Origin of the sequence: Pseudaquabacterium rugosum, assembly GCF_038066575.1 — a bacterium.
Taxonomy (GTDB): domain Bacteria; phylum Pseudomonadota; class Gammaproteobacteria; order Burkholderiales; family Burkholderiaceae_C; genus Pseudaquabacterium; species Pseudaquabacterium rugosum.
Genome location: NZ_JBBUTF010000015.1, coordinates 1 through 57,671, shown reverse-complemented (window position 1 = coordinate 57,671; position 57,671 = coordinate 1). Strand labels below are relative to the sequence as shown.

The following is a 57,671-nucleotide window of genomic DNA, read 5'->3' as shown; positions in this document are numbered from 1 at the left end:
TCGAGGACGACGGCATCGGTGCGGCCTCCGCCACGCAGGCCTGGAGCCTGGCGCAGGACCTGCCCGGCCGCGTGATCCACATCCGCTCGCTGTCCAAATCGCACGGGCCCGACCTGCGGCTGGCGATCCTGGCCGGCGCGGGCGACGTGGTACGCCGCATCCAGGACGTGCGCAGCTTCACGTCGGGCTGGACCAGCCGTGTGCTGCAGGATGCCGCCGCCTGGATGCTGGACGACCCCGCGACCGGCCACCGCATCGCCGAGGCCTGCGCACGGCACAACGCGCGCCGGCAGGCGCTGATGCGCCGGCTGAGCGAGCGCGGCATCGAGGTGCGGGGCGACGACGGCCTGTCGGTCTGGATCCCCGTGCCGTCCGAACAGTACGCGGTGGTGACGATGGCCGTGCGCGGCTGGGCCGTGTTCCCGGGCGCACGCTTCGGCATCGGCCCCACCTCGCACATCCGCGTGGCCACGTCCACGCTGCGTGACAGCGACATGGACGCGCTGGCCGAGGCCATCGACATCAGCCGCCAGCCGCTCTGACCCTCCGCCGCCGCCCTGACCGCCCTCGCCCCATGTCCCGCACCCCGAACTACCTCGCCGGCTATCCGCCCTCCCTGCTGGCCCAGGTCCAGCCCCTGATCGACGACGGCTCGCTCGGCGAGCGGCTGGCCCGCCGCTATCCCGAGGCCCACACCGTGCGCAGCGACGGCGCGCTCTACGAGCACGTGCAGGCGCTCAAGGCGCGCCACATGCGCTCGTCGCCGCCGCTGGCCAAGGTGGCCTACGACAGCGCGCTGCAGCGCATCCACCAGGCGCTGGGCACCCACACCACGGCCGCCCGGGTGCAGGGCGGCCAGCTCAAGGCCAAGCGCGAGATCCGCGTGGCCGCGGTGTTCAAGGAGGCGCCGGCCGCCTTCCTGCAGATGATCGTCGTGCACGAGCTGGCCCATCTGAAGGAGCGCGCGCACGACAAGGCCTTCTACGCGCTGTGCTGCCACATGGCGCCGGACTACCATCAGCTGGAGTTCGACTTCCGGCTCTGGATGACGCTGCGCGAGCGTCCGGCGTCCGCGGCGCTGTCGGGTCAGGCCAGCGGCCCGCTCAGCCCCTGAGCCCGCGCACGCGCATAGCACAGAAGCGCAGCACCTGATCCAGTGAACAGCGGCAGGACAGGGCCGCTGTTCGGTGCCTCATTTTCAGGCATTCCAAGGGAAAGCCCCGCCTGACAAGGACTTGGGCGACTCCGTCACGGATTGTTCACATGCTTGCCCACGTCAGCCGGGGACAAGACCCGCCTGTGGACAACCCTGTGGGCCCGGTGTGCGGCCCCGGTGCAGCACGCACCCGGCCGTGGAAGTGGCGGGGAAAGCTGCCTCTTTTCCGGGCATTCCAAAGAAAGTCACGGACTGACAAGGGCTTGGCGGATCCAGTCACGGACCGGTCACAGTGTTGTCCACCTCGACCGGGGACAAGCCCGGCTGTGGACAAGGCTGGGGACAGCGCTGGCACAAGCCGCCCGGCGCACGGGGCGGCTGCGGTGGACAAGGGCGGCGCCGGCCGAGTTGTCCACGTCCGCGGGAGGTCAGGCGGGCCATCCACAGGGGCGTCCCCGGCCGGTCCTGGCGATCCGGGTGCCACCGGGCTCGGCAACCGAACTTCACGCCCGACCGCGGCAGCCGGCAAACCGCCGCCGTCACAGTCCGACGCCATGCCGATCGCCGACCCGTCCCCCGTCCTGCGCCTGAGCGGCCGCAACCCGCCGCACGCCTTCGTCGCACCGTCGCCCGCAGCGCCCGCCGGCCCGCCGCCGGCGCGGGTCCACGGTACGGCCACGGGCCCGACCGACGGCCGGCTGCGCCGCGTGTTCATGGTCGGCTGCCCGCGTTCGGGCACCACCGTGGTCCAGGCGGCGCTGAGCGCCCACGCCGGGCTGCTGACGCTGCCGGAGACGCACTTCTTCGCCCACCTGCTGGGCGGCTTCGACGCCTGGCTGGACGACGACATGGACGCCTGCCGCGCCGGCTGGCGCAAGCGCCTGGGCCTGTACTGGCGCCCGGCGCTGCACCGACGCATCGCCGAGGAGATGCAGGGCATCGGCCATCCGCTGGGCGCCGGCTACCGCTGGCGCGCGGGCTGGACCGGCCGTGCCAGCGTGCGCCGCTTCGTGGCCGGGCTCGACGAGGGCGCGCGCCGCACCGGCCGCCACGGCTGGCTGGAGAAGTCGCCCGACCACATCGCCCAGGTCGAGGCCATCCAGGCGCTGTGCCCGGATGCGCGCTTCATCCACGTGCTGCGCCATGGCGAGGACGTCGTCGCCTCGGCGATCGAAGGCGAGGCCCGCCATGCACGCGAGCGGGCCTTCAGCGGCGGCATCGGCCACTGGGTGCGCCGCTGGAACCGCGCCGCCGCCGCCCACCTGGACGCCGCCGGCCGGCCGGGCCACCTGGTGGTGCTGCTGGAGGACCTGATCGCGCAGCCCGAGCGCGAGATCGCCCGCCTGTGCGCCTTCCTCGACCTGCCGGCCCCGGTCGACGCCGGCCGCTGGGAGAGCCCCGGCCACGTCGCGGATCTGCAGCGTCATCCCTGGCAGACCGGTGCGCTGGCCCAGGGCTTCCAGACGCCGCAGCGCAAGTTCGAGGCCCTGTTCGGTCCGCAGATGCAGAGCTGGATCCGCAGCCATCTGGCCGACTACCCGCTGCTGCGCGAGACCCTGGCCCAGCGCCAACAGGCGCTGATCGCAGCGCTGGACGGCGACACCGGCGCGGTGGCGGCCGCACGCGGCGCGGCCTGTGCGGGCTGCCCGCACGCGGGCACGGCGCGGACGGGCTGAGACCCGCGGCGTCAGCCCGCCGCAGGCGGCGTGTCCAGATCCGCGGCCGCATGGCGCTCGGCCAGCTGCTGTGCGGGATCACCGGTCACCTTGTTGACGCGGCGGCCACGCTGCACGGCCGGCCGTTCGGCGATGGCATCGGCCCAACGCCGGACATGCGGATAGTCCTGCACCGACAGGAACTCGCCTGCACCGTACAGCAGACCCTGCACCAGCTGGCCGTACCAGGGCCAGATCGCGATGTCGGCCACGCTGTAGGCCTCGCCGGCCACGTGGCGGCGGTCGGCCAGCAGCGTGTCGAGCACGTGCAGCTGGCGCTTGGTCTCCATCGCGTAGCGGTCGATCGGGTACTCGAACCTGGCCGGCGCGTAGGCATAGAAGTGGCCGAAGCCGCCGCCGACGAAAGGGGCGCTGCCCATCTGCCAGAACAGCCAGCTCAGCACCTCGGCGCGCTGCGCCGGCTCGGTCGGCAGCAGCGGGCTGGCGAACTTCTCGGCGAGATACATCAGGATCGCGCCCGACTCGAAGACGCGCACCGGCTCGGGCCCGCTGCGGTCGACCAGCGCCGGAATCTTGGAGTTGGGATTGATCTCGACGAAACCGCTGCCGAACTGGTCGCCCTGGTTGATGCGGATCAGCCAGGCGTCGTACTCGGCGCCGGCATGGCCCTCGGCCAGCAGTTCCTCCAGCATCACCGTCACCTTGACGCCGTTGGGCGTGGCCAGCGAGTACAGCTGCAGCGGATGCGCGCCGACGGGCAGCGGCTGCTCACGGGTGGCACCGCTGACCGGACGGTTGATGCTGGCGAAAGCGCCGCCGTTGCCGGGGTTCCAGGTCCAGACCTGGGGCGGGGTGTAGTCGGCCGGAAGGTTCATGTCGCGAAGATCTCCGCCGGCCGCGGCCCGTCGGCGCGGCCCATCCGCGCGCTGCGGCCCGGACGCCGGCGCTGCCATGCTAGCGGCAGCCATCAAGGCCCCGCGCCGCGACAGGGCATGGCCTAGACTGCCACGCGACCGTCCACCCCGAAGCCGCCGCCCCCGATGTCCTCCGAACGTTACGGCCTGCACACCCCGCCACAGGCACGCCGGCCGGTGCCCTGGTATGCGCCGGCCGGCCTGCGCGGCATCGCGCAGCAGCAGCTGTGGTCGCTCAAGCTGCTGCAGCATCTGGACCGGCGCGAGACCTTCCAGACGCCGATGGCGGCCACCGATCTGCGCGGCCTGGCCGATGCGGACGGCGACTTCTGGTTCGACTTCCTGGCCGACACCGGTGACGGCGGCTGTGCGACCTATGCCGTGGCGCGCGGCGTGCTGACACCGCAGTTGCACGCCCAGGGCGCCCTGCGGCCGCTGCCCGAAGGCCGGCTGCTGCTGCTCGGCGGCGATCTGGCCTATCCGGGTGCCAGCCCCGAGTTCTACCAGGCGCGCCTGGTCGAGCCCTTCGAGCTGGCCCGCGACCGCGGCAGCCGCTATGTCGACACGGCCCGCGGCACGCCGCACGACGCCCCGTTCCAGCCGCACGAGAAGCTGGTGGCCGCGATCCCGCAGAACCACGACTGGTTCGACAGCGCCTCGACCTTCTGCCGCTATTTCGTCCACCACGAGAAGGCGGGGCTGATCGGCGCGCGGGCCCCGCAGTCGCGCACCTATTTCGCGTTCAGCCTGCCGCATGGCTGGCACCTGCTGGGCTTCGACGTCGCGCTCAGCGGCGATCTGGACCGCCTGCAGTTCGAGGCCTTCTGCGCGCTGATCCAGAGCGGCGGCATCCCGCGCGGCGCGCCGCTGATCCTGGTCTACCCCGAACCCTGGTGGACGCGTCCCTTGCACGCACAGCAGCGCAGCGCCTATCCGACACGCATCCAGCGCCTGGAGCACCTGATCGCGCAGGCCGGCCTGTGCGTGCGCCTGCGCCTGGCCGGTGACCTGCACCACTATGTGCGCGAGCGCCTGCACGACGCCCCGCCCTGCGGCCAGAGCAGCGATCTGGTGACCTGCGGCAGCGGCGGCGCCTTCGGCCATGCCACCCACACCCGCGACGTGAGCGAGCCCAAGGTCCTGCAATGGGCCAGCGAGCCGGCGGCCGCCCAGGCCGAGCTGCGCGGCCGGCTGCTGATCGGCCGCGTGGCCGATGCGGCCGCGGCCGATGGCCTGGGTCTGCGCTTCGGTGCCGACCGTGCCGCCGGCAGCAGCAGCCACAGCCACAGCCACAGCCACAGCCACAGCGGCAGCGGCAGCGGCAGCGGCAGCGGCAGCGACGGCCCGGCCGCCGTCTGGCCGGATCCCGCCACCAGCCGCGCCCAGGCCCGCGGCCTGTTCACCGCCTTGCTGCGCCCGCGCGGCGAGTCCTGGCACCGCTCCAACCTGGCCTTCTCGATGCTGATCGGTGCGCTGCTGCTGGTGGGTGCGCTCGGCCTGCTGGGCAGCACGCACGGCGGGCCGGCGGCCTGGCTGCTGGCGCTGCTGCGTTCGCCCTGGGCCCTCGGGGCCCACCTGGGGCTGGCGGTGACCGGCCTCTTCCTGGCCACCGACAACGATCCTGCGCGCGGCTCCCGGCGTGAACAGGTGGCCGGCGCCCTGCTGGGCGGTGCGCTGTGGCTGCTGTGTGCGGGCGGCGCCCGGGTGGCCGACGCGCTGCTGCGCGCCACCCGTCCGGTGGCCGGTTGGGCCGATGCCGCGCACGCCCTGCGCGACGGCCAGGCCCTGGAGGCCCTGCTGCAGGGCCCGCGGGCCGCCGGGCTGCTGCTGCTGGGCTGGCTGCTGGCCACCGTGGCCGCCGGCCTGATGCTGGGCGCCGGGCTCTACCTGCTGAGCCGCGTCGCCGGGCTGGCCGTCACCAACGTCAGCAGCCCGCTGTCGCTGCAAGGCCACAAGGGCTTTCTGCGCCTGCGGGTGCATGCCGACGGCGTCGAGGCCTGGATGCTGGGCTGCGACGACGTGCCCACCGCCTGGGAGCCGGTGCCCGGCGCCCGGCCCGAGACCCGCCCCTACTGGCAGCCCGCGGCCGGCCAGCCCCCGCTGCGCTGGCACGTGGTCGATCATTTCGAGATGCGGCGCTGACCGGGAGGCGGCGCTGAACAGGCGCGCCGCTGCCGCGCTCTTCCGGCGATGGCACGCGACAGGCCGGCGCTACAACGGCAGCCTGTCCGTGCGGCGCCACGGCCGCGGAACCGAGGCCGCCGGCCATCGCGCGCGGCACGCCCCACGCTTTCCGCCCGGGCCCTCGCCGGCCCCGCCGCCATGCCCAAGGTCCATCCCGGAGTCGGCCCCCGACACCCACAGGTCGTCGTGCTGTTCGGCGCCACCGGCGATCTCTCCCGCCGCAAGCTGCTGCCCGGGCTCTACCACCTGGCCAGCGCCGGCTTCCTGCCCGACTGCCGCATCGTCGGTGTCTCGCTCGACGAGCTGGACCTGGCCGCCTTCCGTGCGCTGGCCCGTCAGGCCCTGGCCGACTTCGCCAGCCGGCCCGTCCTCGATGACGACTGGGAACGCTTCGCCGCCCGGCTCGACTACGTGCCCTTGTCCGGCGGCGCGCCCGCCCTGCGGCACGCGGTCGACACGGCCGAAGCCGCCCTCGGCGAGGAAAGCCGCCGCCTGCACTACCTGAGCGTGCCGCCCAGCGCCGCGCTGCCGGCCGTGCGCCTGCTCGGCGAGGCCGGCCTGGTCGAGCGTTCGCGCATCGTGATGGAGAAGCCCTTCGGCACCGATCTGACCAGCGCCGTGCGCCTGAACCACGAACTGCACCAGGTCTTCGCCGAGGAGCAGATCTTCCGCATCGACCATTTCCTGGGCAAGGAGCCGGCGCAGAACATCCTCGCCTTCCGCTTCGCCAACGGCCTGTTCGAGCCGATCTGGAACCGCAACTTCATCGACCACGTCCAGATCGACGTGCCCGAGACGCTGGGCCTGGGCCAGCGCGCGGCCTTCTACGAGCAGACCGGCGCCTACCGCGACATGGTGGTGACGCACCTGTTCCAGATCCTGGCCTTCATGGCGATGGAGCCGCCCACCTCGCTGGAGCCGGTGCCCATCAGCGAGGAGAAGAACAAGGTCTTCCGCAGCATGCTGCCGGTCAATCCGGAGCACGTGGTGCGCGGCCAGTACCTCGGCTACCGCGAGGAGCCGGGCGTCGACCCCGAGAGCGAGACCGAGACCTTCATCGCGCTGAAGTGCTACATCGACAACTGGCGCTGGGCCGGCGTGCCCTTCTTCCTGCGCACCGGCAAGCGCCTGGCCGAGGGCCAGCGCATCATCTCGATCGCCTTCCGCGAGCCGCCCAAGAGCATGTTTCCGCCCGGCTCGGGCGTTGGCGCGCAGGGGCCCGATCACCTGACCTTCGACCTGGCCGACGCGTCGAAGATGTCGCTGAGCTTCTACGGCAAGCGCCCCGGCCCGGGCATGCGGCTGGACAAGCTCAGCCTGCAGTTCGCGATGCGCGACACCGGCCTGCTGGGCGAGGTGCTGGAGGCCTACGAACGCCTCATCCTGGACGCCATGCGCGGCGACGGCACGCTGTTCACCACCGCCGAGGGCATCGAGCGGCTGTGGCAGGTCTCCACGCCGCTGCTGGAGGCACCGCCGCCGGTGCGGCTCTACCAGGCCGGCTCCTGGGGCCCGAAGTCCATCCACCAGCTGATCGCGCCACACGCCTGGCGGCTGCCCTTCGAGCGCGCCTGGCGGGCGCCGAACGAGCTGGGCGCCTGACGTGGCCTGAGGTGACCTGGAACGGCCGGGGCCGACCGGCGCCGGGCCGCCGCGGCCGCCACCGCGGCCCCGCCGTCCCCGCGCGGAGCACGGCGGCCGGGTCGCTCCGCACTGGCCGGCCGCGCAGTCGGCATGCTAGGGTGTGCGGATGGCTGTCGCTTCCACCCTGCCCCGCGTGCTGCTGGTCGATGACGACCCCGGCGCCATCCATGTGCTGCACCGCCTGCTCGAAGGGCGGGCGCAGGTGCGCTATGCGCTCGATGGCGCGGCCGCGCTCGCGCTGGCCGCCGACTGGCAGCCCGAGCTGGTGCTGCTCGATGCCCAGATGCCCGATCTGCCGGGCAGCGAGGTCTGCCGGCGGCTGAAGGCCGATCCGGCCACCGCCGCGGTGCCGGTGCTGATGGTCACCGCGCTCGATGCCGCCGGCGCCGCGCTGCTGGCCCTGGAAGCCGGCGCCGACGGCGTGCTCGGCAAGCCGGTGGACGCCGCCGCGCTGTGGCGCCGGCTCGATGCGCTGGTGGCGCCCGCCGGGGCGGCGGACGCCGCAGACACCGATCCACACCGGCCCCGCCTGCTGATCGTCGACGACGACCCCGCCGCGGTCCAGCTGCTGCATGCCGCGCTGCAGGATCTGCCTGCCCACTTCCAGTTCGCCGGTGACGGCGCGCAGGCCCTGGCGCTGGCCCGTCGGCAGCTGCCCGATCTGATCCTGCTGGACCTCTACATGCCGGGCCTGGACGGCCTGGCCACGCTGCGCGCCCTCAAGGCGCTGGCACGGGAAAAGGGCGATCCCGGTGCACCGGACGATCTGCAGGTGATCGTCGTCACCCGCTTCGACGACCCCGACATGGAGGCCCGCGCGCTGCAGGCCGGCGGCGTGGACTTCATCGGCAAGCCCTACAGCCGCGCCGTGCTGCAGGCCCGGGTGCGCAACGTGCTGCAGCTGCAGCGCCAGGCCCGCGCGATGCGGGCGGCCGAGCGCGCCCACGGCCAGCGTCTGGGCGACGCGCGCCTGGCCCAGGTGGTGGCCGCCGCGCCGGACGGCATCGTGGTGGCCGACGCCGCGGGCCGCGTCGTGCTGGCCAATGCCGCGGCCTGCGCGCTGTTCGGCCATGACGCGGCCTGGCTGATCGGCCGACCACTGACCGCGCTGCTGCCGATGCTGGCGCTGCCGCCCGACGACGGCCAGCCGAGCCAGCACCGCCAGCGCCTGTCGCTGCACGAGGCGCCCGGGGCGGATGCGCAGACCCGCATCGTCGAGGTCGCGGTGGCCCGCCTGGCGCGCGGCGCCGAGGCGCTGACCACCATCGTGCTGCGCGATCTGGCGCAGACGCTGCGCGCCGAGGCGGCCGACCGGGCCCGGGGCCGGGCCGAGGCCGCGCTGCAGGCCAAGCGGCTGATGCTGTCCTACGTCGCCCACGAGATCGGCAACCCGCTGACCCACCTGCTGCACCTGGGCACGCTGCTGAACTCGCAGGCGCCGCACCTGCCCGATGCCCGGCGCGACGAGCTGCTGGCCCACATGGCCGACACCGGCCAGCAGCTGCGCGCGCTGATGGGCGACGTGCTGGACCTGCACCGGCTGGAGAGCGGCCGCTTCGAGGTGCTGCTGCAGCGCGTGGACGCGCACGCCGCGCTGCGCCATGCGATCGAGGTCTGTGGCCCGGCCGCGCAGGGCCGGGCCATCACGCTGCACCTGCAGGCGCCGGCCGACGGCGGCCCGGACACCGCGCCGCTGTGGGTCCGGGCCGACGCCACACGCCTGCGGCAGTGCCTGGTCAATCTGCTGGACAACGCGGTCAAGTTCAACCGCGACGGCGGCCAGGTGCGGCTGCAGGCCGGACGGGACGGCAGCGGCGAGGCCTGGCTGGCGATCGAGGACCAGGGCCCGGGGCTGACGGCGCCACAGCGCGCCCGTCTGTTCGAGCCCTTCGAGCGCCTGGGCCAGGAGGCGGTGCGCGGCACCGGCCTGGGCCTGGCCCTGACCCGCCAGCTGGTGCAGGCCATGGGTGGCCGGCTGGACGTCGACAGCACACCGGGCCAGGGCAGCCGCTTCTCGCTCACGCTGCAGGCGCTGGCCGACGACCCGTCCCACGCACGCTGAGCGTGCCGTCCCTCGCTCCGCTCCGACGCATGTCCACCGCCGATTCCCGCATCGCCCGCCGCCGACTGAATGCCGCCGCCCGTCGCCAGATCGACGGCCGCTGCCCACCCGGACACCGCTGCCCAGCCCCGGCCTGCACCCCGCGCGACACGCGCGACACGCGCGACGCGCACGGACCGGGCCGCCGCCACGACGCGGGCGCGCTGCCCGCACGCACCGCACTGGCCCGCCAGCTGCGCCAGCGCGACGCCCAGCTGCGCAGCACCGAACGCCGGCTGCAGGCCATCCTCGACGCGATGCCGGGCTCCATCGCCTACTGGGACCGCGGGCTGCACTGCCTGTTCGCCAACCGTGCCCACCAGCACTGGACCGGCATGGACGCGGCCACGCTGGCCGCCCACACGCTGCCCGACCTGCTGGGCTGGCGCGCCTGGCAGCGCGTGCGGCCCCATGTCGAGGCGGTGCTGCAGGGCCGGGCCCAGCAGTTCAGTGGTCTGGCGCCGGTGCCCGGCCAGCGCGGACGCACCACCCGCGCCCGCGTCTACCTGCAGCCCGAGCACGGCCCGGGCGGCGTCGTCGGCTTCTATTCGCTGACGCTCGACGACGAGGCGCTGCAGGCCAGCCGCGAGGCCCTGCAGGCCGAACGTGAGCGGCTGGAGCACATCGTGCGCGCCAGCGACGCCGGCGTCTGGGAATGGGACCTGGCGCGCGACACGCTGCAGGCCAGCCCGCGCGCCAAGGCCATCGGCGGCTACGGCCCGGACGACGCGCTGAGCCCGACGCGACGGCGCGAGCTGGTCCATCCCGACGACCTGCCGCGCATGCAGCAGGCCCTGCGCGAGCACCTGCAGGGCCACACGCCCCTGTTCATCTGCGAGAGCCGGCTGCGCCACGCCGACGGCCGCTGGGTGTGGGTGCGCGACAGCGGACGGGTCTGCCGCCGCGGGCCCGACGGCCAGGCCCAGCTGATCTACGGCACGATCTTCGACATCGACGCCCAGGTGCGCGCCCGCGAGCGGGCCGAGGACAGCGAGCGCCGGCTGTCCTTCTTCCTCGAACACATCGACGAAGGGCTGATCGTCACCCAGCTCGACCGCGTGGTCGACGCCAGCCCGGTGATGGCGCGCCTGATGCGCGTGGACGCGGACGGCCGTGCGCTGCTGGGCCGCAGCGTGCTCGACTTCGTCGCCGCCAGCGATCTGCCACGCGCGCTCGAACAGCTGCGCACCCGCGGCACCGAGCCCTGCGACCTGCTGCTGCAGCGGCCCGACGGCAGCACGTTTCCGGCCCAGGTCCTGGGCCGCACGATCGCACGGGACGGCCAACCGACGCGGCTGGTGACGGTGCGCGACATCAGCGAACGCAAACGCGCCGAGCAGGCCCTGGAGGCCGCACGGCTGGAGGCCGAGCGGGCCAACCAGGCCAAGAGCCAGTTCCTGGCCAACATGAGCCACGAGATCCGCACGCCGCTGCACGCGGTCATCGGCCTCACCGGCCTGCTGCAGGACAGCCGGCTGGAGCCGGCCGCACGCGGCCTGGTCGATCGCCTCCAGCTGGCCGCCCGCAGCCTGTTCGGCCTCGTCAACGACGTGCTGGACCTGTCGAAGATCGAGGCCGGCGAGATGAGCCTGGACGAGGCCCCGTTCAACCTGGAGCGCCTGTTCGACGACCTGCGGCGTCTGCTGCAGGTGCAGGCCGACGAGCGCGGACTGCACCTGCGCCTGACGATCGCGCCGGAGCTGCCCACCTGGCTGTTCGGCGACGAGCAGCGCCTGCGCCAGATCCTGCTGAACCTGGTGGGCAACGCGCTGAAGTTCACCGAGCGCGGGGGCGTGCGGGTGCTGGCCCTGCGGCAGCCGGCGGCCGACGGCCGGCCGCGGCTGCGGCTGGAGGTGCACGACAGCGGCATCGGCATCGCCGCGGGCGAGCTGGCCACGCTGTTCACGCCCTTCAGCCAGGCCGATCCGTCGAGCACCCGCCGCTTCGGCGGCACCGGCCTGGGCCTGTCCATCGTGCGCGAGCTGGCGCAGCTGATGGACGGGGAGGTCGGGGTGGTCAGCACGCCGGGTGTCGGCAGCCGCTTCCACGTCGCGCTGCCGCTGCAGCTGGCGCCGGCCGGCAGCGCCGAAGGCAGCCAGCCGCTGCAGCTGTTGGTCGTCGAGGACGACACCACCCAGCGCGAGGCCCTGCTGGCGATGGCCCGCCGCCTGGGCTGGCATGCCGAAGGCCTGGCCGACGGCCAGGCCCTGCTGCGCCGTGCGCAGCAGCGGCTGCAGAGCGGCCAGCCGCCGGATGCGCTGCTCGTCGACTGGCAGCTGCCCGACCTGGACGGGCTGAGCGCCCTGGCCCGGCTGCAGCCGCTGTGGCCGGGCCAGAGCCTGCCCGCCGCCGTGGTCGTCAGCGCCCAGCAGCGTGAGCAGGTGCTGGCCGCACCGCACGCCGGGCTGGCACAGGCGGTGCTGACCAAGCCGGTGGACATCTCCACCCTGTTCAACGCCATCTGCCAGGCCGTGGCCGACCGCGAACGCAGTTATGAACGGCTGCTGCGCAGCACCCGCGTCGAACACAGCGGCGCTGCGTGGCTGGAGGGCGTGCGGGTGCTGGTGGTCGATGATGCCGAGGTCAACCTCGACGTCGCGCGCCACCTGCTGCAGCGTCAGGGCGCCGAGGTGCACACGGCTCACAACGGCCTGGCCGCGCTGGCCCTGCTGCAGACACACGCCGTCGACATCGTGCTGATGGACGTGCAGATGCCGGTGATGGACGGCAACACCGCCACCCGGCACCTGCGGTCCGACCCACGCTGGGCGCGGCTGCCGGTGGTCGCGCTGAGCGCCGGGGCGCTGCAGGGCGAACGCCAGCGTGCGCTGGACGCCGGCATGACCGACTACCTGACCAAGCCGCTGGACGGTGAGCGCCTGGTGCGCACGCTGCGCCGCCACGTGCAGCCGCGGGTGGCGGGCGCGCGCCTGCGCCGCACGCCACCGGCGACCTCCGGCACCGGCACGGGCAGCGGTCGGCCGCACGGGCCGCACTGGCCCGCGCTGCCGGGCGTGGACATGGAACAGGCGCAGCTGCGGCTGGGCGACGACCGGGCGCTGTTCCTGCGGCTGCTGCGCCATCTGGTGCACGAGCACCACCCGCTGCCGCTGCCCGCAGCGGTCCGCCGCGCGGACGACGGCCCGCCCGGGCCGCCCGCCACGGACTGGGACAGCTGGGGCGCCCGGCTGCACAAGCTGCGCGGCTCGGCCGGCATGCTGGCCTGCCACGCGCTGCACGACGCGGCGCAGCAGGCCGAGCAGGCCTGCACCCAGGTCCGCACGGCGCCGCGGGAGGCGGACACCGGCGCGGCCACCGCCCTGGCCTGGGCCACGCTGCACCGGCTGGCCGGCACGCTCGGTGAACTGCAACAGGCGCTGCAGGCCTGCTCGGGCGAGACCGCGGACGACGGGCTGCCGCCGCGCCCGCAGATGGCCCCACCGGCCGGGCGGATCGATCCGGGCGAGGCAGCCGCGCTCGCCGACCGTCTGCCGCTGCTGTGCGAGCGCCTGCGCGACCACGACCTGTCCGCCCTGGAACTGGCGCGCAGCCTGCAGCCGACCTTGCGCGCCTGCCTGGCGCCGGCGGCGCTGGCGGCCCTGGGCACGGCGCTGGACCGCCTGGACTTCGCGGCGGCCGTGGCCCTGCTGGATCCGCTCCGGAACGGGGCTGTGCGCACCATGACGGTGCTGGAAATTGCACAAATTGAAAGCAAACTGAGCCAGAACCCCGGCTGACAAGCACTTGCGCGTGACAGGCACAAGTCATCCACAGACCTGTGCACGCAAACCGGGGAAAACCCGAAGCCGGGGCTCGCCCTGTGCATAACCCGGATCGGGAGGCGGCGGGCATGGTTGCCGCGGCGGGGCTGGCGTCCGTGACCGCCCGCCGGGTACTGCCCCGGAGATCCGACCGCCGGGTGCGTCCTCCGTCACGACCGGCCGCGGACCGATCCGTCACCCCCTGAGTGGGAGGCTGGCGCAGGTCAAGGTGAATATGAACAATCTGAACATTCAGATAGAGTTGCGTGGCAGCACCGGTCGGGTCCGGTGCTCAGGCCGGAAGGCGACGCAGCATCACCGCGTGTCGCATGACCGATTCCGTCCGCTCTCCAGATCGCCGGAGCATCACCGCCGCCCTGCTGCTGGCCATCGACGGCGTGCCGGCCGCACTGCTGCAATCGCTGGTGGCCAGCGGCAGTCTGCGCCAGGTCGCGCGGCTGGCCCGCATGGGCGTCCTGGCCGATTGGCAGGCCGCCACACCGGCCGATGAGCGCGGCAGCCACTGGCTGAGCGCCATCACCGGCCACGCGATGCCGACACCGGCCGGCCATGCCGCACCCCACACCCTGCTGGCGCGGGATCTGCCGGTCTCCCCCTTGTGGGACTGGGCCGATGCGGTGGGCCGGCCCTGCCGGGTGCTGGGCTGGCCCGGCGCCATCGGCAGCCCCGAACAGGCCGTGCCCGGACTGCCCACCGGCGCCGTGCGCGTGGCCGAGCCCCGCCACTGGCCCACGGTCAACGCCCAGGGTCTGCCACTGGCCAGTGACCGGCCCGAACCCAGCGCCCTGTGCTGGCCCGGCAGCCAGCGCGCCCTGCTGCAACGCGAACGGGTGCTGCCCGACGACCTGCCACCGGCCACGCTGCGGCGGCTGCAACCCTGGCGCCCCCTGCCGGGCCGCGACGGCGAAGCCGCCGAGTTCGCGCTGGAGCGCGCCGCACGCCGCCTGGCGGCCCACTGGTTGAGCGTGCTGGCCATTGGCGGCGCCTGGTGCGCGCGGCCGGACAACGCCCTGAACCTGCTGCGCTTCGACGGCCTGGCCGCCTATGCGGCCACGCTGCGCCGCTGGGTGCCGGCCACCGAGGTGCAGCCGCTGCTGCAGCCCTGGCTGCTCTGGCTCGACGAGCTGCTGGGCACCTTGATCGAGGAGCTGCAGGGCGCCCAGCTGGACCGCTGCCACGAAGGCCGGGGGCATGGCGACACGGTGGTGGCCGTGCTGGCCGAGACCTCGCCGCGGCCGGCCGCGCTCAGTCACGGCCTGCTGCTGCTGTGCGCGCCGGGCGTGCCGGCCGGGCTGCGGTTGAACCAACCGGTGGCGTTGGCCGACATCGCCCCCACGCTGGCCTGCCGTCTGGCGCTGCCACGGCCGCCCGCGCTGCAGGGCCGCGACCTGATGACCCAGGTCGCCGCGACACAGGGGCGGACGATGGGCGACGACCAGGACCTGGACGACGGCGACGACGGCGACGACACCGCTGACGACGACCGGGGCTTGATGGGCCAGGAGGGCCGGAACGCGAGCCACCCGCCACCGTCCGCACGACCGGGCCCGCGCCCGGCCGGATGGCCTGCGGCCTCGCGCCCCGAGGTGCGCCTGGCCCGCCAAGGCAGCGACACCACGCAGCCCCCGCGCAGCTCCTGGCTGCAACGCCTGCAGCGTCTGCTGGTGCCCGGCGCGCTGGACCGCGGTCTGTCCTGACCGGTCAGCCGTCACGGCCACAGGGCAGGACGGCGGCTGCGGGGTCGACGCGCCCGCACAATCGCCGCATGCGATCCGAAACGCACGCTGCCCCGCCGCCGCCCGAGCCGGCCCCGTCACCGGCCCTGCCACCGGCCGCACCGGCCCGGCGGCCCCGTCTGCGGCGACTCGCCGCGCGGGGCGTCATCCTGATGCTGCTGGCCGGCCCGGCGGCCGCCACGGCACCGACCTCGTGGGCGACGGCCACACCGGCCCAGCGCGAGGTGTCGCTGTGCGCGGCCGCCCTCGATGACCAGGCCCGGGCCCTGGCCCGCCAGGCCGGCGACGGTGACACCGCGGCCGAAGGCCGGTTGCGCCTCGTGCTGCGGGCCGGTGCGGCCTGGCTGGGCCGCGCCTGGCGCGACGGCGAGCGCGACGAGGACCAGGCCCATGCGCTGATGGACGAGGCCCGCGAGCATCTGCACACCTGGAGCGCCACGCGCCAGAGCAGCCATGGCACCGCCTGTCTGCGCGACGGCCAGGCGCTGTGGAATGCGGCCTCCAGCCTCGAACGCCTGTTGCTCGGCCGGGTGGTCGAGCGCCGCCAGCAACGCCTGCTGGACACGGCCCGCGCCGCACGCGGGCCCGCCGCCAGCGCCGCCTCGCGCTGAAGCGGATCAGGCGGCCAGCGCTTCCTGGCGCCCGTGCAGCGCCATGGCCAGGGCCTGCAGATCGACCAGCTGCAGCATCTGCTCGGCCTCCCCCGCTGCCGCGTCGCCGATCTGCACCAGACGGCGCGAACGCAGCACCGCATCGACCGGATCGCCCCGCGCCACGGCAGCGCCCCCGCCCAGATCCGGCTCCCAGCGTGCGGTCTCGATCCCCAACATGCGCGGCACGGCGAAGCCCAGCAGCTCGTCGCCACAGGCCACCACCAGCACGCTGACGCCGTCAGCGCACACCCGGGGCGACGGATGGCCGTACAGCTGCGACAGGCACATCACCGGGATCGAGCGCCCACGCAGCACGGTCAGGCCCAGCAGCGCGCCCGTGCCGGCGTACTGCGCCATCTCGGGCACGAAGGGCAGGATCTCCTGCACCTGGTCGATCGGCGTGGCCACCGAGGCGCCCAGCTCGTAGATCAGCATCGCGCGACGCCCACCGCCGCTGCCCAGCGAGCGCATGCCGTCGAAGCCCGCGGCCACGCGCCGCCCGTCCTGTTCGGTGTTGGCGGCCGCCAGCGCGCACAGGTCGGCATCGGCATGCAGCGCGGCCACGTCCAGCTGCAGGAAGGCGCGGCCGACCTGAGCGGCATCGACGCCCGTGGCCTCGGGCAGGTGCTCCAGCGGCAAGGCCGCGCGCACCAGGCGCGAACCTGCCCGGCCGACCCTCGGCACGTCGATCAGCCGCGAGCGCGGCACACTGACGACATCGACCACCTCGCTGATCAGCAAGGCGACCAGGCCCTGCGCCAGACGCAGCACGAAGGCCTGACGGGGCGCATCGGCGGCCAGCTCGCCCATGCCCAGCAAGGCCAGCAGATCGAGCGCGGGCACCCGTACCGCGCCGTACTCCAGCACCCCCAGGCAACGACCGATCTGCAGCACCGACGGCTGCAGGCGCGGATCCGCGACCGTCGCGTGCACGGCCACCGCATCGATGGCCAGCCCGACCCGGCCGCAGCGCAGCAGCAGCAGCGGACACCAGTCGGCCGAGCCATGCGCGACCGTCGTTCCGGGCTCGGACAGCGGGCTCGCGGGGTCCGCCGGCCCGTCACCGGGGGGGGCGGCCGGCCCGTCCCCGGAATCGGCGGACAGGGGCACGGTCGTTCCGTCGATGTCGCGCCAGCGGGCCTGACGCTGCGGTTCAGGGTCCTGCAACCAGGGCAGATCGGGCCGCAGCGCCAGCGCCGCGGCATCCAGCAGTCCCACCAGGCTGCCATCGTCGGCCCGCCGCAGGCTGGCCGAGACCAGCGCAGGCAGGGGCGACACCGGCTGTTCGAGGACGTGCCGCGCATCGTCGGCGACACGGAACACACCGCTGACGCCGTCGGCCAGCAGCCCGATCAGCCGCCCTTCGTGCACCAGCACGACCACCACCGGCGCCTCGTCGAGGGCCGAACCCGGCGGCCGGGCCGCCGTCGGTCCGTCGCCGCCGGCCGGCACACCCGGACCGAGCAGGCGCAGCAGATCGATCACCGGCAAGGCCACGCCACGCATGTCGAGCGCGCCGATGACCGCGGCATGGCCGGCCGCCCAAGGACGCAGATCGCGACAGGGCAGCACCTCACGCAGCACGTGCATCGGCAACGACAGCGACAGGCCCGCACGGTGGAAGCCGCCGTAGCCGACCCAGCCCTGCACCGGCCCCGCGGCCGTGGCCTCAGGCATCGCGCGCACCGTTGGCGTCGGTGGCGGTCAGGGCCTGGATCAGCTCGCGCACCCGGTTGGCCAGACTGCGCTGGGCCTCGGCCGCATCGGCGATCTGGGTGACGCTGCCGACCGTGCGGCCGACCGAGCCCATCACGCCCTCGAAGCTGTGGGCCGCCTCCTTGCTGACGTTGGCGCCCTGGCCGACCTGCATCACCGACTCGTCGATCAGCTTGGCGATCTCGCGTGCGGCACTGCTCGACCGCTCGGCCAGCTTGCGCACCTCACCGGCCACCACCGAGAAGCCCACGCCGTGCGGGCCGGCACGGGCCGCCTCGATCGCCGCGTTGAAGGCCAGCAGATTGGTCTGGTTGGCGATCTCGCCGATGACCCTCACGATCTCGCCCATGCGCAGCGAACTGGCCTGGATGGTGTCGATCGCGTGGATCGACTTCTGGATCGCCTCGAAGCCACCGCGTGCCACCGTCTGCGCCTCGTGGGCCATCTCGGCGGCGACACCCGAGTTGGCCGCGATGGCGACGATGCTCTCGGCCAGCGCGTTGACGCTGCAGCTCATCTCGGCCGACTTCTGCGTGATGCGCTGCTCCAGCTGCACCTCGGTCGTCACGTCATAGGCGTACTTGATGACCTTGACGATGCGCCCGTTGAGGTCGCGGATCGGGTTGTAGGTGGCCTGGATCCACACATCGCGCTTGAACTTGCCCACGCGATGGAAGCGCCCCGCGATGAACTCGCCCTCGCCCAGGCGCAGCCAGAAGTCGCGGTACTCCGCGGTATGGGTGTACTCGGGCGTGCAGAACATGCTGTGGTGCTGGCTCATCACCTCACGCAGCGTGTAGCCCATGGCCGCCAGGAACGGACGGTTGGCATGCAGCACGTTGCCGTCGAGGTCGAACTCGATGACGGCCTGGCTGAGATCGATCGCGCTGACCTTGGCCGCGGATTCCGCGCTCAGCAGCTTGTTCTGCGTGATGTCGGAGGCGAACTTCACCACCTTCAGCGGTCGCCCGTCGTGCGAGAAGATCGGGTTGTAGGTGGCCTGGATCCAGACCTCGCGCCCGTTCTTGCCCATGCGCTTGTACTCGCCGGAACGGAACTCGCCACGGGCCAGGGCCTCCCAGAACGCCTGATAGGAGGGCGCGGCCACATCATCCGACGGCACGAACATCCGGTGATGGCGGCCCTTGATCTCGTCGGCGTCGTAGCCCATCAGGCCCAGGAAGTTGCCGTTGGCCACCAGCACCCGGCCGGTCAGATCGAACTCGATGATGGCCTGTGCCCGGTCGATGGCCTTGAGCTTGCCTTCGGTGTCCAGCCGCTCATGCTTGACGTCAGTGATGTCCTGGGCGAGCACCAGGGCCTTGGCCATCTGGCCGTCCAGCCCCAGCACCGGCACGATCGAGGCCTGCCACCACACCTCGCGGTCGCCATAGCCGCGGCGGCGCAGTTCGCGGTGGATGGTCTGGCCCTCGCGCAGCAGACGCCAGGCGTCGGAGCGCGCGGTCGTGCTCACGTCGTCTTCGAACATGAAGCTGGACTCGTTGCGGCCGACCAGCTCGCCCGGGCTCCAGCCCAGCGACTGCGACAGCCGCTCGTTGACGCTCAGGATCGTGCCTTCACGGTCGAGTTCAGCGGTACACAGGCTCTCGGACAGCGCATGGATGCGGGCCGCGTTCTCGATCGCCTCCAGCTTGCGCTCGGTGATGTCGGTGCAGAACTTGACGACCTTCACCGGATGCCCGGACAGATCGAGGATGGGGTTGTAGGTCGCGTGGATCCACACCCGACGGCCGTACTTGCCATAGCGCTGGTAGTCGCCGGCGTGGAACTCGCCTTGGGACAGCTTGTTCCAGAACGCGCGATAGGCGGCGCCACCGGCCTCCTCGGGATCCACGAACATGCGGTGGTGCTGGCCGCGCAGTTCATCCAGGCCGTAGCCGGTCAGCGCCAGGAAGTTGGCATTGGCCGTCAGGATGTTGCCGGCCATGTCGAACTCGATCACGCCCTGCGAGCGGTTGATCGCCGACAGCCGCCCCTGGTTGTCCAGCGCATCGTTGCGGGCCTGGGTCAGATCGGAGGCGAACTTGATCACCTTGGTCGGCTTGCCGTCCAGGCCGAGCAGCGGCGTGTAGTGGGCCTGCATCCAGACCGGTCGACCGAGCTTGTGCACCCGCTCGACCATGCCGGACTGGTGTTGCCCGTGCCGCAGACCGTCCCACAGGTCCAGATAGTCCTGCGACTGGACGAACTCGGGGCGGCAGAACATCGCGTGCGGCTGGCCCTTGACCTCGTTGAGGGTGTAGCCGGTGGCCTTGAGGAAGTGCTCGTTGGCATGCAGCAGGCGCCCGTCGAGGTCGAATTCGACCACCGCCTGCGTGCGCCCGACGGCCTCGACGATGCCGTCGGCCTCGATCGTGCGGCGCTTGGCCTCGGTGACGTCGATCGCGTACTTCACCACCCGCAGCGGCCGGCCGTCGATGCCCAGCACCGGCATGTAGGCCGCGTGCAGCCAGACCATGCCGCCGGCCTTGTTCAGGCGGGGGAACTCGCCGGTGCGGTAACGGCCGTTGCGCAGGTCGACCCAGAACTGCTGGTACTCGGCGCTGGCGGCGTAGGCCGGCTCGCACAGCATGCTGTGGTGATGCGCGACCACCTCGTCGCGCGCATAGCCGAGTGCCGCGAGGTAGTTGTCATTGACCTTGGCGATGGTCCCGTCGAGCTCGAACTCGATCACGGCCTGCGTGCGGTCGATGGCCGCGATGCGCGAGTCGGCCTCGACGGCCTGCCGCTTGATCTCGGTGACGTCGCTGGCGACCTTCAGGATGGAGACCAGCCGGCCGGTGGCGTCATGCACGGGCGCATAGGTGGCCTGGACGTAGACGGCCCGCCCGTCATGGTGCTTGCGCGCGTACTGCCCGGTCAGGCAGCGGCCCTGCAGCAGCGCGTCCCAGAAGTGCTCGTAGTCTTCGCTGCGGGCGTACTCCGGATCGCACAGATCGCCGTGGTGGCGGCCGGTCAGCTCGGCCAGCTCGTAGCCGAACAGCTGCAGATAGGCGGGATTGGCCCGCAGGAAGCGGCGGTCGACGTGGATCTCCGCGATCGCCAGGCCCCGGTCCAGTGCCTCGTAGAGGCTGGCGGAATGGTCGATGGGGGGCCGGGCAGCCTCGCTCACGGCCCGAGCTTCGTCCTGATGATGAGCGGACACGCCTTCTCCCTGGTCGATAGAGATCCGGACCTGGGAAAGACGAACCACGGATGCACAGCCCAGGACGCACGCGCCACCCGGCGTGTGCGCCGGGCCCGTCCGCGTGGGTTCGTCCTGCTTATCGGCGGCCGTGCGGCGGGCTTGAGCCCAGGGTCGACCCGGATGGGATCGGCGCGCCGGGCCGTGGCGGGCGGTCTGCTCAGCCGTCGACGGCGACGGCAGCAGCGGCGACGGCAGGCTCGGCCGCCGTGGCCTGCACCTGCAGGCGCGCCGGATCGACGTAGGCCAGACGCCAGCGCTCGAAGTCACCGTCCTGGGGCGCGGCATCGATGCGGGCCTGCGCGGCCCGCGAGGCCTCGGCCTGCATGGCGTGCTCGCGGGCCTGCGCCGCCGTCCAGGGCAGGGCCAGCAGGCGGGCGCGGATCTGCTCGGCACGCTGGGTGATGAACGTGTTGTAGCAACAGCCGGACGGCTGCTGCAGGGCCTGCAGCACCCGGGCCGAAGGCAGACCGGCCGGGTCGTCGAGCGCGGCACGGGCAGCCGCCAGCGCACGGCCATGGTCATCACCGCCGCGCGTCTCGTCGAGCCGCGCGGCGATCGGCACCATCTCGTCGAGCAGCTGGGCCGCCCAGTCGACCAGCGGCAGCGTGTCGTCACCGCGCTCGAGCAGCAGGCCCGGCTCGCGGCCGCGCGCGGCGGTGCGGTGCTGGTTGCGGCCCAGCGCGCGGATCTCCTCGGGCGTGTCCGGCGGGCTGTCGGCCAGCAGGCAGTGCAGCAGGAAGATGTCGAGGAAGTGCATCGTCGACTCGGCGATGCCGACGTCGACGAAGGGATCGAGGTCCATGCAGCGCACCTCGATGTACTCGACCCCGCGCTCGCGCAGCGCGTGCAGCGGGCGCTCGCCCTGGCGGATCACCCGCTTGGGCCGGATCAGGCCGTAGAACTCGTTCTCGATCTGCAGCAGGCTGGTGGCCAGCTGGTTGTAGTCGCCACCGGGGTTGCGCACACCCACCGTCTCGTAGGCCGGCCACGGGCGCACGAGGGCATCGTGCAGGGAGTCGGCATAGCGCTCCAGGCAGTTGTAGCTGACGGCCAGCGAGGCCTGCGCCTCGCTCTGGTAACCCAGCCGGCCCATGCGCAAGGACGTGGCCCAGGGCCCGTGCAGGGTCGGGCTGCCGTCGCGCAGCGGCACCAGCTCATGCGGACGGTCCGCGACGAAATCGCTGCAGACCGCGGGCGAGGCACCGAACAGCCACAGCAACAGGAAGGCATGGCGCCGGAAGTTGCGGATCAGCGCGAAGTGCTGCGCGTTGTCCAGCCCCGGCAGCGACCAGTTGTAGTGGATGCCGGAGATGGTCTGCATGCGCCGGCCGTAACGGTGGCCCAGACCCATGCGGTAGATGCTCTTGGCGCGGCCGATGTGGCTGTTGCCGTAGCGCGCCAGCGGGATCGTCTCGTCGGTCGGCAGCCCGCAGGGCATGCTGCCGACCCACAGGCGCTCGGCCTCATCACCGCGGCCGAGCGCGTGGTAGACGGCCTGATGCAGCTCCGTCAGCTCGGCCAGGGCATCGGCGGCATCGCCGTGCACACCGGTGATCAGTTCGAGCTGGCTCTCGCTGTAGTCGGTCGTGATGTGCGGGTGGGTCAGGGCCGAGCCGAGCGCGGCCGGATGCGGGGTCAGGGCCAGTCCACCGCCGGGCAGACTGCGCAGGCTTTCCTTCTCGAGGCCGCAGCGCATGCCGCGCAGCTGCGCCGGCGTCAGGGACTGGGCGCGGGCGTGCAGTGCGGTCACGGGGCTCTCCTCGGATACGTCTTCAGGTTCTTCGGCGTCATCGTCCCCCGCACGGTAGCAGAACACCCATGACCGTGACGTGGACAGGCCGACCCCGGAAATTGGAGCGCGGCTTATCTCAAAAAGTCATCAAGAACCACCCTCCGGATGCGCGGTGTCGACGCCGGATGTGACCGGTTTCACGATAACGGACACCGATCCGAAGCTGGCCGTCGGCCGTCTTTACACCCGCCCCGGGTCTGCCCTGATGTCTGGCCGCAAACCCCTGAAAACAAACACTTTTCGATCGCTGGCACGGTGAATGCTTTGCTGTATCGGGTTGTCAGAAACTCTCTCGCAACCGTATCCGCCCCGTTCAGTGCCTGTCCCAGGCCCAGCGACGGGTCCGGTTGCAGGTATCAGTCGTAGGAAAGGTTTCATCATGTTCAATATCAAGAAGGTCGCCGCCGCTGTCACCGTCGCCCTGTGCGCCGTCCCCAGCTTCGCCGCCATCGTCAGCAACGGCTCGTTCGAGTCGGCCACCGGCGTCGCCAGCCGTGTCACGACCAACGTGACCGACTGGAGCAGCGTGGCCGAGTTCGCGTTCGTCGCCAACAGCACCACCCTGGGTCTGGGCAACAACACCAGCTGGGGCAACTTCGGTGCCATCGACCTGCTGGCGGCCACCACCAGCCCGGACGGCGGCAACTTCATCGCGATCGACGCCGACTTCCTGAACAACGGCGCGCTGTCCACGACCCTGTCCGGCCTGACCGTCGGCGAGTCGTACACGCTGAGCTTCTACCAGGCCGTCGCCAAGCAGTCGGTCGCCGGCAACAGCGGCGCCGTCTGGTCGGACTGGCAAGTCAGCGTCGGTGGCAACGTCATCGGCACCAGCACCCAGCAGACCGCGTCGACCAGCAACGGCTTCTTCTCGGGCTGGCTGCTGCAGACGATGACGTTCCAGGCCACCGCCGCTTCGGAAACCCTGAGCTTCCTGGCCCAGGGCGGCCCGACCGGCCTGCCCCCGTTCGTCCTGCTGGACGGCGTGAGCGTGACCGCCACCGCCGTGCCCGAGCCCACCATGCTGGCCCTGGTCGGCCTGGGCCTGGCTGGCATCGGTCTGTCGCGTCGCAAGCGCGCCTGATGGCCGCGGTCGCCTCGCCCGCCTGTCGCAGGCGGACGTCGTGACCGATGCACCGACATCGCCCGGCCTGGCCGGACGGTGCCGGTGCTGATCCTGGACAGGGGTGCCTCCGGCACCCCTGTTCCATTTCCGGGATCCCCTGCGCGCCGGCCCTTGCGTCACGTCAGCGCGTGACGGTTTGCGCCCGCGTGTGGAGGGTGATCCCCGATGCCGGCCATGACCGGCGGCTACAGTCCGGAACATGTCCTCGTTCAACATCGTGCTGCAGGATCTGTTGCGGCTGTGCACCTGGCTGCTGCTGCTGGCCCTGGTCTTCGTGCCACTGGAGCGCCTGTTCAGCCAGCAGCGCGGGCCGCTGTGGCGCCGCCAGAGCCTGACCGATCTGGGCTGGTACTTCGTCAACGGCCTGCTGGTGCAGCGCTGGGTGCTGGCGCTGCCGCTGATCGGCCTGACGCTGCTGGTCCATCGCATCGTGCCCGCGGCCTGGCACGAATGGGTCGCGCAATGGCCACTGGCGGTGCGCCTGGGCGCCGCGCTGGTCGTCGGCGACATCGGCGCCTACTGGGGTCACCGCATCATCCACGAGCGACCGCTGCTGTGGCGCTTCCATGCCGTCCACCACAGCGCCGAGCGGATCGACTGGCTGGTCAACACCCGGGCCCATCCGCTGGACATGGCCTTGATGCGCTTTTCCGGCATGGTGCCGATCTACGTCATCGGCCTCGTGCCCCAGGGCAGCGGCGCGACCGAACCGGTGGTGCTGATCTACATGATCACCGGCACCGTCTGGAGCTACTTCGTCCACGCCAACGTGCGCTGGCGCTTCGGCTTCCTGGAGCAGCTGGTGGCCACGCCCTTCTTCCACCACTGGCACCACACCAACGACCGCCCCGAGCTGCACGACCGCAACTACGCGGCGATCTTCCCGTGGATCGACCGGATGTTCGGCACGCTCTACCTGCCGCGGGACTGGCCGCAGCGCTATGGCTGCGACACCCCGGTGGCGCCGACGCTGCTGGGCCAGCTGACCCAGCCTTTCGGCCAGACGCCGGCGGCGGCAACCGGCACCGGGCCCTCAAGTCCGGCCGCGGACGGCCGATAGCCTCCGAAGCGCGAGTCTCGGACCTGTCGACGGATCCCCCGTGAACCGGGACGCGCGCGGCCGCTGCGCGTCATGCCCGCTCCAGACCGTCCCGTCCCCGATCGACACCCCCCGGCCCCGGCCAGCCCGGACGGCCGGCCACGTCTGCTGCTGGTCGACGACGAGGCGGTCTTCCGCCAGCTGACCCAGGCGATGCTCGAATCCGCCGACTGGAGCGTGCGGACCTGCAGCAGCGCCGAGGAAGCGCTGCAGTCCCTGCAGACCGAGAACCCGGCCCCGGCCGAGGTCGTGCTGATGGACATCGGCCTCGGCGGCATGGACGGCATCGAGGCCTGCCGCCGCATCCGCCAGCACCATCCGGCCTGGCCGCCGGTGCTGCTGCTGACGGCCGACACCGCGCCCGAACTGCTGCAGCGCGCCTACGCCGCGGGCGCCGTCGACTTCATCACCAAGCCCGTCGACTGGGATCTGCTGGACCTGCGGCTGCGGCGCGCCCGCGCCAGTGCCGGCGAGCAGCGCGAGCTCGCCAGCAGCCGGGCGCGCCTGCAACGCGCGCAGAAGCTGGCCCGGCTGGTGAGCTGGCAGCTCGATGCCGACGGGCGCCTGCATGGGGCCGAGGCCCTGTCCGCCCTGCACCGCTGGCCCGGCCGCCCCCGCGGCCGCCATGCCCCCCTGACCGAAGCCGGCATCCACACCCTGCTGCCGCTGCTGCGGCACGCCGACCGCCAGCGCCTGCTCGAAGCCCGCCAGCGCGCGCTGCACGAGGGCCGGCCCTATGCGCTGCAGTACGAGCTGCAGCTGCCCGACGGGGCCTGCCGCACGCTGGTCGAACGCGGCATCTCGGTGCGCGACCGCCACGATCCCGGCCGCCGGGTCGAAGGCGTCACCCAGGACATCACCGAGCGGGTCAGCACCGAGCGCCGGCTGCGCCAGCTCACCCGCTACGACGACCTCACCATGCTGCCCAACCGCAGCCATTTCACCGAGCTGTGCGCGGCGGAGCTCGAGCGCGCACGCGCCAACGGCCGCGGTTGTGCCCTGCTGCACCTGGACATCGACCGCTTCCGGTCCGTCAACGACGCGCTGGGCCGCACCGGGGGCGACCAGGTTCTGGCCACGCTGGCGCAGCGCCTGCGCACCGCGATCCGCCAGACCGGCGGCGACGCGCGCGACCCGGACGATGCCGGCCTGCACGACCGCATCGCCCGCCTGGGGCCGAACGCCTTCGGCGTGCTGCTGGGCGGTCTGACCGAGCCGACGCTGGCCGCCGCCGCCGCCGAACGCCTGATCCGGGAGGTGCAGCGGCCGCTGGAGATCGACGGCCGGCGGCTGCAGCTCGATGCCGGTGCCGGCATCGCCCTGTCACCGCGCGACGGCATGCGACCGACCGAGCTGCTGGCCCATGCCGAGCAGGCGCTGTACGCCGCCAAGCGGGCCGGCCGGGGTCGGCTGCAGGTCTACGATCCCGGCCTGCATGCCGAGGCCCAGGCCCGGCTGCAGCGCGAGCACGAGCTGCGCCAGGCGATCCAGGGCGGCCAGCTGCGGCTGCACCTGCAGCCCAAGGTCGACAGCGTCAGCCGCCGGATCATCGGGGTCGAGGCCCTGGTGCGCTGGCAGCATCCGCAACGCGGCCTGGTGATGCCGGGCGAGTTCATCGGACTGGCCGAGGAGACCGGCCTGATCGCGCCGCTGACCGACTGGGTGCTGGAGGCCGCCTGCCGCACGCTGCACGACTGGCGACGCGACGGCCGGCCCGGACTGCCGATCTCGGTCAACGTCGCCGGCCCGCAGCTGCTCGACGATGCGCTGTACCGCCGGATGGACGAGCTGGTGCGGCGCCACGACGTCCCGCCGCAGCTGCTGGTCGTCGAGGTCACCGAATCGATGCTGATGGCCGACACCGATGCGGCGATCGCCAGCCTGGACCGGCTGCGCCAGCGGGGCTTCCGCCTGTCGCTGGACGATTTCGGCACCGGCTGGTCCTCGCTGGCCCAGGTCAAGCGCCTGCCGCTGGACGAGCTCAAGATCGACCGCGCCTTCATCCGCGATCTGGCCTGCGGCCCGCGCGACAGCGCGCTGGTGGCCGCCATCATCACCCTGGCCCGGCTGCTGGACCTGCAGGTGGTGGCCGAGGGCGTGGAGACGCCGCAGCAGGCGGCCGTGCTGCGGCAACTGGGCTGCAGCCTGCACCAGGGCTTTCTGTACGCGCGACCGGCGCCGGCCGGGCTCGATCTGCCCGACATCGCGGGGCGGGTCGACGGCAGCTGATCGACGCCCACCGCTGGCCGGTCGCCGGTCACCGCGACAATCCACCCGGTGAGCCTGCCGCCTTCCGTCCTCGGCCTGTCGCTGCGCCAGCTGCAGGCCTTCGCCACCCTGGCCGAGACCCGCCACTTCACGCGGGCGGCCGGTCTGTGCCACCTGTCGCAGCCGGCCTTCAGCGCGCAGATCCGTGCGCTGGAGGACAGCCTGGGCACGCGGCTGTTCGACCGCGACACCCGCAGCGTCACGCTGACGCCCGAGGGCGAGCACTTCCTGGCCGCCGCCCGGGCCCTGCTGGCCGACGCCGGCAGTGCCTGGCAGGACCTGCAGGAGCGGGTCCTGCGTGAACGCGGCCGCGCCACGCTGGCCCTGCTGCCGGCGCTGGCCGCCGGCTGGCTGCCGCCGGTGCTGGCCGCCTTCAACGCCCGCCATCCGGGCATCCAGGTCGCGGTGGCCGACGTGCTGTCCGAGCACTGCGTCGAGCAGGTGCGCAGCGGCCGCGCCGATCTGGCGCTGGCCGCCAGCCCGCCGGCCGATGCCGAGCTGCTGGTCGAGCCCTTCTGCCGCGACGATTTCCGCCTCGTCTGCCGGCGTGACCATCCGCTGGCCGCCCAGGCCGAACCGCTGCCGCTGCAGGCGCTCGCCAGCCAGCCCTTCATCCATCTGGCCCGCCACAGCAGCGTGCGCCAGCACCTGGAGCAGGCGCTCTACCCGCAGGTGCCGCCGCCGCGGCTGGAGCTGGAGCAGCTGGCCAGCGTGGCCGGCATGGTGCGCGCCGGACTCGGCATCACCGTCGTGCCGCGGCTGACGCTGGCGCAGTTCGACCATCCCGAGCTGTGCGACCGCGCGCTCGACGCGCCCGGGCTGCGGCGGCAGATCCACGTCGTGCGCCACCGCCGGCGCAGCCTGTCGGCGGCCGCGCGCGCCTTGCTGGAGCATCTGGAGGCGCACCGGCCCGCCGACGCGGAGGGCAGCGACGCGGCACCGCTGCGGGACAACCCGCAGCATTGATCGGCGCCGACGATCCATTGATCCGAAGCTCCGATTTCCCTGCCGGCGGCCACCGGCCTAGAGTGCGTTCCCCGAGGAGCCGGTCGACGGCTTCCGCAACCGAACGACATGAGCCCACCCCTGCCCCTGCACATCGGCGCGGCCGCCGGCTTCTCCGGTGACCGCACCGACGCCGCCCGCCCCGTCGTCGACAGCCTGCTGCGACGCGATGGCGCCCGCGTGCTGATCTTCGAGACCCTGGCCGAGCGCACGCTGGCGCTGGCCCAGCAGGCGCGCCGCGCCGATCCGCAGGCCGGCTACGAGCCGCTGCTCGACGCGCTGCTGCGGCCGGTGCTGGCCGACTGCCTGGCCCACGGCATCCGCATCGTCAGCAACTTCGGCGCCGCCCATCCGCAGGCGGCGGCAGCCCGCATCCGCGCGCTGGCGGCCGAGCTGGGCCTGCGCCGCCCGCGCATCGCCGTGGTCAGCGGCGACGATCTGTCCGACCCGGCCCACCACGCGCTGCTGCGCGAGGCACTGGCCACCGCGCCGGCCTTCGATCCGGGCACCGGCGCGGGCGGCGACGCCGGCACGGACACGGGCAGCGACCATCGCATCGACACGACCAGCACGGCCGACCGCTGGTGCGCCGATGACGATGCCGCCCCCGCCACCGGCCCGCACACCCCGGCGGCCGGCCGCCGCGCGCCGACCGGCCGGACGGCCCCCGCCTGGCCGGCCGACGCCCCGATCGTCAGCGCCAACGTCTACCTCGGCGCCGAGGGCATCGCCGAGGCCTTGCGCGCCGGCGTCGACATCGTCGTCACCGGCCGCGTGGCCGACCCGGCCCTGGTGCTGGGCCCGGCGCTGGCCCACTTCGGCTGGGCCGCCGACGACTGGGACCGCCTGGCCGGCGCCACCATGGCCGGCCATCTGCTGGAGTGCGGCGCCCAGGTCTGCGGCGGCTACTACGCCGACCCCGGCTACAAGGACGTGCCCGGGCTGGCCCGGGTCGGCTTTCCGCTGGCCGAGCTGTTCGACGACGGCAGCTGCATCGTCGGCAAGGCCGAGGGCACCGGCGGCCGGCTCGATCTGCACACCGTGACCGAACAGCTGCTCTACGAGCTGCACGACCCCGGCGCCTACCTGACGCCGGACGTGGTCGCCGACATCCGCACGGCCCGGCTGGAGGCCGTCGGTACCGACCGCGTGCGGCTGAGCGGCGTGTGCGGCCATCCGCGCCCGGCCACGCTGAAGGCCAACGTGTTCCGCCCCGGCGGCTGGATGGCCGAGGGCGAGATCTCCTACGCCGGCCCCGGCGCCGAGGCCCGCGCCCGCCTGGCCGGCACCGTGCTGCGCGAGCGGCTGGCCGATCTGGCGCCGCTGGCGGGCGACGATGCGGACGACCCCGCCGCAGCCCCACGCCTGCGGCTGGACCTGATCGGCGTGGCCAGCGTGCTGGCCGACGATGGCGGGCGCTGGCTGGACGCGCTGCCGGCCGGCGAGGCCACCGACGTGCGCCTGCGCGCGGCCACCCGCCAGCCCACGCGCGCGGCCGCCGAGCGCCTGACGCGCGAGGTGACCGCCCTCTACACCTGCGGCCCGGCCGGCGGCGGCGGCGTGCGCACCGCGCTGCGCGAGCGCCTGGCCACCGCCAGCTGCCTGCTGCCGCGCGCCCACATCCACACCCGGGTCGAGATCGACGCATGACGCCCAGCCCCGCCCACGCAGCCGCCCTCACGGCCGGCGCCGCCGCCATCGCCCCTCCGGCGACCGCCGTGTCCGCCCCCTGTTCGGCTCCGTCATCGGCGCCGTCATCCGCGCCCCCGTCCACCACCGCGCCCGACACGGCCAGCCGCCCGGCGACCGACGCCGCGGCCTGCACGGCCCCCGCCACCGCCCGCCAGCGCGTGCCGCTGCGCCAGGCCGCCCACGGCCGCACCGGCGACAAGGGCGACCGCAGCAACATCAGCCTGATCGCCTGGGATCCGGCGCTCTACCCGCTGCTGGTCGAGCAGATCACCGCCGCCCGCGTGGCCGCGCACTTCGCGGCCCGCCGGCCGCGGCGCGTGCAGCGGCATCTGCTGCCGCAGCTCGGCGCGATGAACTTCGTGCTCGACGCCGCGCTCGACGGCGGCGTCAACGACGCGCTCAACCTCGACAGCCACGGCAAGGCGCTGTCCTTCCACCTGCTGGACCTGACGCTGGACGTGCCCGCCGCGCTGCTGCCACGGCTGCGCCGGCCCGACCTGCTGCCCGTGCCGCCGTCCCGCACGTCCCGCACGCCCCACACCATGGACGACGGCCCGGCGGCCGGCTGAGGACCCCTCCTGGCCACCGCCCCCGGGCGCCGGTCCACCGCCTGCGCATCCACCGCCACGTCCCCACGTCCCCGGCCCCACCTCCCCGGCCACCCGCCGACCACCCACCATCCACCGGCGGCCACCCAGCGGTGGCCCCTGTTCCCCCGTTCCCCACCCCGGGCCGACCGCAGCCCGACGACACGACCCCGGAGACACCGATGACCGATGCCACCCACACGCCGACCCGGCGCCCGGCCACCGCCCGCCGCCACCTGCTGCACACCGCGGTGCGGACCGGCCTGACCCTCGCCCTGGGCAGCACCGCCCTGCTGCCGGCCGCCCAGGCCCAGGCCACCCGATTCCCCGACAAGCCGATCACCTTCGTCGTGCCCTTCGCCGCCGCCAGCGCCACCGACCAGCTGGCGCGCGCGCTCGGCCAGGCCGTCAGCGAGGCGACGAAGCAGCCGGTGGTCATCGACAACAAGGCCGGCGCCAGCGGCATGCTGGCCACCCAGGCCGTGGCCCGCGCGCCGGCCGACGGCCACACCGTGCTGATCGCCACCAACACCACGCACGCGGCCAACGAGCACCTGTTCCGCAAGATCGGCTATGACCCGGTCAAGGACTTCGCGCCGATCACCACGCTGGCGCGCGGCGGCCAGGTGCTGGTGGTGCGCACCGACGCGCCCTGGCGCAGCGTGGCCGAGCTGGTGGCCGCGGCGCGCAAGGCCCCGGGCAAGCTCAGCTTCGCCAGCGGCAGCGCCAGCAGCCGCGTGGCCGGCGAGCAGTTCAAGGACCTGTCGGCCACCGACATCCTGCACGTGCCCTACAAGAGCAACCCGCAGGCGCTGACCGACCTCATCGGCGGCCAGGTCGACCTGATGATCACCGACACCGCCACCGGCGTGCCGCACATCAAGGCCGGCAAGCTGCGCGCGCTCGGCTACAGCACGCACAAGCGCAGCCCGCTGCTGCCCGACGTGCCGACGATCGAGGAGGCCGGCGTCAAGGGCTACGAGATGAGCTACTGGTTCGCCGCCTACGCGCCGGCCGGCACGCCGCAGCCGGTGGTCGCGCGGCTGAACGAGCTGCTGCAGGCCGCGGTGAAGAGCGCCTCGGCCAAGGCCTTCTTCGAGTCCGGCGGCGCCGAGGCCTGGGCCGGCGGTCCGGCCGAGCTGGCGAAGTTCCAGGCGGCCGAGACCCAGCGCTGGGGGCGCATGATCAAGGCGGCCGGCATCGAGCCGGAGTGAGCGCCAACCGGCGTCACCGCCGCGATCGGGCCGGGTCCACGGCGGCGCCCGCCGCCACCGCACCCGGCCTCGACCGGCCCTGCGAAAGACACTGAAGTCCGCGCGCGGCCGGCCGATACAGCGAAGGCCATGCACGACGCCCGCCGCCCCGCCCCTGCCGCCCCGCCCGCCACCACGGCCACCACCGCCACCCGCCAGAAGGTGGCCGAAGAGCTCGACCAGGCCCGCCGCAGCGGCCCGCTGCAGCACATCCGCATCCCGCCCTGCCCCGAACACCTGGTGCGCCTGCGCGAGGCGATGACCGGGGCGGAGCCCGACCTGACGGCCATCGCCCGCATCGCCGGCGAGGACGTGGCCATGTCGGCCACGCTGATGCGCAATGCCAACAGCCCGGCCTGGTCGACCAGCGGCCAGCCGGTGCAGACCGTGGGCCAGGCCCTGACCCGGCTGGGCCTGGACGAGACGGCGGCGATCATGACGCAGTTCCTGATCCGCCATGCGATCCCGGTCGACCACCCGCAGCTGCGCCGCTTCTGGGAGCGGTCGACACTGCGGGCGCAGGCCATGCGCGCGATCGCGCTGCGCCTGCCCGGGCTGGATCCCGAGCTGGCCCAGCTGTATGGCCTGTTCAGCCACGTCGGTCAGCCGGTGCTGCTGCAGTGCGTGCGCGGCTATGGCGCGACGTTGATGGAGGCGGCCGTGCGCATCGACCGCTCCTTCATCGCGACCGAGAACGCCAACCACCGCACCGACCATGCGGTCGTCGGCGCCCTGGTGGCCCGCACCTGGCACCTGGCGCCGGCACTCGCCACCGCGGTGCGCCTGCACCACGACTACACGCTGCTGGGCAGCCAGGAAACCGATGCCGAGGTGCAGACCCTGGTGGCCGCCGGCCTGGTCGCCGAACACCTGATGCGCCAGAGCGAAGGCCTGGGCCCGGAGGCGGACTGGAGCCGCCACGGCAAGGCCGCGCTCGACTGGCTGGGCCTGGACGCGGACCTGCTGCCGGACTGGGCCGACGAGCTGAGCCGCGAGAACGCCTGAGACCGCGCCCGGGGCCGCGCCGCCGGACCGCTCAGGGTGCGGGCGGCGCCACCCCGAGCGCCTGCAGCCGCTGCGCGAGCGAGGCCGCCGACAGCGCGCCGACATGGGTCGCGCGCACCTGGCCACGGGCATCGACGAACAGCGTCGTCGGCAGCGCGCGGCCCCACTGCGCGCCGAGCAGGCCGCGCTCGTCCAGCCACACCGCGTCGGGCGCCAGACCGCCGCGGCGCAGGAAGTCGCGCACCACCTCCGGCGTCTCCCCCTGGTTGACCAGCAGCACGCGCAGCTGCGGGTGGCGCCGCCGTGCGTCCTCCAGCACCGGCATCTCACGCCGGCAGGGGCCGCACCAGCTGGCCCACAGATTGACGACCGTGGGCCGGCCATCGCTGGGCGGCAGCGTCTGCGCTCGGCCATCGGGCGTGGTCACGGCCAGCGGCGCCAGCGGCCGACCATCGGGATCGGCCAGCTGCGCCAGCGCACCCGCGAACCACAGCGCGGTGCCCACCAGCAGGCCGGCCCCCAGCGGCAGCCGCCAGCCCCGCGGCGACACCCGCAGCCGCCACAGCGCCCAGGCCCAGCCGGCGACGATGCCGGCCTGCGGATCCCAGCCGCCATCGCGGATGTCCAGCAGCTGCCAGGGCGCACCGGCCCAGGCGTCGCGGAAGCGCCAGGCGAAGGCCAGCCGGGCCACCAGCAGCGTCAGGCCCAGCACCTGCCAGCGCAGACGCTCGAAGCCATGGGCATCGACGGCCGGGGCGGACGCGTCGGCCCCGACGGCCGCCCGGCGTGCGCCCAGCGTCCACAGCCCGCCCGCCGTCGCCCAGGCGGCACACAACGCGAGCAGCGTCAGCACCAGCGACCAGGGCCAGCTGAACGGCCCGATGAGCAGCGCGCCGCCCATCACCACAGACCCCCGGGCCGGGAACGCGCCGACGACAGCGACCTCATCGGCGGCACGGCCCGCCCCGGCGCGGGCGCCGCGCTGTCGTGCGGCCGACATCCGACCGGGGGCGTTCCGGTGTAGAAGGGCGGCTGTGACGTCGTCCCGTGGCCGCAGGCCTGCCGCGCGACGGCGGCACCTCCCTCACGCACACACGACGGATACCACCGCATGCTCGAACTGCTGACCAGCCCCGAAGCCTGGATCGCCCTGGCCACGCTGACCGCCCTGGAACTCGTCCTGGGCATCGACAACATCATCTTCATCTCCATCCTGGTCGACAAGCTGCCGGCCGCCCAGCGCGAGAAGGCGCGCCGTCTGGGCCTGCTGATGGCCATGGGCATGCGCATCGGCCTGCTGCTGGTGCTGGCCTGGATCATCGGCCTGGTCGAGCCGCTGTTCACGGTCATGGACCAGGCCATCTCCGGCCGTGACCTGATCCTGATCGTTGGCGGATTGTTCCTGGTCTGGAAGGCCACGCACGAGATCCACGGCAGCCTCGAAGGCGAGGAAGGCCAGGCCGCCAGCGCGGTGCAAGCCACCTTCGGCGCGGTGATCCTGCAGATCATGCTGATCGACATCGTGTTCTCGCTGGACTCGATCATCACCGCCGTCGGCATGGTCGACGACGTGCGCATCATGATCGCCGCGGTGATCGCCAGCGTCGGCCTGATGATGCTGTTCGCGCGCCCGATCGGCCAGTTCGTCTCCAACCACCCCAGCATCAAGATGCTGGCGCTGTCCTTCCTGGTGGTGGTGGGCGTGGTGCTGATCGCCGAGGGCTTCGACCACCATGTGCCCAAGGGTTATGTGTACTTCGCGATGGCCTTCTCGGTCATCGTCGAACTGCTCAACATCAATGCCCGCAAGCGCAAGGCGGCCAAGGCGGTCAAGCTGCACAGCCCCTATCAGGGGCCCGAGGGCGGCTGAGCGGGATGAGCGGCCGGCCCGGTCCGGCCCCCCGCCAGGACACGCCGGCCGGTCGCCCGGGCGGCCGGCGGCCCCTCAGTCCAGACGTCGGCCGTCGTCGGTGTCGAACAGATGCCAGGCGGCGGCCGTCCAGCGCAGGGGCAGCGCATCGCCCGGCGCGGGCGCGCGGCCGTCGGGCAGACGCACGACGGCCGGCTGCGCCCCCAGCAGGCCATGCACCAGTTGCTCGGCCCCGAGCGACTCGACGAACTGCACGGCCAGCGTGGCGTGCACCGACGGCACCGGCCCGTCGGACAGCCGATCGCCGGACGGCAGGCCGGCGGCGTCCCGCGGCGGCGGGCCACCGGCATCCTGGCGCTGCAGCTGCTCCGGCCGCACCCCGGCCTGCACCGTGCGGCCGGCCAGATCGGCACGCCGCTGCGGCAGCGGCAGCCACGGCCCGCCGTCGAGCTGCAGCGCGGCGCCGTCCGCGCTGACCCGGGCCCGCCACAGGTTCATCGCCGGCGCCCCGATGAAGGACGCGACGAAGGCCGTGGCCGGCCGCTGGTAGACCTCGCGCGGCGTACCCACCTGCTCGATGCGCCCGTCGCGCATCACCACCATGCGCTGGGCCAGCGTCATCGCCTCGACCTGATCGTGGGTGACGTAGACGCTGGTGGTGCCCAGGCGCTGGTGCAGGCGCTGGATCTCCAGCCGCATCTGCACGCGCAGACGGGCATCCAGATTGGACAGCGGCTCGTCGAACAGGAAGGCCGCCGGCTCGCGCACGATGGCCCGGCCCATGGCCACGCGCTGGCGCTGGCCGCCCGACAGATCCTTGGGCCGGCGCTCCAGCAGCGCGTCGAGCTCCAGCGTGCGGGCCACGGCCTCCACCCGCTGCGCGATCTGCGCCGCCGGCAGGCCACGCAGCCTCAGTCCGTAGGCCAGGTTCTGGCGCACGCTCATGTGCGGATACAGCGCGTAGTTCTGGAACACCATCGCGATGTCGCGGTCCTTGGGCTCGCGCTCGTTGACGCGCTGGCCACCGATGGCGATCTCGCCCTCGCTGATGTCCTCCAGCCCGGCGATCATGCGCAGCAGCGTGGACTTGCCGCAGCCCGAGGGGCCGACCAGCACGACGAACTCGCCATCGGCGATGTCGAGGTCGATGCCGTGCAGCACGGTGTGGCGCGTGGTGTGGCGGGCATAGTGCTTGCGCAGCCCGCGCAGGGTGATGGATGCCATGGGATGTCAGGGGATCATTTGTCGCCGTCGACCAGACCGCGCACGAACCAGCGCTGCATCACGATCACCACCGCCACCGGCGGCAGCATGGCCAGCAAGGTGATGACCATGACCTGCGGCCATTCGGTGTCGGCATCGGCGAAGGACACCATCTTCTTCAGCGCGATGATCAGCGTGTGCATGTCGTTGCTGCTGGTCATCAGCAGCGGCCACAGGTACTGGGTCCAGCCGTAGATGAAGACGATGACCGACAGCGCGGCGATGTTCGTGGCCGACAGCGGCAGCACCACGTCACGCAGGAAACGCCAGGGGCCGGCACCGTCGATGCGGGCGGCCTCCAGCAGCTCGTCCGGGATGGTGGCGAAGCACTGGCGGAACAGGAAGGTGGCGGTGGCCGAGGCCATCAGCGGCAGCGTCAGCCCGGTCCAGGTGTTGATCAGGCCGAGATCGACCATCACCTGGTAGGTCGGCATGATCCGCACTTCGACCGGCAGCATCAGCGTGACGAAGATCAGCGCGAAGGCCGTGCGCTGCAGCGGGAAGCGAAAGAACACCAGCGCGTAGGCCGACAGGAAGGAGATGACGATCTTGCCGGCCGCCACCGCCAGCGCGATCAGCGTGGTGTTGGCCAGCAGGCGCAGCGCGTCGACGCCACCGATGCGGCGTGCGCCGTCGACCAGCGTGGCGTGCCAGTTCTCCCAGCCGTGACGGCCCGGCCACAGCGGCAGCGGCGGGCTCAGGATCTCGGCCGCACTGCGGGTGGACGCGACGAACACGTACCACAGCGGAAACAGCATCACCAGCACGGCCACCACCAGCAGGCCGTGGGCCAGGGCATCGGCCCAGGGTCGGCGCTCGATCATGCGTAGTGCACCTTGCGTTCGACGTGACGGAACTGCAGCAGCGTCAGCACCCCCACCAGCACCATCAGCACCACGGACTGCGCCGACGAGGCGCCCAGATCGAGCGCGACGTAGCCGTCATGGAAGACCTTGTAGACCAGGGTCTCGGTGGCCTTGGCCGGACCGCCGCCGGTCACCGCGTGGATGACGCCGAAGGTGTCGAAGAAGGCATAGACGGTGTTGACCACCAGCAGGAAGAAGCTGACCGGCGACAACAGCGGAAAGACGATGGTGAGAAAGCGCCGGGCGGGCCCCGCGCCGTCGATGGCCGCGGCCTCGACCAGCGACTTCGGGATCGCCTGCAGCCCCGCGGCGAAGAAGATCAGGTTGTAGCTGACCTGCTTCCAGGCCGCCGCGCCGACGACCAGCGCCAGCGCCTGGTCGCCCTGCAGCAGCGGGTCCCAGTCCACGCCCCAGCGCCGCAGCAGCACGCCGAAGGTGCCGAGCGCGGGCGAGAACAGGAACAGCCACAGCATGCCGGCGACCGCCGGCGCCACCGCATACGGCCAGATCAGCAGCGTGCGGTAGAGGCCGCGGCCGCGCACCACCCGCTCGGCCATCACCGCCAGCGCCAGGCCGGCACCGAGTGCCAGCACCGCAACCGACAGGCTGAAGACGGCGGTGACACCGGCCGCGTGCAGCCAGGCCGGGTCGTCCGCCAGCGCGCGGAAGTTGTCCCAACCGACGAACTGGGTGGCCAAGCCCCAGGGATCCTGGCGGTAGAACGCGTCATGCAGCGCCTGGGCGGCCGGCCAGTGGAAGAAGACCAGGGTGATGGCGAGCTGCGGCGCCAGCAGCAGCCAGGGCAGCCAGCGGTGCGGAAAGACGGTGCGGCGCATGGGCGGCCGTGCAGCCGCCGGCTCAGGGCTGGGCCACGCCGCGGGCGGCCATCTCGATGGCGGCGTTGGCCCGCGTGGTGGCGCGGCGCAGCGCGGTGGCCGCATCCTGCTTGCCGGCCAGCAGCGACTCGATCTCCTCGTTCTGGATGTCACGCACGGCCGGCAGGTTGACCAGGCGCACACCGCGCGAATGCTCGGTCGGGGCCTGGCCCGTCATCTGCAGGATGGGCTGCTCGCGGCCCGGGTTCTGGGCATAGAAGCCGCTCTTCTTCGTTTCCTCGTAGGCGGCCCAGGTCACCGGCAGATAGCCGGACTTCTGGTGCAGACGGGCCTGGATCTCGGTGCGCGAGAGGAAGGCGAAGAACTTCGCCACACCCTGCACCTCGGCCTTGGACTTGCCGCCGAAGACCCACAGCGAGGCGCCGCCGGGCACCGTGTTCTGCGGCGCGCCCTTGGCCTGCGGCCAGTAGGGCAAGGGGCCGGTGGCATGGTCGATGCCGCTCTTGATGACGTCGCCCAGACCGCCCGAGGACTCGGTCATGATCGCGCACTCGCCCGACAGGAACTTGGTCTTGGCCTCCGAGGTGCGGCCGCCGTACTGGAACACGCCGTCCTTCTGCAGGCGGGCGATGGTCGACCAGTGCTCGACGAACAGCGGCGCGTCGATCCTCAGCTTGGGCGTCAGGCTGTCCAGGCCGTTGGCATCGCTGGCATAGGACACGTTGTTCCAGGCCGCGAAGTTCTCCAGGCCGATCCAGGTCGGCCAGGTGGTGGTCAGGCCGCAGGCCCAGCCGGAGGCCTTGATCTTGCGGGCAGCCTCGAACACCTCGGGCCAGGTGCGCGGCAGCTTGTCGGTGCTCAGACCGGCCTGGGCCAGCGCCTTCCTGTTGTAGTAGGTGATCGGCGAGGAGCTGTTGAAGGGGAAGGACAGCAGCTCGCCCTTGCGCGTCGAGTAGTAGCCGACGATGCCGGGCAGATAGGCCTTGGCGTCGAACTTCTCGCCGCCCTCGCGCATGACCTGGGCCACCGGCAGCACGGCGCCGCGGGCGGCCATCATCACGCCGGTGCCGACGTCGAAGACCTGGATGATGTGCGGCGCCTGCTTCGCGCGGAAGGCGGCGATGCCGGCGTTCAGCGTCTCCGGATAGGTGCCCTTGAACACCGGCACCACCTTGAAATCGGGCTGCTGGGCGTTGAATTCCTTGGCCAGCCCCTCGACCACCTCGTTGTTGGCACCGGTCATCGCGTGCCACCACTGCAGTTCGGTGGCGGCCTGGGCGGTACCGGCCAGGGCGAGCACGGACAGCGCGAGCGCGCGGGCGAGCGGGGTCGGACGGCTGACGATCGACATGAGGGACTCCAGCGGCTGGGGAAAGCCCGGGAGTCTCGGCCGCCCGCATGGCCGCCGCATGTCATGCGCGCGACAGTGGCGTGACAGCGGGCCGCGGCGCCTGGATGGCGCCGGCCAGCGCTGCGCCCGCGCCGCCTCAGGCGGCGTGGCGCAAGGCCGCCGCACCGGTTGCGCGCGACTGCGGCACGCGGGCGAAGCAGGCCACGGCCAGTGCGCCGAAGCCCGCCGCGGCCACCGCCAGGCTGGCATAGCCGGCCGTCTGCACCAGCGTGCCGCCCAGCACCGGGCCGATGGCCGCGCCGGTCATCAGCATGGCCGGCGTGGCCGCCATCGCGCGGCCACTGGCATCCAGCCGGGCCAGCAGGCCGAAGGCGAAGGTGTGGGTGAAGATCATCACCGCGGCGAACACCGAGGCCGCCGCCGCCCAGGCCGGGAACCAGGGCACGGTCATGATCACCGCCACCAGAGCGGCCTGCACCACCGGGCCGGTGCACATCACCGCACGGGCCGACCAGCGGCGCTCGAGCACCGCGGCCAGCACCGCGGGCGCCAGGTTGACCAGACCGAGGGCGACCAGCACGCCCTGGATGGCCCCGCCCGACCAGCCCCGCTCGACGCCGACGCGCTCCAGAAAGCTGAAGGTCATCGACTGCACCAGCCCCATGCAGGCCACGCCGACGATGCCGGCCCAGACCGCCGGCGACAAGCGCCCGGGCCGGGCCGCGGAGACGGCCGGCCCGGCCCCGGTCAAGGCGCGGGCCGGCGCAAGCGCCGCGTCGCCCGCCGGCCGCGGAAAGGCCAGCAGACAGGCGAGCGCGGCCACCGCCATCACGCCGGCGAAGACGACGAACAGCACCGGGCCGCCCACCGCGGCCACCAGGGGCGGCGTCGCGCCGAGAAAGACGATGGCGAACAGGCCGAGCGCCATGCCGGCCGCCGCGAACTGACGGTGCGGCCGCGCACTGCGGGCGATCGTGCCGTGGGTGACGCTGAGTGCCGCGCCGGCCGCGACGCCGGCCAGCGCATGCAGCAGCGCCATCGGCAGGCCCGCGGGCAGACGCGAGATCGTGGCGAAGGCCAGGGCCGCCAGGCCGTAGCCGAGCGCCGTCAGCGCACGGGCCGGCAAACGGTCCAGACGCGGGGCGACCACCAGGCTGGCCAGCACCGCACCGGCCAGGAACAGCGTGGCCAGGCCGCCAGCCTGCTGCGGTGCCAGGCCGTAGTGGCTGATCAGCACGCCGACCCACACCGGCAGGGCCACCAGATCGACCATGCCGGCACAGTGGGCGGCCATCAGGGCGGCGCGACCGCGCCGGGATTCGGTGTCAGGACGCATCGAAGACTCCTCAGGATGCAAGGTTGCCGGTCATCGGCGGATGCTCAGCCCCGCACCGCCAGCGTGCGCTGGAAGGCGAGCGAATCCTCGGGCGCCGTGCGCACCTCACGGCGCAGCAGCAGGTGGGCGAGCGCCGGCACCAGCACCAGGGCGCCGAGCATGTTCCACAGGAACATGAAGCCCAGCATCAGCCCCATGTCGGCCTGGAACTTGATCGGGCTGGCCAGCCAGGTCAGCACACCGGCGGCCAGGGTGACGCCGGTCAGCATCACCACCTTGCCGGTGAACAGCAGCGCGCGGTAGTAGCTCTCGGACAGGCTGCGGCCCTCGCGCAACTGGGCCAGCATCACGCTGAGGATGTAGAGCGCATAGTCGACGCCGATGCCCACGCCGAGCGCGATCACCGGCAGCGTGGCCACCTTCACGCCCATGCCGAGGGCCACCATCAGCGCCTCGGCCAGCACCGAGGTCAGCATCAGCGGCAGCACCGCCACCAGCACCGCCCGCCAGGAGCGGAAGGTGATGAAGGCCAGCAGCACCACCGCGGCATAGACGAGCAACAGCATGCGGTGCCAGGCTTCGCGCACGACGACGTTGGTGGCCGCCTCGATGCCGGCCGAGCCGGCGGCCAGCAGGAACGTCACCTCGGGCGTGTCGTTGGCCCGGGCGAAGGTCTCGACATGGCGCACCACGCCGTCCAGCGTCTGCGCCGTGTGGTCGCGCAGATGGACATAGACCGTCAGCAGGTTGCAGGGATCGTTGTAGAGGCCGCGCGGCGCACCGGCCGTCACGCTGTTGAGCATGTCCTGGTTCGGCAGGAAGTCCATCCAGCGCGGGCTGCCCTCGCTCAGGCCGGCCAGCATGCGGCGGTTGAGCAGGGCCAGCGTGTGCGTGCCCTCGACGCCGTCGAGCTGCCGCAACTGCCATTCCAGCGCATCGACCTTGTTCAGCGTCGCGTACTGCGCGCACTGGCCATCGGGCGTGCGCACCATCACCGCCAGCACGTCGCTGGAGGCGCCGTAGGCCGCGTTCATGAAGGCCACGTCGCGGTTGTAGCGGCTGTCGGCGCGCAGCTCGGGCGCGCCCGGGTCCAGATCGCCGATGGCCAGCCGGGTGCTGGCGGCCAGGCCGGCCGCCCCCAGCACGGCCGCGGCCGCGATCGCCAGCAGGGCCGGGCGGCGGCGGGTGAAGGCATCGAGCGCGGCCCACAGCGGGTGGCGGGCGGCACCGGCGGCCTCGGCCTGCTCGTCGCGCAGGCTGCGCGCGGCCGCCGCCGGGCTGACGCCGACGTGGCTGAGCAGCACCGGCAGCAGGATCAGGTTGGTGAACACCAGCACGCCGACGCCGATCGAGGCGGCGATGGCCAGCTCGCGGATGACCGGGATGTCGATCACCAGCAGCACGGCGAAGCCCACCGCGTCGGCCAGCAGCGCCGTCAAGCCGGCCATGAACAGACGGCGGAAGGTGTAGCGCGCGGCCACCAGCCGGCTGCAGCCGCGTCCGATGTCCTGCATGATGCCGTTCATCTTCTGCGCACCGTGGCTCATGCCGATGGCGAAGACGAGGAAGGGCACCAGGATCGAGTACGGATCCAGGCTGTAGCCCAGCAGCGGCAGCAGGCCCAACTGCCAGACCACGGCGATCAGCGAGGCCGCGACCACCAGCAGCGTCGAGCGCACACAGCGCGTGTAGGCCCAGACCATCGTGGTGGCGATGGCCACCGCCAGCGCGAAGAAGCCGAGCACCGCGCGCACGCCCTCGATCAGATCGCCCACCAGCTTGGCGAAGCCGGTGATGTGCAGGCGCACGCCTTCGGCTTCGTACTTGGTGCGCAAGGCCTCCAGGCGCTGGGCGAAGGCGCCGTAGTCGAGTGCCGCGCCCTGGGCATCGCGCGCCAGCAGCGGCACCACGATGACGGACGACCGGCCATCGCGCGCCACCAGCTGGCCGATCTCGCCCGAGCGCTCGATGTTGACCGCCAGCTGCTGCAGCTTGGCCGGCGAGCCGTCGTAGCCGTCGGGGATCACCGGCCCGCCCTCCAGCCCCTCCTCGGTCACGCCGACCCAGCGGGTGGACGGCGTCCACAGCGACTTCATGCGCATGCGGTCGACCCCGGGCAGCAGGAAGACCTCGTCGGACAGGCGGCGCAGCGTGTCCAGATAACGTGCGTCGTGGACGGTCTCACCCGGTCCGGTGCGCTCGACGGCGATGCGCACCTGGTTGCCCAGGCCGCTGAGCTCGTGCTGGTGGCGCAGGAAGTTGACGATCCACGGATGGCTGACCGGCAGCGTCTTCTCGAAGCTGGCGTTCAGTTGCAGCCGCGTGGCCTGCCAGCCCAGCAGCAGCGTGACCAGCGCGCACGCCAGCAGCACCCAGGCGCGGTGGTTGAACAGCGCGCGCTCGATCAGGGAACCGGAGCGCGGATCGAAGTCGGCATCGGGCGCCACGGCGGCGCCGGAAGGAACATGGGCGCTCATCGCGCGGACTCCTGGGTCAGGGAGGAGGACAGATCGAGCCGCGCCAGCCCGGTGGCGCCGACGACCAGCACCCGGCCATCGTCGAGTACCAGCAGTCCGGACGGCAGCGGCGGCGTGGCCGAGGTGGCCAGCGGCTCCAGCCGCTGCCCCTGCAGGCGCAGCAGACGGCCGGACGGATCGGCCAGCAGCACGCGGCCCGCCGCATCGGCGGTGCTGGCATGCAGCGCAGCCGGGCGGTCCTGCGTCACCGCCTGCCAGGCGGCGGGGTCCAGCGGATCGGTGCTGCGCCAGACCTGGCCCCTCAGTCCGGCCAGCAGCACACCGCCGCCGGGCAGCCACTGGCCGGTGAACCAGCTGCCCTTCCACGGCGAGGCTGGTGCGGCGAAGCGCGCACCGCCATCGCTGGAGACGGCCAGCAGGCCCTGCTCGCCGGCCAGCAGCAGGCGCTCGCCGTCACGGCGGGCCAGATACCAGTGCAGGCCGCGCGGGTTGGGCAGGCGATGGCTCCAGGACGTCCAGTGCTGGCCGCCATCGGCGCTGTGCAGGGCCAGGCCGTAGGCGCCGACCACCAGCAGGCGCTGCGCGTCCCACATCAACACGTCCAGGAAGGGCTTGTCGGGGCCGTCGGCCTCCAGGCGTTCGGCATCGCGCAGCGTGGCGTCCGGCGCGCCGGCGGCCCGCGCGTCCTGCAGCACCTGCTGCGCGGCACGGCGGCCGTCCAGGCGCAGCGTCCACTGCGCGCCGCCGTCCTCGGTGACCAGCACCGCCCCGCCGTGGCCCACCGCCACGCCGTGGCGTGCATCGGCGAAGCGCACGGCCGTCAGCGTCACGCTGACAGGCACCGGCGCCTGGCGCCACCGGCCGCCGGCATCGTCGCTGAGCAGGATCAGGCCCCGCTCGCCGACGGCCACCAGCCGCGCGCCGGCCTGCGCCACGGCCAGCAGCACCGCCCGCTCGGGCTGGCGCACGGCCAGCGCCGGGCGCTGCAAGGCATCGCCGACGGCCTGCGCGGCCATGGCCGAGGCACTGGGCAGGGCCGACCCGCTGGCCGTGGCCGACGCCGGCCGGGCCTGCGCCACGGCCGATGTCGCCAGCGGCCCGAACGCACCGCAGGCCAGCACCGCTGCCAGGGCCGCCAGGGCCGCACCCGCCCGGGCCGGATACCGGCACCTGAACATGGCGTCCATCTCAGCGCACGCCCTGGGCGGCCAGACCGTCACCGGTGAAGGTGTCGGTCGGCCACGGCTTGGTCGGGCGGTGCTGGAAGCGCTTGTCGCCCAGCACATTGGCCACATAACCATGGCCGGCCAGCAGATCATGGAAGCCGAAGGTCTGCTGCACCGTGCCCGGCACGTCCGGCATCACGTAGTTGAACTGCCACAGCGTCTTCCACAGCTGGCCCTTGGCATCCCAGCGGTCGGCCAACATGGCCACCCAGGTGTCCTCGTCCAGGTAGTAGATGCTGCGTGGGGCTTGGTGGCGCTGGCCGGCGGCCAGCGTGGCCTCGACCACCCAGACGCGGTGCAGCTCCCAACGCACATGGTCAGGATCCAGGTGGCGGCCGTTGACCAGCTCGGCGTCCTTCACGCCCAGCAGCCGGTTCTGGTGGTAGGGCAGCAGCAGCTCCTTCTTGCCGACCAGCTTCCAGTCGAACAGATCGGTCTTGCCGGTGAACACGCCGATCTCGTCGAAGGACATCAGCCCGGCGCTGGCCGGCGTCGGCGTGTCGCAGCAGGCGTTGGGCAGCTTGCGCACGCGGCGCTGGCCGGTCAGGTAGACGAAGGAGGCCGACTTGCCGTCATCCACATGGTTGCGGCCGACGATCATCTCGCCGGCGCGGATCGGCGGGCCGGCGTTGGTCAGGTTGACCTCCCAGTAGTAACCGTCGAACTTGTCGGCCGAGCCGCCCTCCAGGTAGTAGGGCATGCGCTGGCGGATCAGGCCGTCGGTGGTCAGCACCACCTTGCCGTCGGCCGTCAGCTGGTACTGGTTGAGCTCGGCTTCCCAGGCCGTGCCGCGCCAGGCCAGCTTGTGGTTCCAGATCGCCTCCAGCCCGTTCTTCGGCACCGGGAAGGGAATGCCGCCGTAGGCGCCCTTGATCGCATGGCCCTGCAGTTCGGCGCTGGTGGCGTTGCGCGCGGTGTTGTCGTAGACCCACTGCGGGGCCATCGCCGTGCGGTGGGTCCTGTAGACGTCCAGGCGGTAGCTGTCGGGGTACTTGCGCAGCAGGGCCTTGATGCCGTCGCTGAGCTTGTCGGCATGCTGGGCCATGTTGGCCGCGCTGACCGAGTACAGGGGCTTCTCGCCCTTGAACGGATCGCCGCGGCGGCCGCCCGGCTTCTCGCCGGCGATCTGGCCGCTGAAGCCGCCGGTCCAGGCCGGGATGCTGCCGTCCTTGTTGCCGGCCTTCTCGGCGCCGAAGGGCGTCAGGTCGGCCTTCAGGCGGGCGGCGTCGGCGGCCGTGCCGGCCTGGGCGGGCAGCGCCCACAGGCCGAGGGCCAGCAGCGGCAGCACGGTGGCCGCCGGTCGGAACAGGGTGTGGATGGACATCATGAGGGGCTTTCCGATGGGGTGTCAGAGACGGCTCAGAACGAGCTGCGCAGCGACAGGCTGAGGAAGTCGCGGTCCTTCAATGCCTGGGTGAACTGCGCGTTGTTGGCGTTGTCCAGTACCGCGCCTTCCGGGCCCAGGTAGCGCACGTAGCTGAGGGCGGCCGTCCAGCCGCCGAGGTAGGTGGCGCTCAGGCCCAGGCTGAGGTCACCGCCGCGGTCGACGCCGAAACCCGGGCCCACGGCCGAGGACTTGCCCCAGGTCCAGCCCGCACCCACGCTGGGGCTCAGGTCCAGGCCGGGCAGCGCCTGGCGGTAGGTCGGCGTCCAGACCATGCGCACACCGGTGGCCGAGCGATCGGCGTTCGGGTTCAGCATCGCCGCGTTGCGCGTGGTCTTCAGCCGCGTGTTGAAGGCGATCTCGCCGACGAAGCTGCTTTCCTGGGCGATGGCGTTCGGCCCCAGGCTGGCGATCCACGAGAACTGCGCATGCGCCGTCTCACCGACGGCATACGGCGTGGCCTCGTCGTTGTTCCAGCCGCTGCCCACGCCGATGGCCGGGATCGCCGTCTGGCCCGCGCTGGCCAGCGGCGCATTGCGCCGCCACGAGAGCTCGGCCGCCAGGCTCCAGGCGCCGACGGTGCGTGCCGCGCTGAAGCCCAGCGTCTCGATGCCCCGGTGGTAGAGCCACTGGTAGCTGTCGGCACTCAAGGCGCCCGGCGTGCCGGCCATCGTGGTGACGATGTTGCTGGGCGTGGTCGCATGCCAGCGCAGCGCATACAGGCCGAACTGCGTGTCCAGGTCCGGCGCGTTCCAGCGCAACTGCAGGCCGTACTGGCCGCCGTCGCCCGGCGTCTGGTCGGCACGGCGGCTGAAGGTGCCGGTGGCGCCGGCGCTGATGCGCTCGGCGCCCGGGCCCATCGAATCGCTGCCCGACAGGTAGGCGCCGGCCGGCATCAGCTGCGTCTTCTCCCATTCGTATCCGATGAAGGCGCCCAGGCTCACGTCCTCGCTCAGGGCGAGCTGGGCCGAGAGCTTGCCGGTCGGCCGCGCCGTCTCCTTGAACTGGGAGTTGGGCACCGACAGCAGCTTGACCAGGTCCATCGGCGCCATGCCGCCGGCCACGCCATTGGCGCCGAAGAACAGGCTCTCGCCCCACAGCAGCGTGTGGCGGCCCGCCCGCGCCGACAGCCGGTGGCCGCCGATCTCGGTGCGGCCCCAGACGAAGGCATCCAGCAGCTCGGCATCGCCGCCCATCACGCGCCGGGTCTCGTCGGCGAACCGGTCCGACGGGCTCTGGTTCGACGTGGTCGTCGTGTTGTCGTTGCGCCGGCGGTAGACCGGGTCGTACCAGGCGGCCGCGCTCAGCCGTGCGCCGACGTCGCGCCAGCCCACATCGGCCTCGCTCAGCAGATCCAGACGGCTGGAGACCAGGCCGCGGCCGAAGTTGTTGTCGCCGTCGTCCTGGTTGATGTTGTTCGGTCCGCTGATGCCGGTGGCGCCGAAGCGCGTCGTCGACAGGCCATCGGCGCGCCGGTCCAGCCGTGCCATGCCACTCAACTTGATGGTGTTGTCCCAGCGCAGTTGCAGGTCCGGCACCTCGGTGTCGATGCGGACGGCCCGGGCCGGCAGGCTCGCGCCGACGATCAGGCTGCACAGTGCGGCCTGGGCGAGCGCATGGCCGGCCAGGGTGCGGGGCTGCGGGCGGATCCGGTGGTCAGCGGTCCGGCCGGTGGGCCGGCGGGCCTTCATGTGCGGGTGGGTCATGTGTCTCCTTCCGTGCTTGTCGTGATGCAGGCTTCGGCGCCGCCGGGCCGGTCATGGCCGGCCCGTGGGCCATGCGGCGGCGCACCTCGCGCGCAGCGGGGCTGCGGCGCGGGGGTCTCTCAGGTCTCGGGTGGGCCGTCGATCAGGGTGGCGACGCGGGGCCCGGCGTCGTCACATCGGCGATCCGCCGGCTGTCGGGCCAGGACAGGGGCGGTGCGATCGGCAGGTGTGGAGCGTACGCAAGCGATCTCCTCATGAAAACTGGAAGATCTGGAGGCCTCGATTCGATCCGGTGAAGGTTCTGCGGGTTGTCACCGAGGCCAGACCCGCCGCCGCACCGGGTTTCAGCGCAGCCCGGGCGGTGCCTTGTGGACGCGGCCGTCGATGAAGATGGCGCGCAGGCGCTGGCGGTCCTGCAGCAGCGTGATGTCGGCCGTCGGGTCGCCATCGACCAGCAGCAGGTCGGCCAGTGCACCGGCGCGCAGCACGCCGACCGGCGCCTGCGCGCCCAGCACCGAGCCCATCAGTTCGCCCGCCAGCGCGGTGGCGGCATGCAGCGCCTCGCCCGGCGTGTAGCCGAAGTGGCGCACCCACAGCTCCAGATCGCGCGCGTTGCGGCCGTTCGGGTTGAAGGGGAAGCCGTAGTCACCGCCCGGCAGCAGGCGCACGCCGCGGCGGCGCAGTTCGGGCACCAGCTCGCGCTGGCGGCGCAGCACGATCTCGGCGTCGTCCTTCATCGCGCGCATGTCGATGTGCGGCGGCGGCACCGCATCGAGCGTGGCCTGCACGATGCCGACGGTGGGCGCGACGAAGATGCGGTCGCGCGCGGCCTCCAGCAGGTCCAGCGCCTCCTCGTCCGCATAGGTGCAGTGGTAGAGGATGCGGAAGCCGTGGCGCACGCCCAGCTTCACCGCCTCGGCCGCGTGGGCATGGCCGGTCAGCCAGACCCCGCTCTCGCGCGCCTGCTCGCCGGCGGCACGCACCTCATCTTCGGTGTAGAGCAGGCGGTGGCTGGCGCCGGGCTGCAGCGCGCTCTCGCCCGAGAGCAGGAACTTGATTGACTGCGCGCCGAGCGCCGCGCACTCGCGCACGAAGTCGCGCACCGCCTGCGGGCCGCGGCCGTGGGCGGCCACCTGGCCGGGACTCAGCGCGGCGTCATCGACCGGCGGCTCGCGCTCGACCGAGGACGCCACCAGGCGCGGGCCCGGCAGGCCGCCATCGTCCAGGTGCGACTTCAGCGCGATCTCCACCCGCTGGCCCAGCGCGCCGGCCGACCAGGCGCTGGTGAAGCCGTGGTCCAGCAGGATGCGGGCGTTGCGCGCGGCCGTCAGCGCCAGATCGTCGGGCGGCAGCGCCATGCCGGGCACGAAGCGCTCGACGCTGCTGGGCCAGGTCAGGTGGGCATGGGACTCGATCAGGCCCGGCATCAGCACGCCGCCGGCGCCGTCGATGACGGTGGCGCCATCGCGTGGCAGGACGTCGCGGCCGGCGGCCACGGCCTCGATGTGGCGGCCGGCCAGGCGCAGTTCGCCGGGATACGGCGCGCTGCCGCTGCCGTCGAACAGACGGACATTCGTGAACAGGATGGGCGTGGTGGTCATGGTCTGGCGCTGGGCTGGGGGAAGCGGAACGGGAGCGGCAGGCCGGTGGCGGCGTCCACGCAAGACGGGGGTTTGTCCCGATGCGCAGACCGCACGGTCTTCAGCGCATCGACGACAGGTCATCGCGGGTGTCTCCAGGTCTGCGGCCCGTTCTGGCGGGCTCTTCGACGTTGATCTGACGCAAAGTCTAGGGATCACGAAGCCATCGTCACAGACGATCCGGTGGATACATAGAATCCAGCGCATGGATTGGAAAGGCATCGATCTGAACCTGCTGGTGGTGCTGCAGTCGCTGCTCGACGAGCGCAGCGTCACACGGGCCGGCGAGGCCCTGGGCCTGAGCCAGCCGGCGATGAGTGCCGCGCTCGGCCGCCTGCGCACGCTGTTCGGCGATCCGCTGTTCGTGCGGGCCGGGCGCGAGATGCAGCCCACGCCGCGCGCCCAGGCGCTGGCCGGCCCGGTGCGCCAGGTGCTGGAGACGGTGCGCGGCGAGGTGCTGCAGGGCGCCGCCTTCGAGCCCGCCACCAGCACCCGCCGCTTCACGCTGGTGACGCCCGATGTGGGCGAGCTGTGCCTGGTGGCACCGCTGGTGCAGCGGCTGCGCCAGCAGGCGCCGCAGATCAGCCTGCGCGCGATCGCCCGCACACCGCACGATGCGGCCGATGCGCTGGAATCCGGTGAAGCCGATCTGGCCGTCGGTCATTTCCCCGATCTGCAGCGTCCCGGATACTTCCAGCAGAAGCTGGCCGACATCGCCTTCGTCGGCCTGCTGCGCGAGGACCATCCGCACACCGGCACGCGCCTGACCCGCGCCCAGCTGCTGGAATGGGAGCACGCACTGGTGCGCCCCGACGGCCGCGGCCGCGACATCGAGCGTGCCCACGGCCTAGCCCATGACGGGCTGCGCGTGGCCGTCGAGGTGGCGCACTTCGTCAGCCTGCTGCCCATCCTGGCGGCTGGCGATCTGGTCTCGGTCGTGCCCGAGGACTTCGCCCGCTTCGCCTGCCGCCACGCCCGGCTGCGCACCGTCGAGCTCACGCCGCGCCTGCCGCCGATCGGCGTCTACCAGTTCTGGCACCAGCGCATGGCGCGCGATGCCGGTCTGGCCTGGCTGCGCGGCCTGCTGCAGGCCACCGCCCGCGAGCTCGACGCCGCGGCCAGCCCCCACCGTCCGAGCCGCCGCCCATGAGATTCAACCGCCTGGACCTGAACCTGCTGGTCGCGCTCGATGCGCTGCTGACCGAGCGCAGCATCACCCGCGCCGCCGAGCGCCTGAACCTCAGCCCCTCGGCCACCAGCAATGCGCTGGCCCGCCTGCGCGAGTACTTCGACGACGAGCTGCTGGTGCAGGTCGGCCGCCGCATGGAGCCCACGCCGCGCGCCGAGGGCCTGGCCGATGCGGTGCGCGACGTGCTGGTGCGCGTCGACAGCACGATCGCGAGCCGGCCGGCCTTCGACCCCACCGCCTCGGACCGCACCTTCCGCATCTTCGCCTCCGACTACACGCAGCAGGTGCTGGCGCCGCACCTGCTGGCGCTGGCCTCGGCCGCCCGCGCCGCGGTGTGCTTCGACTTCCTGCCGCAGGTCAGCAACCCGGCACGCATCCTGGAGCGCGGCGAGGCCGATCTGCAGATCATCCCGCGCGAGTTCCTCTCGGCCGAGCATCCGCACGAGCCCTTGTACGAGGAGACCTTCGTCTGCGTCGTCTGCCGCGACAGCAGCCTGGCCCGCGGCACGCTGGACCGCGCGCGCTACCTGGCCGCCGGCCATGTGGTGATGCAGCCACCGGGCGGCGGCAACACCGCCTTCGAGGCCTGGGCCTTCGAGCGGCTGGGCATCGCACGGCGGGTGGCGGCCACCAGCTTCGGCTTCGTCGCGCTGCCGGCGATGGTCGCCGGCACCGAGCTGATCGCCACCGTCCACCGCCGGCTGGCCGAGCGCATGGCCCCGGCGGCCGGCGGCGTGCTGCGTCCGCTGCCGCTGGAGATCCCGCCGATGACGCAGAGCCTGCAGTGGCACGGCTACCGCACCCAGGACCCCGGCCTGGTCTGGCTGCGGACGCTGCTGCGCCAGGCGGTGCAGCGCATGGACGCCGCCACCGTCTGAGCCCGCCGGGGCGGATCTCGGGCCGGCGGCGCGGCAGTCCTGCCCAGGGTCGCTGCAGCACTGCAACTTATGACTGCTATCTGATAGAAGACTAGGGTAAACACCTAGTCACACCCTGCATGCATCGGTGAGAACCCCGTTTTCCTTGAGGCGACAGCCACTTGCGCGTGACACCCGACCGCCGTGACGCGCCGCAGGCCCCGCCACCGCCACCCGTCTTGCGCTGGCACAGTGCGCATGGCACAGACAGGTTCCGCACTGTGAGAGACAATTTCAAGCAGGAACACCCGCTTCCGCCCGATCGCTTACCGGCGCTGGCCCGGCCACCCCGCCAGTCGCCCCTCACGGAGAGAGTTGAATGAGCACCAAGCAGCCGACCATCGTCTACACGCTGACCGACGAGGCGCCGTTCCTGGCGACCGCCTCCTTCCTGCCGATCATCCGCAGCTTCGCGGCGCCGGCGGGCATCGAGGTCGCCACCGCCGACATCTCGGTGGCCGCTCGCATCCTGGCCAGCTTCCCCGAGTACCTGACCGAAGAACAGCGCGTCTCCGACGACCTGTCGGCGCTCGGCAAGCTGACGCTGCGCCCGGACGCCAACATCATCAAGCTGCCCAACATCAGCGCCTCGATCGCCCAGCTGAAGGCCGCGATCAAGGAACTGCAGGCCAAGGGCTACGCGATCCCCGACTACCCGGAGAACCCGGCCACCGACGAGGAAAAGGCCCTCAAGGTGCGCTACGGCAAGTGCACGGGCTCGGCCGTGAACCCGGTGCTGCGCGAAGGCAACTCGGACCGCCGCGCGCCCAAGGCCGTCAAGGAATACGCGCGCAAGAACCCGCACAGCATGGGTGAGTGGAGCCAGGCCTCGCGCACCCACGTCTCGCACATGCACCACGGCGACTTCTACCACGGTGAGAAGTCGATGACGCTGGACAAGGCCCGCACCGTGCGCATGGAGCTGATCACCAAGTCCGGCAAGACCCTCGTCCTGAAGGAGAAGGTGTCGCTGCTGGACCGCGAGGTCATCGACTCGATGTTCATGAGCAAGAAGGCCCTGCTCGAGTTCTACGAGCGCGAGATCGAGGACGCCCGCAAGACCGGCGTGATGTTCTCGCTGCACGTCAAGGCCACGATGATGAAGGTCTCGCACCCGATCGTCTTCGGCCACTGCGTCAAGATCTTCTACAAGGACGCCTTCGCCAAGCACGCGCAGACCTTCAAGGACCTGGGCGTCAACGTCAACAACGGCATGGTCGATCTGTACACCAAGATCGAGAAGCTGCCGGCCTCGCAGCGCGACGAGATCAAGCGCGACCTGCACGCCTGCCACGAGCACCGCCCGGAACTGGCGATGGTGGACTCGGCCAAGGGCATCACCAACTTCCACTCGCCCAACGACGTGATCGTCGACGCGTCGATGCCGGCCATGATCCGCGCCGGCGGCAAGATGTACGGCGCCGACGGCCGCATGAAGGACGCCAAGGCCGTGATGCCGGAATCGACCTTCGCCCGCATCTACCAGGAGATGATCAACTTCTGCAAGTGGCATGGCAACTTCGACCCGAAGACCATGGGCACGGTGCCGAACGTCGGCCTGATGGCGCAGCAGGCCGAAGAGTACGGCTCGCACGACAAGACCTTCGAGATCGCCGAGGACGGCGTGGCCAACATCACCGACATCGAGACCGGTGAAGTGCTGCTGAGCCAGAACGTGGAAGAAGGCGACATCTGGCGCATGTGCCAGGTCAAGGACGCCGCGATCCGCGACTGGGTCAAGCTGGCCGTCAACCGCGCCCGCAACAGCGGCATGCCGGTCGTCTTCTGGCTGGACAGCTACCGCCCGCACGAGGCGCAGCTGATCCGCAAGGTCAAGATGTACCTGCACGAGCACGACACCAACGGCCTGGACATCCAGATCATGAGCCAGGTGCGTGCGATGCGCTACACGCTGGAACGCGTCGTCCGCGGACTGGACACCATCAGCGCCACCGGCAACATCCTGCGCGACTACCTGACCGACCTGTTCCCGATCATGGAACTGGGCACCAGCGCCAAGATGCTGTCGATCGTGCCGCTGATGGCCGGTGGCGGCATGTACGAAACGGGCGCCGGCGGCTCGGCCCCGAAGCACGTGCAGCAGCTGGTCGAGGAGAACCACCTGCGCTGGGACAGCCTGGGCGAGTTCCTGGCGCTGGCCGTCAGCCTGGAAGACCTGGGCCTGAAGAACGACAACGCCCGCGCCAAGCTGCTGGCCAAGACGCTGGATGCGGCCACCGGCAAGCTGCTGGACAACAGCAAGGGCCCGAGCCCCAAGACCGGCCAGCTGGACAACCGCGGCAGCCAGTTCTACCTGTCGATGTACTGGGCCCAGGAACTGGCCGCCCAGACCGAGGACACCGAGCTGGCCGCCAAGTTCGCCCCGCTGGCCAAGACCCTGGCCGACAACGAGGCCAAGATCGTCGAGGAACTCAACAGCGTGCAGGGCCAGCCGGCCGACATCGGCGGCTACTACAAGCCCGACATGGCCAAGACCACGGCCGTGATGCGCCCGAGCGCCACGTTCAACGCCGCGCTGGAAGCCGTCGGCGCCTGATCGAGCGAACCGAGCAAACGCCCGGCCCGAGGGGCCGGACGATCACCGGCGTGCCCACAAGGCGCGCTGGCCGCCAGACGACAGGCCGACATCGAGGGCCTGGTGTGTGACGGAACGGAAAGGCCGCCCATCGGGCGGCCTTTTTCATTGCCGCCCCGGATGCAGAATGCACGCCCCGCCCCCCTGAACACGCTGGTCACCCCCGCACGGCATTGGACTGCCGCATCTCGTCAGACCGCATCTCCCGAGTATCCTGCGGCCTAGGCAGAATGAACTGCAGGTAGGGAGAACGACCGATGTGGGTGGATGGCGAAACGTATACAGCGGCACTGCACAGCGCACTGACGCAAGCCGAGGACGCCTCTGTGGCCATCGCGTTCTGGGGCAAAGGCGCGCGCGAACAGTTGTTCTCGGACTGGCGGGGCCGCCACTTGCGCGTGCTCTGCAATTTGGCGCAAGGGGGCACCAATCCGGCGGCCATCCGTGAACTGCAACAGATCACAGGCGCCGAAGTACGTGCCCTGGATGACTTGCACGCGAAGATGGTGCTGACGGAGCGGCAGCTGATCGTTGGGTCTGCCAATGCCTCAGCCAACGGCCTTGACCATGGCGAACAGGACTTCAACGGCTGGCGCGAAGCCGGGTTGGTCACCGAGGACGAAGAGTCTCGTCGCAAGGCACAGAACTGGTTCTCGACGCACTGGACCCGGGCCGGCAAGTCAGTGAACGAGGACGATCTGCAAAAGGCGGAGCAGCTATGGAAGGCGCGCAACCGACCGCTGCGCGAGCCTGCGGCGGATACGCCAATGCTGGATCTGCCCAGCACATCGGCGGCATGCAATCGGGTGCATTTCGTCGTTTTCACTCACGGTCTAACTGAGGAGGCGGAACAGGTACGCCAAGAAGTCAGGACCGTAGAACACTCGCAACAGACGGAAGCAAAGACCGCCGCGTCAAAGATCGACGTCTACGAGGCGTGGAGCAAAGATGATCGGAAGGTGCTGACCAATCCAAATTCGATACTAATCGGCGTGAAGTGGAACGCAAGCCGGAAGACCTGCACGGTGTCCTGGCCCGAACTGCCTGCACCGATCTACCACCGGACATTCGGTCAGGGCAAGAATCGCAAAGACTTCGACTTTGTTTACTGCCCGGGTAGAAAAACAAAATGGATCCAAGATTTCAACTTCGATGCAGGAACAAAGCTTCTCTTGAAGCAAGAATTACCCGACTGGCTGATGACCTTGAACGGGTCATTCGAGACTGGCGAGACCTGGCCACTATGTGACTTCCTCGAATGGCGCACCTGCCAGAAGAAAAGATGAGCGCTCATGGAGTTTCGGATAGATTATGACCACAGCAGCGCCACATACAGCGCAAATCAAGGCGATTTACTCCTAATTCACACCGCGCCGGGGCCGACGCAGTTGTCAATTACCCCTCCACGATGCAGCCAAAGTCAGTCAAGCAACAACCGCCGCAAGAAAATATGGCACGCGCCGCATAGCCAAATATTAATATGGACCGCACCTTCAAAGACTTGAGGCAGCCCTCCGACAAAGACGAATCATTCGAATCAGCCTGGAATGAACGCTTCGATGAAGCCGGCATCAGCTGGGACGAATTACTAAAATCCAAACGCATCCTCATAGTCTCGGAAGCCGGTGCAGGAAAAACATATGAGTGCGAGTCGAAAGCCAGAGAACTCTTTGACCGCGGCGAGCCTGCGTTCTTCCTGTCGCTCGAGAGCCTAGCGGCCGTTGGCATCGTCGCCACACTATTCGGGGATGCGCAAAAGCGCTTCACCGACTGGTTGGACTCTGCATCGCAGATTGCATATTTCTTCCTCGATTCCATCGACGAACTCCAACTCGTTCACGGGTCGTTCAAGAACGCGCTGCATCGATTTGCGCAGGACGCCAAAGGGGCACTGGCGCGGGCGACGGTCGTCATTACCGCTCGCCCGGTATCCATTGATCGTCTAGCTTTCAGAAACATCCTGCCCGTGCCAGCTCCAGTGCGGCAAGCGGATTTGCAGGATGAGTTCATCCGCATCGCAATGGCCGAACCGAGCAAGACCGAGAATAATGGCCCGCCTGCCATCCGAGAGGTCGAACTGCTTCCGCTGACCAGCTCACAGATCATGGAGTTTGCGGCGACCAAAGGTGTTCAGAGTCCCGAGGCCTTGCTGTCTGCCGTTGATGCCAAGCACGCCAGAGAGTTCGCTCGCAAGCCTCAGGATCTGATTGAGCTTTGCGATGACTGGCGAGAACACGGCGGGCTTCGCACGCACTCCCAGCAGATCCAGGCCCATGTGCACGCACGGCTCGCTGCTCGACCGGAACGGCGTGAGAGGGCAGAGCTTTCGCCGGCAAAGGTGCAGAGGGGCGCTCAGCGTCTTGCGTTGGCGGTCATCCTGTGTCGACGCCTGACGATCCGGTACAGCGCTGGATCGGATGCCGACTCGTCAGGCGCCCCGCCGATCGATCCGCGAGAGCTGCTGGCAGATTGGGACCCCCAACGAGGTGTTGACGCTTTTGGAGCGACCGCTCTTTGTTGAGGGCGGATACGGCAGGGTCAGGTTTCACCATCGGTCCGTGACGGAGTTTCTCGCCGCTCGCCAGATCCATGACCTGATCGAGGCAGGGCTGCTGGCCCAGTCAGCTGCTTGTCGCATGTTGTTCGGACTCACGGGCTCGAACGAGAAGATCCTCAGACCGTCGATGAGGCCCGTGGCAGCATGGCTTGCATTACTGCAACCCGAGATGTTCGAACAAGTGGTCAGGATCGAGCCGGACGCCTTGCTGACCCAGGGCGACCCTGAGTCGCTGAACGGCCTCCAACGGGAACGCGCATTACTGGGCTACGTGGCCCGGTATGGCAAGGGTCAGTGGCGTGGGCTCGCAGTGCCGAAGGTGCAGGTGGCACGGCTGGCCCAAGTTGGACTCACACAAACGGTCCAATCAGCTTGGGATGCTGGAGTCGAGGCGCCTGAAGTGCGGGAGCTTCTGCTCCAACTCGTGAGCGCTGGCCACATGCAGGGTTGCGCGGAACTGGTCGCACAGGTTGCGGCGGACGCAGCATGCAGCGATCGCGAGCGTTTCGAAGCATTGCTCGCGCTTGGGTCCCTGGGCGATTCCCGCCTCGCAACGACGGTCGATGAAATCGTCACGCCAGCGCCAGGCCGGTCAGAACGACTTGCACGTCGGGTCGGAACAAATCTGTATCCGGAATATGTTACCGAAGGCCAATTGATTCTTCTCTTGGAAAGAGTGCGCAGCGAAAAGAGGAATCGTGAGAGCTTCGCCAACAGCGTTGCCCGGGTGATCCAGAACGCAGACATTAGCCAAGCCCGCCTTGAAGCCTTGTTGCCTGATGTACTTAGGATTGCACACGAGGCCCTGTCAGCGGCTGAGGAAGAGTTTCAAGAGACGGACGGGCAACTGGGAGTATCGAGCATCTTGCGCTCGCTGTGCATCCGGCTGCTTAAATTCGGAAGCGTCAGCGACTCGCTGATCGCAGCCTCGGTTCTTGCCTATCGCGCGGTAGACGCTTCTTTCTATGCGGAGAAAGGCAAGACGGAACTGACCGGACTTCTCGACGCGCTGCCAAACGCTTGCCGACCGCAGGTCTTCGAAACAGATCTGGCATGCGTGGAGTCACTCTGCCGCGATCGCAGCGCCGAGTACTGCTGGGTTCGCCTCAGCTATGGAGGCGTACTGAATTACTCTTTGGAGAGAGATGGCAAGTGGATACACGACTTGCTAGCCGACAGGCAAAATCTGCCGAAGCATCGAGAGATTCTCTTGCGCATGGCTGTACATCTCTACGCGATTGAAGGAGACCCAAAGACCGGCGAAGACGCTCTTCGCAAGGCCATAGCTGATTCAACAGCGCTGAACGACAAGCTGAACTCAATCATCCCCTTGAACTCACCAAACCCTGAGTTATTTAAGCGGCAGGATGAGCAGCAGAAGCGAAGAGAGCGCCAAGCCAAGCAACGAGCCGATCAGCAGGATGCGTGGGCTCGGATCAGGCGAGAACTGGCTGAGCAGCCCGCTCTGGCACTTGCACCTGGTCGTAGGGATTGCACCATTTGGAACCTTGGGCAGGTCTTGCGCCAACTGAGCAGGAACAGCGAAGAAGGGCAATGGAATCGTGCCTTCTTGACCTCGCATTTCGGGACCGAAATTACAGACAATCTGAGGCTCGCCTTGATGGCCAATTGGCGCAGCATGCGCCCGACACTTCGATGTGAGCGAGACATTGGAGAGAAGAACACCTATCTCATGGTGTGGTCGATCGGCCTGATGGGTGTTTATGCGGAAGCAGAGGATGGCGCACTCTAAACTGAAGCGCAACACCCGAACTGAATCAAAGACCTGAGGCGATGGGCCAAGCATATTCAAGCCTGAGCATCGAGGAGCGCACGCAGATCAGCCTGCTGCGCAGCCAG

At 71.3% G+C, this 57,671-nt stretch carries 38 protein-coding genes and 1 pseudogene (1 of these 39 running past the window's edge); 24 read left to right on the top strand and 15 right to left on the bottom strand.

Going from position 1 to position 57,671, the window contains the following annotated elements; genetic code table 11:
- The 3 genes from AACH11_RS16415 to AACH11_RS16405 all read left to right on the top strand — a co-directional run.
- Positions 1-542, top strand: the 3' end of a protein-coding gene (locus tag AACH11_RS16415) for an aminotransferase-like domain-containing protein (protein ID WP_341375332.1). Its footprint begins 793 nt before the window's first position; only the last 542 of its 1,335 coding nucleotides appear in the window; the start codon falls outside the window, past its left edge; it ends in the stop codon at positions 540-542.
- 32 nt (positions 543-574) lie between these two features.
- Complete coding sequence (locus tag AACH11_RS16410) at positions 575-1,114, top strand: YgjP-like metallopeptidase domain-containing protein (protein ID WP_341375331.1); 540 nt, start codon at positions 575-577, stop codon at positions 1,112-1,114.
- Positions 1,115-1,710: 596 nt separating this feature from the next.
- Positions 1,711-2,832: a sulfotransferase family protein gene (locus AACH11_RS16405; RefSeq protein WP_341375330.1), complete on the top strand. Its 1,122-nt coding sequence runs from the start codon at positions 1,711-1,713 to the stop codon at positions 2,830-2,832.
- An 11-nt stretch (positions 2,833-2,843) separates the two neighbouring features.
- Here the strand turns inward: AACH11_RS16405 and yghU are convergent, their stop codons facing one another.
- A complete protein-coding gene (gene yghU, locus AACH11_RS16400) occupies positions 2,844-3,707 on the bottom strand; it encodes a glutathione-dependent disulfide-bond oxidoreductase (RefSeq protein ID WP_341375329.1) in 864 nt (287 codons plus the stop codon).
- 165 nt (positions 3,708-3,872) lie between these two features.
- On the opposite strand from yghU, the gene AACH11_RS16395 reads away from it, so the two are divergent.
- From AACH11_RS16395 to AACH11_RS16370, 6 genes are all read left to right on the top strand, one after another.
- Positions 3,873-5,888: a hypothetical protein gene (locus tag AACH11_RS16395; RefSeq protein ID WP_341375328.1), complete on the top strand. Its 2,016-nt coding sequence runs from the start codon at positions 3,873-3,875 to the stop codon at positions 5,886-5,888.
- Positions 5,889-6,068: 180 nt separating this feature from the next.
- A complete protein-coding gene (gene zwf / locus AACH11_RS16390) occupies positions 6,069-7,532 on the top strand; it encodes a glucose-6-phosphate dehydrogenase (RefSeq protein ID WP_341375327.1) in 1,464 nt (487 codons plus the stop codon).
- Between the two features lie 148 nt (positions 7,533-7,680).
- Entirely contained in the window at positions 7,681-9,636 is a 1,956-nt protein-coding gene (locus AACH11_RS16385; RefSeq protein ID WP_341375326.1) for a response regulator, read from the top strand.
- A 29-nt stretch (positions 9,637-9,665) separates the two neighbouring features.
- Positions 9,666-13,412 carry a response regulator gene (locus AACH11_RS16380; protein ID WP_341375325.1) on the top strand — a complete coding sequence of 1,249 codons (3,747 nt, stop codon included), beginning with the start codon at positions 9,666-9,668 and terminating at the stop codon, positions 13,410-13,412.
- Positions 13,413-13,765: 353 nt separating this feature from the next.
- Entirely contained in the window at positions 13,766-15,154 is a 1,389-nt protein-coding gene (locus tag AACH11_RS16375; protein ID WP_341375324.1) for a hypothetical protein, read from the top strand.
- 68 nt (positions 15,155-15,222) lie between these two features.
- Entirely contained in the window at positions 15,223-15,804 is a 582-nt protein-coding gene (locus AACH11_RS16370; RefSeq protein ID WP_341375323.1) for a hypothetical protein, read from the top strand.
- Positions 15,805-15,810: 6 nt separating this feature from the next.
- Here the strand turns inward: AACH11_RS16370 and AACH11_RS16365 are convergent, their stop codons facing one another.
- From AACH11_RS16365 to gshA, 3 genes are all read right to left on the bottom strand, one after another.
- Positions 15,811-17,523 carry a chemotaxis protein CheW gene (locus tag AACH11_RS16365; RefSeq protein WP_341375322.1) on the bottom strand — a complete coding sequence of 571 codons (1,713 nt, stop codon included), beginning with the start codon at positions 17,521-17,523 and terminating at the stop codon, positions 15,811-15,813.
- Positions 17,516-20,695 carry a PAS domain S-box protein gene (locus AACH11_RS16360; RefSeq protein ID WP_341375321.1) on the bottom strand — a complete coding sequence of 1,060 codons (3,180 nt, stop codon included), beginning with the start codon at positions 20,693-20,695 and terminating at the stop codon, positions 17,516-17,518. Before AACH11_RS16360 ends, AACH11_RS16365 begins: the two co-directional genes overlap by 8 nt.
- A gap of 232 nt (positions 20,696-20,927) precedes the next feature.
- On the bottom strand, positions 20,928-22,520 hold the full coding sequence (gene gshA, locus AACH11_RS16355) for a glutamate--cysteine ligase (protein WP_341375320.1): 1,593 nt from the start codon (positions 22,518-22,520) through the stop codon (positions 20,928-20,930).
- Positions 22,521-22,941: 421 nt separating this feature from the next.
- Here gshA and AACH11_RS16350 point away from each other — a divergent pair, with 421 nt between their 5' ends.
- The 8 genes and pseudogenes from AACH11_RS16350 (at position 22,942) to AACH11_RS16315 (ending at position 32,597) form a co-directional block, all read left to right on the top strand.
- On the top strand, positions 22,942-23,646 hold the full coding sequence (locus tag AACH11_RS16350; protein ID WP_341375319.1) for a PEP-CTERM sorting domain-containing protein: 705 nt from the start codon (positions 22,942-22,944) through the stop codon (positions 23,644-23,646).
- Positions 23,647-23,887: 241 nt separating this feature from the next.
- A complete protein-coding gene (locus AACH11_RS16345; protein WP_341375318.1) occupies positions 23,888-24,748 on the top strand; it encodes a sterol desaturase family protein in 861 nt (286 codons plus the stop codon).
- A 72-nt stretch (positions 24,749-24,820) separates the two neighbouring features.
- Positions 24,821-27,016, top strand: a complete 2,196-nt coding sequence (locus tag AACH11_RS16340; RefSeq protein WP_341375317.1) for a putative bifunctional diguanylate cyclase/phosphodiesterase — start codon at positions 24,821-24,823, stop codon at positions 27,014-27,016.
- A gap of 48 nt (positions 27,017-27,064) precedes the next feature.
- Positions 27,065-28,021 (top strand): LysR family transcriptional regulator, encoded by a 957-nt coding sequence (locus tag AACH11_RS16335; RefSeq protein WP_341375316.1) that lies wholly within the window; start codon positions 27,065-27,067, stop codon positions 28,019-28,021.
- A gap of 108 nt (positions 28,022-28,129) precedes the next feature.
- Entirely contained in the window at positions 28,130-29,710 is a 1,581-nt protein-coding gene (locus AACH11_RS16330) for an acyclic terpene utilization AtuA family protein (RefSeq protein ID WP_341375315.1), read from the top strand.
- Between the two features lie 200 nt (positions 29,711-29,910).
- A pseudogene (locus AACH11_RS16325) lies at positions 29,911-30,246 on the top strand (AtuA-related protein); the annotation flags it as partial.
- A 275-nt stretch (positions 30,247-30,521) separates the two neighbouring features.
- Positions 30,522-31,553: a Bug family tripartite tricarboxylate transporter substrate binding protein gene (locus tag AACH11_RS16320; protein WP_341375314.1), complete on the top strand. Its 1,032-nt coding sequence runs from the start codon at positions 30,522-30,524 to the stop codon at positions 31,551-31,553.
- Between the two features lie 129 nt (positions 31,554-31,682).
- The gene (locus tag AACH11_RS16315) at positions 31,683-32,597 is read left to right on the top strand and encodes an HDOD domain-containing protein (protein WP_341375313.1); all 915 of its coding nucleotides are present in this window, start codon (positions 31,683-31,685) and stop codon (positions 32,595-32,597) included.
- A 31-nt stretch (positions 32,598-32,628) separates the two neighbouring features.
- On the opposite strand, the gene AACH11_RS16310 is transcribed toward AACH11_RS16315, so the two are convergent.
- On the bottom strand, positions 32,629-33,597 hold the full coding sequence (locus tag AACH11_RS16310; protein ID WP_341375312.1) for a TlpA family protein disulfide reductase: 969 nt from the start codon (positions 33,595-33,597) through the stop codon (positions 32,629-32,631).
- A gap of 111 nt (positions 33,598-33,708) precedes the next feature.
- Between AACH11_RS16310 and AACH11_RS16305 the strand changes: the two genes are divergently transcribed.
- A complete protein-coding gene (locus AACH11_RS16305; protein WP_341375311.1) occupies positions 33,709-34,467 on the top strand; it encodes a TerC family protein in 759 nt (252 codons plus the stop codon).
- Between the two features lie 75 nt (positions 34,468-34,542).
- On the opposite strand, the gene AACH11_RS16300 is transcribed toward AACH11_RS16305, so the two are convergent.
- The 10 genes from AACH11_RS16300 to AACH11_RS16255 form a co-directional block, all read right to left on the bottom strand.
- On the bottom strand, positions 34,543-35,691 hold the full coding sequence (locus tag AACH11_RS16300; protein ID WP_341375310.1) for a sn-glycerol-3-phosphate import ATP-binding protein UgpC: 1,149 nt from the start codon (positions 35,689-35,691) through the stop codon (positions 34,543-34,545).
- Between the two features lie 14 nt (positions 35,692-35,705).
- Positions 35,706-36,554 (bottom strand): sn-glycerol-3-phosphate ABC transporter permease UgpE, encoded by an 849-nt coding sequence (ugpE, locus tag AACH11_RS16295; RefSeq protein ID WP_341375309.1) that lies wholly within the window; start codon positions 36,552-36,554, stop codon positions 35,706-35,708.
- Positions 36,551-37,432: a sn-glycerol-3-phosphate ABC transporter permease UgpA gene (ugpA, locus tag AACH11_RS16290; RefSeq protein ID WP_341375308.1), complete on the bottom strand. Its 882-nt coding sequence runs from the start codon at positions 37,430-37,432 to the stop codon at positions 36,551-36,553. Before ugpA ends, ugpE begins: the two co-directional genes overlap by 4 nt.
- 22 nt (positions 37,433-37,454) lie before the next feature.
- Complete coding sequence (gene ugpB, locus AACH11_RS16285; protein WP_341375307.1) at positions 37,455-38,783, bottom strand: sn-glycerol-3-phosphate ABC transporter substrate-binding protein UgpB; 1,329 nt, start codon at positions 38,781-38,783, stop codon at positions 37,455-37,457.
- A 136-nt stretch (positions 38,784-38,919) separates the two neighbouring features.
- Positions 38,920-40,119 (bottom strand): MFS transporter, encoded by a 1,200-nt coding sequence (locus AACH11_RS16280; RefSeq protein WP_341375306.1) that lies wholly within the window; start codon positions 40,117-40,119, stop codon positions 38,920-38,922.
- 44 nt (positions 40,120-40,163) lie between these two features.
- Positions 40,164-42,596, bottom strand: a complete 2,433-nt coding sequence (locus AACH11_RS16275; RefSeq protein WP_341375305.1) for an efflux RND transporter permease subunit — start codon at positions 42,594-42,596, stop codon at positions 40,164-40,166.
- Complete coding sequence (locus tag AACH11_RS16270) at positions 42,593-43,774, bottom strand: WD40/YVTN/BNR-like repeat-containing protein (protein ID WP_341375304.1); 1,182 nt, start codon at positions 43,772-43,774, stop codon at positions 42,593-42,595. The genes AACH11_RS16275 and AACH11_RS16270 overlap by 4 nt, the downstream gene beginning before the upstream one ends.
- 10 nt (positions 43,775-43,784) lie before the next feature.
- A complete protein-coding gene (locus AACH11_RS16265; RefSeq protein ID WP_341375303.1) occupies positions 43,785-45,149 on the bottom strand; it encodes a DUF1329 domain-containing protein in 1,365 nt (454 codons plus the stop codon).
- 32 nt (positions 45,150-45,181) lie between these two features.
- Complete coding sequence (locus AACH11_RS16260; protein ID WP_341375302.1) at positions 45,182-46,912, bottom strand: DUF1302 domain-containing protein; 1,731 nt, start codon at positions 46,910-46,912, stop codon at positions 45,182-45,184.
- Between the two features lie 344 nt (positions 46,913-47,256).
- Positions 47,257-48,513, bottom strand: a complete 1,257-nt coding sequence (locus tag AACH11_RS16255) for an amidohydrolase family protein (protein ID WP_341375301.1) — start codon at positions 48,511-48,513, stop codon at positions 47,257-47,259.
- Positions 48,514-48,757: 244 nt separating this feature from the next.
- Between AACH11_RS16255 and AACH11_RS16250 the strand changes: the two genes are divergently transcribed.
- From AACH11_RS16250 to AACH11_RS16225, 6 genes are all read left to right on the top strand, one after another.
- Positions 48,758-49,702 (top strand): LysR family transcriptional regulator, encoded by a 945-nt coding sequence (locus AACH11_RS16250; protein WP_341375300.1) that lies wholly within the window; start codon positions 48,758-48,760, stop codon positions 49,700-49,702.
- Complete coding sequence (locus AACH11_RS16245; RefSeq protein ID WP_341375299.1) at positions 49,699-50,619, top strand: LysR family transcriptional regulator; 921 nt, start codon at positions 49,699-49,701, stop codon at positions 50,617-50,619. Before AACH11_RS16250 ends, AACH11_RS16245 begins: the two co-directional genes overlap by 4 nt.
- A gap of 358 nt (positions 50,620-50,977) precedes the next feature.
- Positions 50,978-53,215 carry an NADP-dependent isocitrate dehydrogenase gene (locus AACH11_RS16240; protein WP_341375298.1) on the top strand — a complete coding sequence of 746 codons (2,238 nt, stop codon included), beginning with the start codon at positions 50,978-50,980 and terminating at the stop codon, positions 53,213-53,215.
- Positions 53,216-53,511: 296 nt separating this feature from the next.
- Positions 53,512-54,540, top strand: coding sequence for a phospholipase D family protein (locus AACH11_RS16235; RefSeq protein WP_341375297.1), 1,029 nt, complete (start codon positions 53,512-53,514; stop codon positions 54,538-54,540).
- A 194-nt stretch (positions 54,541-54,734) separates the two neighbouring features.
- Positions 54,735-55,775: an NACHT domain-containing protein gene (locus tag AACH11_RS16230; protein ID WP_341375296.1), complete on the top strand. Its 1,041-nt coding sequence runs from the start codon at positions 54,735-54,737 to the stop codon at positions 55,773-55,775.
- 37 nt (positions 55,776-55,812) lie between these two features.
- A complete protein-coding gene (locus AACH11_RS16225) occupies positions 55,813-57,564 on the top strand; it encodes a hypothetical protein (RefSeq protein ID WP_341375295.1) in 1,752 nt (583 codons plus the stop codon).
- Positions 57,565-57,671 lie beyond the last annotated feature (107 nt).

Coding starts and splice junctions, on each gene's coding strand:
- AACH11_RS16410 (WP_341375331.1), top strand. CDS start 575: ATGTCCCGCACCCCGAACTACCTCGCCGGCTATCCGCCCTCCCTGCTG.
- AACH11_RS16405 (WP_341375330.1), top strand. CDS start 1,711: ATGCCGATCGCCGACCCGTCCCCCGTCCTGCGCCTGAGCGGCCGCAAC.
- yghU (WP_341375329.1), bottom strand. CDS start 3,707: ATGAACCTTCCGGCCGACTACACCCCGCCCCAGGTCTGGACCTGGAAC.
- AACH11_RS16395 (WP_341375328.1), top strand. CDS start 3,873: ATGTCCTCCGAACGTTACGGCCTGCACACCCCGCCACAGGCACGCCGG.
- zwf (WP_341375327.1), top strand. CDS start 6,069: ATGCCCAAGGTCCATCCCGGAGTCGGCCCCCGACACCCACAGGTCGTC.
- AACH11_RS16385 (WP_341375326.1), top strand. CDS start 7,681: ATGGCTGTCGCTTCCACCCTGCCCCGCGTGCTGCTGGTCGATGACGAC.
- AACH11_RS16380 (WP_341375325.1), top strand. CDS start 9,666: ATGTCCACCGCCGATTCCCGCATCGCCCGCCGCCGACTGAATGCCGCC.
- AACH11_RS16375 (WP_341375324.1), top strand. CDS start 13,766: ATGACCGATTCCGTCCGCTCTCCAGATCGCCGGAGCATCACCGCCGCC.
- AACH11_RS16370 (WP_341375323.1), top strand. CDS start 15,223: ATGCGATCCGAAACGCACGCTGCCCCGCCGCCGCCCGAGCCGGCCCCG.
- AACH11_RS16365 (WP_341375322.1), bottom strand. CDS start 17,523: ATGCCTGAGGCCACGGCCGCGGGGCCGGTGCAGGGCTGGGTCGGCTAC.
- AACH11_RS16350 (WP_341375319.1), top strand. CDS start 22,942: ATGTTCAATATCAAGAAGGTCGCCGCCGCTGTCACCGTCGCCCTGTGC.
- AACH11_RS16345 (WP_341375318.1), top strand. CDS start 23,888: ATGTCCTCGTTCAACATCGTGCTGCAGGATCTGTTGCGGCTGTGCACC.
- AACH11_RS16340 (WP_341375317.1), top strand. CDS start 24,821: ATGCCCGCTCCAGACCGTCCCGTCCCCGATCGACACCCCCCGGCCCCG.
- AACH11_RS16330 (WP_341375315.1), top strand. CDS start 28,130: ATGAGCCCACCCCTGCCCCTGCACATCGGCGCGGCCGCCGGCTTCTCC.
- AACH11_RS16320 (WP_341375314.1), top strand. CDS start 30,522: ATGACCGATGCCACCCACACGCCGACCCGGCGCCCGGCCACCGCCCGC.
- AACH11_RS16315 (WP_341375313.1), top strand. CDS start 31,683: ATGCACGACGCCCGCCGCCCCGCCCCTGCCGCCCCGCCCGCCACCACG.
- AACH11_RS16310 (WP_341375312.1), bottom strand. CDS start 33,597: ATGTCGGCCGCACGACAGCGCGGCGCCCGCGCCGGGGCGGGCCGTGCC.
- AACH11_RS16305 (WP_341375311.1), top strand. CDS start 33,709: ATGCTCGAACTGCTGACCAGCCCCGAAGCCTGGATCGCCCTGGCCACG.
- AACH11_RS16300 (WP_341375310.1), bottom strand. CDS start 35,691: ATGGCATCCATCACCCTGCGCGGGCTGCGCAAGCACTATGCCCGCCAC.
- ugpE (WP_341375309.1), bottom strand. CDS start 36,554: ATGATCGAGCGCCGACCCTGGGCCGATGCCCTGGCCCACGGCCTGCTG.
- ugpA (WP_341375308.1), bottom strand. CDS start 37,432: ATGCGCCGCACCGTCTTTCCGCACCGCTGGCTGCCCTGGCTGCTGCTG.
- ugpB (WP_341375307.1), bottom strand. CDS start 38,783: ATGTCGATCGTCAGCCGTCCGACCCCGCTCGCCCGCGCGCTCGCGCTG.
- AACH11_RS16280 (WP_341375306.1), bottom strand. CDS start 40,119: ATGCGTCCTGACACCGAATCCCGGCGCGGTCGCGCCGCCCTGATGGCC.
- AACH11_RS16275 (WP_341375305.1), bottom strand. CDS start 42,596: ATGAGCGCCCATGTTCCTTCCGGCGCCGCCGTGGCGCCCGATGCCGAC.
- AACH11_RS16270 (WP_341375304.1), bottom strand. CDS start 43,774: ATGTTCAGGTGCCGGTATCCGGCCCGGGCGGGTGCGGCCCTGGCGGCC.
- AACH11_RS16265 (WP_341375303.1), bottom strand. CDS start 45,149: ATGATGTCCATCCACACCCTGTTCCGACCGGCGGCCACCGTGCTGCCG.
- AACH11_RS16260 (WP_341375302.1), bottom strand. CDS start 46,912: ATGACCCACCCGCACATGAAGGCCCGCCGGCCCACCGGCCGGACCGCT.
- AACH11_RS16255 (WP_341375301.1), bottom strand. CDS start 48,513: ATGACCACCACGCCCATCCTGTTCACGAATGTCCGTCTGTTCGACGGC.
- AACH11_RS16250 (WP_341375300.1), top strand. CDS start 48,758: ATGGATTGGAAAGGCATCGATCTGAACCTGCTGGTGGTGCTGCAGTCG.
- AACH11_RS16245 (WP_341375299.1), top strand. CDS start 49,699: ATGAGATTCAACCGCCTGGACCTGAACCTGCTGGTCGCGCTCGATGCG.
- AACH11_RS16240 (WP_341375298.1), top strand. CDS start 50,978: ATGAGCACCAAGCAGCCGACCATCGTCTACACGCTGACCGACGAGGCG.
- AACH11_RS16235 (WP_341375297.1), top strand. CDS start 53,512: ATGTGGGTGGATGGCGAAACGTATACAGCGGCACTGCACAGCGCACTG.
- AACH11_RS16230 (WP_341375296.1), top strand. CDS start 54,735: ATGGACCGCACCTTCAAAGACTTGAGGCAGCCCTCCGACAAAGACGAA.